53 protein-coding genes, 2 pseudogenes and 1 riboswitch (2 of these 56 cut by a window edge) are annotated in these 55615 nt (G+C 73.9%); of the genes and pseudogenes, 28 read left to right on the top strand and 27 right to left on the bottom strand.

The features are described from left to right. Positions 1 to 879, bottom strand: the 5' portion of a protein-coding gene (locus FE251_RS15265; RefSeq protein ID WP_139072270.1) for an MFS transporter. The gene continues 474 nt to the left of window position 1, outside the view; the window shows 879 of its 1353 coding nt (coding positions 1–879); it begins with the start codon at positions 877 to 879; its stop codon lies off the left edge, out of view. A 329-nt stretch (positions 880 to 1208) separates the two neighbouring features. Here FE251_RS15265 and FE251_RS15260 point away from each other — a divergent pair, with 329 nt between their 5' ends. From FE251_RS15260 to FE251_RS15250, 3 genes are all read left to right on the top strand, one after another. Continuing rightward, positions 1209 to 1865, top strand: a complete 657-nt coding sequence (locus FE251_RS15260; protein ID WP_139949194.1) for a PadR family transcriptional regulator — start codon at positions 1209 to 1211, stop codon at positions 1863 to 1865. After that, complete coding sequence (locus FE251_RS15255) at positions 1862 to 2941, top strand: inositol-3-phosphate synthase (protein ID WP_139072272.1); 1080 nt, start codon at positions 1862 to 1864, stop codon at positions 2939 to 2941. Before FE251_RS15260 ends, FE251_RS15255 begins: the two co-directional genes overlap by 4 nt. Before the next feature lie 334 nt (positions 2942 to 3275). Beyond that, positions 3276 to 5600, top strand: a complete 2325-nt coding sequence (locus tag FE251_RS15250; protein WP_139949193.1) for a transglycosylase domain-containing protein — start codon at positions 3276 to 3278, stop codon at positions 5598 to 5600. An 81-nt stretch (positions 5601 to 5681) separates the two neighbouring features. Here FE251_RS15250 and FE251_RS15245 read toward each other — a convergent pair whose 3' ends face one another. After that, positions 5682 to 6713, bottom strand: a complete 1032-nt coding sequence (locus tag FE251_RS15245) for a threonine aldolase family protein (protein WP_139949192.1) — start codon at positions 6711 to 6713, stop codon at positions 5682 to 5684. A 182-nt stretch (positions 6714 to 6895) separates the two neighbouring features. Here FE251_RS15245 and rpsF point away from each other — a divergent pair, with 182 nt between their 5' ends. From rpsF to rplI, 4 genes are read left to right on the top strand one after another with little or no spacing between them, the layout of a single operon-like run. Beyond that, on the top strand, positions 6896 to 7186 hold the full coding sequence (gene rpsF / locus FE251_RS15240; RefSeq protein WP_139072274.1) for a 30S ribosomal protein S6: 291 nt from the start codon (positions 6896 to 6898) through the stop codon (positions 7184 to 7186). Between the two features lie 37 nt (positions 7187 to 7223). Further along, positions 7224 to 7757 (top strand): single-stranded DNA-binding protein, encoded by a 534-nt coding sequence (locus tag FE251_RS15235; protein ID WP_139072275.1) that lies wholly within the window; start codon positions 7224 to 7226, stop codon positions 7755 to 7757. 52 nt (positions 7758 to 7809) lie between these two features. Further along, on the top strand, positions 7810 to 8049 hold the full coding sequence (rpsR, locus tag FE251_RS15230; RefSeq protein ID WP_139072276.1) for a 30S ribosomal protein S18: 240 nt from the start codon (positions 7810 to 7812) through the stop codon (positions 8047 to 8049). A gap of 16 nt (positions 8050 to 8065) precedes the next feature. After that, a complete protein-coding gene (rplI, locus tag FE251_RS15225) occupies positions 8066 to 8515 on the top strand; it encodes a 50S ribosomal protein L9 (RefSeq protein WP_139072277.1) in 450 nt (149 codons plus the stop codon). Positions 8516 to 8640: 125 nt separating this feature from the next. Here rplI and FE251_RS15220 read toward each other — a convergent pair whose 3' ends face one another. After that, positions 8641 to 9981 (bottom strand): MATE family efflux transporter, encoded by a 1341-nt coding sequence (locus FE251_RS15220; RefSeq protein WP_230976468.1) that lies wholly within the window; start codon positions 9979 to 9981, stop codon positions 8641 to 8643. 311 nt (positions 9982 to 10292) lie between these two features. On the opposite strand from FE251_RS15220, the gene dnaB reads away from it, so the two are divergent. Both dnaB and FE251_RS15210 read left to right on the top strand, forming a co-directional pair. Continuing rightward, on the top strand, positions 10293 to 11660 hold the full coding sequence (dnaB, locus tag FE251_RS15215) for a replicative DNA helicase (protein WP_139072279.1): 1368 nt from the start codon (positions 10293 to 10295) through the stop codon (positions 11658 to 11660). 280 nt (positions 11661 to 11940) lie between these two features. After that, the gene (locus FE251_RS15210; protein ID WP_139949190.1) at positions 11941 to 12336 is read left to right on the top strand and encodes a hypothetical protein; all 396 of its coding nucleotides are present in this window, start codon (positions 11941 to 11943) and stop codon (positions 12334 to 12336) included. Between the two features lie 151 nt (positions 12337 to 12487). Here the strand turns inward: FE251_RS15210 and FE251_RS15205 are convergent, their stop codons facing one another. The 3 genes from FE251_RS15205 to FE251_RS15195 all read right to left on the bottom strand — a co-directional run bounded on the left by FE251_RS15205 (position 12488) and on the right by FE251_RS15195 (position 13974). Next, positions 12488 to 13174, bottom strand: a complete 687-nt coding sequence (locus FE251_RS15205; protein ID WP_139949189.1) for a cation diffusion facilitator family transporter — start codon at positions 13172 to 13174, stop codon at positions 12488 to 12490. Continuing rightward, the gene (gene cmtR / locus FE251_RS15200) at positions 13171 to 13527 is read right to left on the bottom strand and encodes a Cd(II)/Pb(II)-sensing metalloregulatory transcriptional regulator CmtR (protein WP_139949188.1); all 357 of its coding nucleotides are present in this window, start codon (positions 13525 to 13527) and stop codon (positions 13171 to 13173) included. The genes FE251_RS15205 and cmtR overlap by 4 nt, the downstream gene beginning before the upstream one ends. Before the next feature lie 93 nt (positions 13528 to 13620). Next, the gene (locus FE251_RS15195) at positions 13621 to 13974 is read right to left on the bottom strand and encodes a nuclear transport factor 2 family protein (protein WP_139949187.1); all 354 of its coding nucleotides are present in this window, start codon (positions 13972 to 13974) and stop codon (positions 13621 to 13623) included. 637 nt (positions 13975 to 14611) lie between these two features. On the opposite strand from FE251_RS15195, the gene FE251_RS15190 reads away from it, so the two are divergent. Beyond that, positions 14612 to 14893 carry a hypothetical protein gene (locus FE251_RS15190; RefSeq protein WP_139949186.1) on the top strand — a complete coding sequence of 94 codons (282 nt, stop codon included), beginning with the start codon at positions 14612 to 14614 and terminating at the stop codon, positions 14891 to 14893. Between the two features lie 232 nt (positions 14894 to 15125). Here FE251_RS15190 and FE251_RS15185 read toward each other — a convergent pair whose 3' ends face one another. After that, positions 15126 to 16139: a hypothetical protein gene (locus FE251_RS15185; RefSeq protein ID WP_223147551.1), complete on the bottom strand. Its 1014-nt coding sequence runs from the start codon at positions 16137 to 16139 to the stop codon at positions 15126 to 15128. 113 nt (positions 16140 to 16252) lie between these two features. On the opposite strand from FE251_RS15185, the gene FE251_RS15180 reads away from it, so the two are divergent. Next, positions 16253 to 16822, top strand: coding sequence for an SbtR family transcriptional regulator (locus FE251_RS15180; protein ID WP_139949185.1), 570 nt, complete (start codon positions 16253 to 16255; stop codon positions 16820 to 16822). Positions 16823 to 16915: 93 nt separating this feature from the next. Further along, positions 16916 to 17053, top strand: coding sequence for a hypothetical protein (locus FE251_RS15605; RefSeq protein ID WP_168202760.1), 138 nt, complete (start codon positions 16916 to 16918; stop codon positions 17051 to 17053). Here the strand turns inward: FE251_RS15605 and FE251_RS15175 are convergent. From FE251_RS15175 to FE251_RS15160, 4 genes are all read right to left on the bottom strand, one after another. Next, complete coding sequence (locus FE251_RS15175; RefSeq protein ID WP_139072285.1) at positions 17050 to 17448, bottom strand: type II toxin-antitoxin system VapC family toxin; 399 nt, start codon at positions 17446 to 17448, stop codon at positions 17050 to 17052. The genes FE251_RS15605 and FE251_RS15175 overlap by 4 nt on opposite strands. A 21-nt stretch (positions 17449 to 17469) precedes the next feature. Then, complete coding sequence (locus FE251_RS15170; protein WP_139949184.1) at positions 17470 to 18456, bottom strand: NAD(P)/FAD-dependent oxidoreductase; 987 nt, start codon at positions 18454 to 18456, stop codon at positions 17470 to 17472. 46 nt (positions 18457 to 18502) lie between these two features. Then, the gene (locus FE251_RS15165; protein WP_139072287.1) at positions 18503 to 18727 is read right to left on the bottom strand and encodes a LapA family protein; all 225 of its coding nucleotides are present in this window, start codon (positions 18725 to 18727) and stop codon (positions 18503 to 18505) included. A gap of 80 nt (positions 18728 to 18807) precedes the next feature. Further along, the gene (locus FE251_RS15160) at positions 18808 to 19323 is read right to left on the bottom strand and encodes an rRNA adenine N-6-methyltransferase family protein (RefSeq protein WP_223147550.1); all 516 of its coding nucleotides are present in this window, start codon (positions 19321 to 19323) and stop codon (positions 18808 to 18810) included. Between the two features lie 115 nt (positions 19324 to 19438). Here FE251_RS15160 and FE251_RS15155 point away from each other — a divergent pair, with 115 nt between their 5' ends. The 3 genes and pseudogenes from FE251_RS15155 to FE251_RS15145 all read left to right on the top strand — a co-directional run bounded on the left by FE251_RS15155 (position 19439) and on the right by FE251_RS15145 (position 23780). Continuing rightward, a complete protein-coding gene (locus FE251_RS15155) occupies positions 19439 to 20578 on the top strand; it encodes an MFS transporter (RefSeq protein ID WP_230976467.1) in 1140 nt (379 codons plus the stop codon). 56 nt (positions 20579 to 20634) lie between these two features. Further along, positions 20635 to 21528, top strand: a pseudogene (locus tag FE251_RS15150) (LLM class flavin-dependent oxidoreductase); the annotation flags it as partial. Between the two features lie 2 nt (positions 21529 to 21530). Then, positions 21531 to 23780: an LLM class flavin-dependent oxidoreductase gene (locus FE251_RS15145; protein ID WP_139072290.1), complete on the top strand. Its 2250-nt coding sequence runs from the start codon at positions 21531 to 21533 to the stop codon at positions 23778 to 23780. A gap of 54 nt (positions 23781 to 23834) precedes the next feature. On the opposite strand, the gene FE251_RS15140 is transcribed toward FE251_RS15145, so the two are convergent. The 3 genes from FE251_RS15140 to FE251_RS15130 form a co-directional block, all read right to left on the bottom strand. Next, positions 23835 to 24215 carry a DapH/DapD/GlmU-related protein gene (locus FE251_RS15140; protein WP_139072291.1) on the bottom strand — a complete coding sequence of 127 codons (381 nt, stop codon included), beginning with the start codon at positions 24213 to 24215 and terminating at the stop codon, positions 23835 to 23837. 96 nt (positions 24216 to 24311) lie between these two features. After that, the gene (locus FE251_RS15135) at positions 24312 to 25613 is read right to left on the bottom strand and encodes a D-arabinono-1,4-lactone oxidase (RefSeq protein ID WP_139072292.1); all 1302 of its coding nucleotides are present in this window, start codon (positions 25611 to 25613) and stop codon (positions 24312 to 24314) included. Continuing rightward, a complete protein-coding gene (locus FE251_RS15130; protein ID WP_176554690.1) occupies positions 25601 to 26752 on the bottom strand; it encodes an alanine racemase in 1152 nt (383 codons plus the stop codon). The genes FE251_RS15135 and FE251_RS15130 overlap by 13 nt, the downstream gene beginning before the upstream one ends. A 125-nt stretch (positions 26753 to 26877) precedes the next feature. On the opposite strand from FE251_RS15130, the gene FE251_RS15125 reads away from it, so the two are divergent. The 3 genes and pseudogenes from FE251_RS15125 to FE251_RS15115 form a co-directional block, all read left to right on the top strand. Next, on the top strand, positions 26878 to 27780 hold the full coding sequence (locus FE251_RS15125) for a D-hexose-6-phosphate mutarotase (RefSeq protein ID WP_139072293.1): 903 nt from the start codon (positions 26878 to 26880) through the stop codon (positions 27778 to 27780). A 38-nt stretch (positions 27781 to 27818) separates the two neighbouring features. Beyond that, positions 27819 to 29171, top strand: a complete 1353-nt coding sequence (locus FE251_RS15120) for a cryptochrome/photolyase family protein (RefSeq protein ID WP_139072294.1) — start codon at positions 27819 to 27821, stop codon at positions 29169 to 29171. A 15-nt stretch (positions 29172 to 29186) separates the two neighbouring features. Continuing rightward, positions 29187 to 29393, top strand: a pseudogene (locus tag FE251_RS15115) (GNAT family N-acetyltransferase); the annotation flags it as partial. Here FE251_RS15115 and FE251_RS15110 read toward each other — a convergent pair. Further along, positions 29359 to 30036 (bottom strand): DedA family protein, encoded by a 678-nt coding sequence (locus tag FE251_RS15110; protein ID WP_139072296.1) that lies wholly within the window; start codon positions 30034 to 30036, stop codon positions 29359 to 29361. The pseudogene FE251_RS15115 and the gene FE251_RS15110 sit on opposite strands and share 35 nt — an antisense overlap. A gap of 393 nt (positions 30037 to 30429) precedes the next feature. On the opposite strand from FE251_RS15110, the gene FE251_RS15105 reads away from it, so the two are divergent. Beyond that, on the top strand, positions 30430 to 31002 hold the full coding sequence (locus FE251_RS15105) for a helix-turn-helix domain-containing protein (RefSeq protein WP_218013648.1): 573 nt from the start codon (positions 30430 to 30432) through the stop codon (positions 31000 to 31002). 567 nt (positions 31003 to 31569) lie between these two features. On the opposite strand, the gene FE251_RS15100 is transcribed toward FE251_RS15105, so the two are convergent. Continuing rightward, the gene (locus FE251_RS15100; RefSeq protein ID WP_139072297.1) at positions 31570 to 31770 is read right to left on the bottom strand and encodes a hypothetical protein; all 201 of its coding nucleotides are present in this window, start codon (positions 31768 to 31770) and stop codon (positions 31570 to 31572) included. Between the two features lie 89 nt (positions 31771 to 31859). Here FE251_RS15100 and FE251_RS15095 point away from each other — a divergent pair, with 89 nt between their 5' ends. Then, positions 31860 to 32855, top strand: a complete 996-nt coding sequence (locus FE251_RS15095; protein WP_139072298.1) for a helix-turn-helix transcriptional regulator — start codon at positions 31860 to 31862, stop codon at positions 32853 to 32855. Here FE251_RS15095 and FE251_RS15090 read toward each other — a convergent pair. Further along, entirely contained in the window at positions 32816 to 34237 is a 1422-nt protein-coding gene (locus FE251_RS15090; RefSeq protein ID WP_139072299.1) for an Nramp family divalent metal transporter, read from the bottom strand. The two genes, FE251_RS15095 and FE251_RS15090, sit on opposite strands and share 40 nt — an antisense overlap. A 239-nt stretch (positions 34238 to 34476) precedes the next feature. On the opposite strand from FE251_RS15090, the gene FE251_RS15085 reads away from it, so the two are divergent. The 4 genes from FE251_RS15085 to FE251_RS15070 all read left to right on the top strand — a co-directional run bounded on the left by FE251_RS15085 (position 34477) and on the right by FE251_RS15070 (position 41152). Next, on the top strand, positions 34477 to 38592 hold the full coding sequence (locus FE251_RS15085) for a S8 family serine peptidase (RefSeq protein WP_139949180.1): 4116 nt from the start codon (positions 34477 to 34479) through the stop codon (positions 38590 to 38592). A gap of 105 nt (positions 38593 to 38697) precedes the next feature. After that, positions 38698 to 39324 carry a CYTH domain-containing protein gene (locus tag FE251_RS15080; protein WP_139072301.1) on the top strand — a complete coding sequence of 209 codons (627 nt, stop codon included), beginning with the start codon at positions 38698 to 38700 and terminating at the stop codon, positions 39322 to 39324. Between the two features lie 33 nt (positions 39325 to 39357). Then, positions 39358 to 40095 (top strand): 2,3-bisphosphoglycerate-dependent phosphoglycerate mutase, encoded by a 738-nt coding sequence (locus FE251_RS15075; protein WP_230976464.1) that lies wholly within the window; start codon positions 39358 to 39360, stop codon positions 40093 to 40095. 151 nt (positions 40096 to 40246) lie between these two features. Beyond that, positions 40247 to 41152 (top strand): carbohydrate kinase family protein, encoded by a 906-nt coding sequence (locus FE251_RS15070; RefSeq protein ID WP_139949179.1) that lies wholly within the window; start codon positions 40247 to 40249, stop codon positions 41150 to 41152. On the opposite strand, the gene FE251_RS15065 is transcribed toward FE251_RS15070, so the two are convergent. The 5 genes from FE251_RS15065 to FE251_RS15045 all read right to left on the bottom strand — a co-directional run bounded on the left by FE251_RS15065 (position 41140) and on the right by FE251_RS15045 (position 47336). Further along, positions 41140 to 41628: a hypothetical protein gene (locus FE251_RS15065; RefSeq protein ID WP_139949178.1), complete on the bottom strand. Its 489-nt coding sequence runs from the start codon at positions 41626 to 41628 to the stop codon at positions 41140 to 41142. The two genes, FE251_RS15070 and FE251_RS15065, sit on opposite strands and share 13 nt — an antisense overlap. A gap of 135 nt (positions 41629 to 41763) precedes the next feature. Next, positions 41764 to 42372: a copper resistance CopC family protein gene (locus tag FE251_RS15060; protein WP_168202759.1), complete on the bottom strand. Its 609-nt coding sequence runs from the start codon at positions 42370 to 42372 to the stop codon at positions 41764 to 41766. Positions 42373 to 42434: 62 nt separating this feature from the next. Beyond that, complete coding sequence (locus FE251_RS15055; protein WP_139949177.1) at positions 42435 to 43862, bottom strand: DUF2079 domain-containing protein; 1428 nt, start codon at positions 43860 to 43862, stop codon at positions 42435 to 42437. Then, a complete protein-coding gene (locus tag FE251_RS15050; RefSeq protein ID WP_139072306.1) occupies positions 43859 to 46492 on the bottom strand; it encodes a lysylphosphatidylglycerol synthase transmembrane domain-containing protein in 2634 nt (877 codons plus the stop codon). Before FE251_RS15050 ends, FE251_RS15055 begins: the two co-directional genes overlap by 4 nt. Positions 46493 to 46562: 70 nt before the next feature. Then, entirely contained in the window at positions 46563 to 47336 is a 774-nt protein-coding gene (locus FE251_RS15045) for a CPBP family intramembrane glutamic endopeptidase (RefSeq protein WP_139072307.1), read from the bottom strand. Positions 47337 to 47465: 129 nt separating this feature from the next. Then, positions 47466 to 47551, top strand: a riboswitch (SAM riboswitch). Positions 47552 to 47561: 10 nt separating this feature from the next. On the opposite strand from FE251_RS15045, the gene FE251_RS15040 reads away from it, so the two are divergent. The 4 genes from FE251_RS15040 (at position 47562) to FE251_RS15025 (ending at position 51241) form a co-directional block, all read left to right on the top strand. Continuing rightward, positions 47562 to 48542 carry a methionine ABC transporter ATP-binding protein gene (locus FE251_RS15040; RefSeq protein WP_139949176.1) on the top strand — a complete coding sequence of 327 codons (981 nt, stop codon included), beginning with the start codon at positions 47562 to 47564 and terminating at the stop codon, positions 48540 to 48542. After that, complete coding sequence (locus FE251_RS15035; RefSeq protein ID WP_230976463.1) at positions 48539 to 49216, top strand: methionine ABC transporter permease; 678 nt, start codon at positions 48539 to 48541, stop codon at positions 49214 to 49216. The genes FE251_RS15040 and FE251_RS15035 overlap by 4 nt, the downstream gene beginning before the upstream one ends. Before the next feature lie 23 nt (positions 49217 to 49239). Beyond that, complete coding sequence (locus FE251_RS15030) at positions 49240 to 50082, top strand: MetQ/NlpA family ABC transporter substrate-binding protein (RefSeq protein ID WP_139949175.1); 843 nt, start codon at positions 49240 to 49242, stop codon at positions 50080 to 50082. 76 nt (positions 50083 to 50158) lie between these two features. After that, positions 50159 to 51241 carry a hypothetical protein gene (locus FE251_RS15025; RefSeq protein ID WP_223147549.1) on the top strand — a complete coding sequence of 361 codons (1083 nt, stop codon included), beginning with the start codon at positions 50159 to 50161 and terminating at the stop codon, positions 51239 to 51241. 89 nt (positions 51242 to 51330) lie between these two features. Here the strand turns inward: FE251_RS15025 and FE251_RS15020 are convergent, their stop codons facing one another. From FE251_RS15020 to purB, 5 genes are all read right to left on the bottom strand, one after another. After that, positions 51331 to 53667, bottom strand: coding sequence for a heavy metal translocating P-type ATPase (locus FE251_RS15020; protein ID WP_139949174.1), 2337 nt, complete (start codon positions 53665 to 53667; stop codon positions 51331 to 51333). Positions 53668 to 53693: 26 nt separating this feature from the next. Then, positions 53694 to 53948 carry a heavy-metal-associated domain-containing protein gene (locus FE251_RS15015; RefSeq protein WP_139949173.1) on the bottom strand — a complete coding sequence of 85 codons (255 nt, stop codon included), beginning with the start codon at positions 53946 to 53948 and terminating at the stop codon, positions 53694 to 53696. Positions 53949 to 53991: 43 nt separating this feature from the next. After that, on the bottom strand, positions 53992 to 54273 hold the full coding sequence (locus tag FE251_RS15010; protein ID WP_139072311.1) for a metal-sensitive transcriptional regulator: 282 nt from the start codon (positions 54271 to 54273) through the stop codon (positions 53992 to 53994). A 63-nt stretch (positions 54274 to 54336) separates the two neighbouring features. After that, positions 54337 to 54963 carry a vitamin K epoxide reductase family protein gene (locus tag FE251_RS15005; RefSeq protein ID WP_230976462.1) on the bottom strand — a complete coding sequence of 209 codons (627 nt, stop codon included), beginning with the start codon at positions 54961 to 54963 and terminating at the stop codon, positions 54337 to 54339. Positions 54964 to 55342: 379 nt separating this feature from the next. Beyond that, positions 55343 to 55615, bottom strand: partial view of an adenylosuccinate lyase gene (gene purB / locus FE251_RS15000; protein ID WP_139949172.1) — the 3' end only. The gene runs 1227 nt beyond the window's last position; 273 of the gene's 1500 nt are visible here — the last part of the coding sequence; the start codon falls outside the window, past its right edge — the gene reads right to left on this strand; the stop codon is at positions 55343 to 55345.

The following is a 55615-nucleotide window of genomic DNA, read 5'->3' as shown; positions in this document are numbered from 1 at the left end:
CAGTCCGTTGCCGGCGAAGGAGATCCCGGTGAGCAGCCCGAACGTGGCGAGCCCGGCGCGGGCGTCGGTGGGGTCGGAGAGCAGGTTGCGCGAGATGAGGATGAGCGCCATGAAGTTGACGCCGTAGAGGAAGCGGTGGACGGCCATGACGCCCAGGCCCAGGCCCGGGGTGCCGCGGCGCACGAGGTAGCGCGCGCCGTCGCCGAGCTCACGCAGCGTGCGCTGGACGGCGTCGGAGACCCCGACCCGGGCCGGCGTCGTCGGGCCGAGCTCGTCGCGCCCGAGCCGCAGCGCGAGGGCGGAGGCGGCCCCGAAGAGCAGGCCCGCGCACACGAGGGACGCGGAGTCGGTGACGGCGTCGGGGACGAGGAACCCGACGAGCAGGCCGAGGACGGCACCGGCGGCCGCCGACACCGCACCGAGCGTCGGCGTCAGGGTGTTGGCGATGAGCAGCTGGTCGCGCGGGACGACCCGGGGCAGGCCGGCCGACAGTGCCGCGAGGAGGAAGCGGTTGATGCCGAGCGTGACGAGCGCGAGCACGTAGACGAGGGTGCTCACCCCGCCGGTGCCGATGAGGACCGCGAGGACGATCGCGAGGACCACCCGCACCGCGTTGCCGACGAGCAGCACCTGCCGGCGCCGCCACCGGTCGAGCAGCGGCCCGGCGAACGGCCCCACGACCGTGAACGGCAGGAGCAGCACGGCGAACGCGGTCGCGACACCGCCCGCCGTCGCCATGTTCTGCGGGCTGAAGAAGAAGAGCGTGGCGAGCCCGACCTGGAACATGCCGTCCCCGCACTGGGAGACGAGTCGCACGGTGAAGAGCTTGCGGAAGCCTGGGTGCACGACGAGCGTGCGCAGGTCGGACAGCACGCTCATGGTCGGGTCACACCTCGGGACAGCACCGCAGCAGGTTATCCGAGGGCCCGCCGGGCGCGCCCGGCCCGGCGGGGCCGTGGCCCGGCGGCGTGCGTCCGGCTCCGGCCGAGGTCGGCGCCGCCCTTTCTGCCACGAAGTCCCCGACACGCCCGCGACACGCCGCACCTCGGGCGTCGTGAGGGCCTCGGCACGGCACTTCGTGGCAGGTTCCGCGCCGCGCGGCCGGGCAGAGGGCGCAGCGGGCGGACGTCCGGACGCGCTCACCCGGTGCGCTAGGCTCGGCCCGATATATCGCAGCGATACATAGACAAGAGGAAGGGGGACCGCCGATGAGCACCCGCGCCGACGTGCTCGAGCTCGCCATCCTCGGCCAGCTCGGCTCGGTCCCCATGCACGGCTACGAGCTGCGCCGGCGGCTGAGCGCCCAGCTCGGCGCCTTCCGCACGCTGTCCTACGGCTCGCTCTACCCGGCGCTGCGCCGCCTCACCGAGGCCGGGCTCATCACCCAGGCGAACGGCGACACGCTGCCCCACGCGCTCGCCGGGCGACGGGCGCGCATCGTCTACCGGCTCACCGACGCCGGACGCGAGCGCCTGGCCAGCACGCTGGCCACGGCCGAGCCCGCAGCGTGGGACGACGAGGCCTTCGACGTCCGTTTCACGCTCTTCGGTGTCACCGACGCCCGCACCCGGCTGCGCATCCTCGAGGGCCGCCGCGCCCGCATGCTCGAGCGCCTCGCCATGCTGCGCGAGTCCACCCAGCGCGCCCGGGAGCGGATGGACTCCTACACCGCCGAGCTCGTCCGCCACGGCCTGGAGCAGGTCGAGCGTGAGGTCGAGTGGCTGGAGAACCTCATCGACACCGAGCGCGGCACCCCCGGCGCGCTCGACCTACGACCTCCCGGCCCGGCGGCCGGCCCGCCGTCCCCGGACCGACCGGACGAGGGCGCCGCCCCGTCCACCACCTCATCGAAGGAGCAGGAATGAGTTCTATCCGTGTGGCGATCGTGGGCGTGGGCAACTGCGCCTCCTCGCTGGTCCAGGGCGTGCGGTACTACGCCGACGCCGACCCGCAGGAGTCCGTCCCCGGCCTCATGCACGTGACCTTCGGGGACTACCACGTGCACGACGTCGAGTTCGTCGCCGCCTTCGACGTCGACGCGAAGAAGGTCGGGCTCGACCTCGCCGAGGCCATCGACGCGAGCGAGAACAACACCATCAAGCTCTGCGACGTCCCGACGACGGGCGTCGTGGTCCAGCGCGGCCACACCCTCGACGGCCTCGGCAAGTACTACTCCGAGACGATCGAGGAGTCCGACGCCGAGCCGGTCGACGTCGTCGCCGCGCTCAAGGACGCGCAGGTCGACGTCCTCGTCTGCTACCTGCCGGTGGGATCGGAGGAGGCCGCCCGCTTCTACGCGCAGTGCGCCATCGACGCCGGGGTCGCCTTCGTCAACGCGCTGCCCGTCTTCATCGCCGGCACCAAGGAGTGGGCCGACAAGTTCACCGCGGCCGGTGTGCCGATCGTCGGGGACGACATCAAGTCCCAGGTGGGCGCCACGATCACCCACCGCGTGCTCGCCAAGCTCTTCGAGGACCGCGGCGTGCGGCTGGAGCGGACCTACCAGCTCAACGTCGGCGGCAACATGGACTTCAAGAACATGCTCGAGCGCGACCGCCTCGAGTCGAAGAAGATCTCCAAGACCCAGGCCGTCACCTCGAACATCGAGGGCGAGCTGGCCCCGCGCAACGTCCACATCGGCCCGAGCGACTACGTCCAGTGGCTGGATGACCGCAAGTGGGCCTACGTGCGCCTCGAGGGCAAGGCCTTCGGTGACGTCCCGCTCAACCTCGAGTACAAGCTCGAGGTGTGGGACTCCCCGAACTCCGCGGGCATCATCATCGACGCGATCCGTGCGGCGAAGATCGCCCTGGACCGTGGCATCGGCGGCCCGCTCCTCTCGGCGTCGAGCTATTTCATGAAGTCCCCGCCGGAGCAGCGTCACGACGAGGTCGCCCGGGCCTCCGTCGAGGCGTTCATCGCCGGCGACGTCGAGCGCTGAGCCACCCACCCGGCCCGCCCCTCGCCCGTCCTCCGGCTGCCGCCCAGGTCGCACCTTCCGTCCCGGTCCCGCCGAACCATCCGGCGACCGTTGACGGACATGTGCGACCTCGGCGGGGGTCGGCAGGCGGGGCGGGGGCGGGCCGCGTGGTCTGCGGCCGGGGAGGCGGTGAGCCGCCTCACCTCGGCGGTGAACGGCTGCGAAGGGGGTGGTCGGATCGTGTGAAGGCCCGTCCCCGCGGGCGCCCGACCCCCTGGTTGGCCGCGGTCGGTACCCCATACTGGGTGGTCGTCGGGCAGCCTGTCCGCACATTTCGTAGGCGAGGAGGAGACGCGTGGCGGCCAAGAAGGAGTCCGGGCGCTCAGCGAGCGCCCAGGGCCGGACCCGGTCCACCGCCGGCCGGTCGGCCGGAACGACGACGACGCGCAAGCGGCGCTTCGACTACCCACGAGCCGGCAAGGGCCCCGTCCGGCGCTGGCTGCCCAGCTGGCGGGTCGTGCTCGGCACGGTCGTCACCGGCATCGCCGTCGTCGCCGGCATCCTCGTCGCCGCCTACGCCACCACCGACATCCCCGAGCCGGGCGACTTCGCCCAGGCGCAGGGCACTCACGTCTTCTACGCGGACGACGAGACGGAGATGGGCAGCTTCGCGGAGTACAACCGCGAGATCGTCGACCTCGACACGCTGCCCGACTACCTGGGCCAGGCCGTCGTCGCCTCCGAGGACCGCCGCTTCTACGAGAACGTCGGCGTGGACCCGATCGCGATCGGCCGTGCCCTGGTGAACAACCTCCAGGGCAACGCGACCCAGGGTGGCTCGACCCTCACCCAGCAGTACGTCGAGCGCTACTACCTCGGGACCACGACGAGCTACGTCGGCAAGTTCCGCGAGGCGATCCTCGCGCTGAAGATCGACCGCGAGCTCACCAAGGACGAGATCCTCGAGGACTACCTCAACACCATCTACTTCGGGCGCAACGCCTACGGCGTCCAGACCGCCGCGCAGGCCTACTTCGGCAAGCCGGCCTCCGAGCTCACCCTCTCGGAGTCGGCGCTCCTCGCCGGCGTCATCCCGGCGCCGAGCGCGTGGGACCCGGCCATCAACCCCGAGCGGGCCGAGGAGCGCTGGGCGCGCACCCTGGAGTTCATGGTCCGCGACGGGTGGATCACCGAGGACGAGGCCGCCCAGCAGACCTTCCCGGAGACGATCGAGCACGTCCGCTCGGACACCTACGCGGGCCCCGAGGGCTACCTCCTCGACATGGTCCGCAAGGAGCTCGTCGAGAAGGCGGGGATGAGCGAGGAGCAGATCGACACCCTCGGTCTGCGGATCACGACGACGATCGACCACTCCGCGCAGGAGGCTGCGGTCGCGGTGGTCGACTCGCTGCCGGAGGACCGGCCGGAGAACAACCGCGTCGCGCTCGTGTCGATCGACCCGGACTCCGGGCAGATCGTCGCGCTGTACGGCGGGCCGGACTTCGTCACCCAGTCGCGCAACGCGGCCACCCAGGACGTCGCCCAGGCGGGCTCGACGTTCAAGCCGTTCACGCTCGTCGCCGCGCTGCGCGAGGGGGTGCCGCTGAGCACCCGCTTCCCGAGCTACACCCCGATGGAGATCCCCGGCTTCGACCGTCCGGTGAACAACTACGACTCCGTCAACCGCGGGGAGATCGACCTCGTCGAGGCGACCGAGCAGTCGGTCAACACCTCCTACGCGCTGCTCAACACGGAGATCGGACCGGAGAAGTCGGTGCAGGCGGCGATCGACGCCGGCCTGCCGGAGGACACGGCGGGCCTGGCGGCAGTCCCGTCGAACGTGCTCGGCCCGGCCTCGCCGCACCCCCTCGACATGGCCCGCGCCTACGCGACGTTCGCCGCCCAGGGTGTGCGACACAACCCCTACATCGTCGCCCAGGTGCAGGACGCGGACGGCAACGTCATCTACGCCGGCAGCTCCAACGGCACCGAGGTGTTCGAGCCGGACGTCATGGCCGAGGCGACCTACGCGATGACCCAGGTCGTCGAGGAGGGCACCGGCGTGCGCGCACGCGGCCTCGAGCGTCCCGCGGCCGGCAAGACCGGCACGTCCAACGACGGCCGCTCGGCGTGGTTCGCCGGCTACACCCCCCAGCTCGCGACCGTCGTCGCGATGTACCAGGTGGGTGAGGGTGGCACCGAGGAGAGCCTCACCCCGTTCGGTGAGTACTCCTCGATCACCGGCTCGACCTACCCGACGACGATGTGGCGCGACTTCATGATCGCGGCGCTCGCCGACGAGCCGGTCGAGGAGTTCCCGGAGCGGCCCGCGCCGGAGACCCCGACGTTCGTCCCGGAGCCGACCCAGGAGCCGACGACGGAGGAGCCGACGCCGGAGCCGACGCCCGAGCCGACGACGACGCCCGAGCCGCAGCCCGAGCCGCCGGCCCCGGAGCCCGAGCCGGAGCCGACGACGCCGGAGCCCGCGCCCGAGCCGACGCCCGAGCCGACCGTCCCGGCCCCGACGCCCGAGCCGCCGCCACCCGCTGACGGTGGTGGGTCCGGCGGGACCGGCGGTGGGTCCGGCGGTGGGTCCGGCGGCGGGTCCGGCGGATCCGCCGGGCAGGACCCCGGCAGCTCCGCCGGGGGCGACGGCACCGCGACCGGCGCCGGCACCTGACGCCACCTGGACGCACCTGGGCCCGCCCCTCCTCGGCCTCACGGCCGGGAGGGGCGGGCCTTCGCCATGTCGCCGGCCCCGTCAGCCGAGGACGCGGCGCAGGCCGGTGACGAGCGCGGCGACGTCCTCCTCGGTCGTGTCGAAGGAGCACACCGCCCGCAGCAGGCCGGTGCGACGGTCCCACGGGAGGACCGGCACCTGGGCGAGGACATCGTCCAGGCGCTCGGGCGGGACGGGCAGGAAGACGGCGTTGGCCTGGACCGGATGGACCGGCTCGATGCCGAGGTCCTCGCGCAGCCGCTGCGCCAGGTGGTCCGCGGCGTCGTTGGCCTGGGCCGCCGTCGTGCGCCACAGGTCGTCGGTGAGCAGCGCGAGGAGCTGGGCCGAGACGAACCGCATCTTCGAGGCGAGCTGGGTGCTCGCCTTGCGCAGCCGGGCGACCGGCTCGGCGAGGGCCGGGTCGGTGACGACGACGGCGTCCCCGAACAGCGCGCCGTTCTTCGTCGCGCCGAAGGACAGCACGTCGACGCCGACGTCGGTGGTCAGCTCGCGCAGCGACGTGCCGAGACGGGCGGCGGCGTTGGCCAGCCGCGCGCCGTCGACATGGACGGCCAGGCCGTGCGCGTGGGCGAGGCCGGTGAGCCGGGCGAGCTCCGCCGGGGTGTAGACGGTCCCGAGCTCGGTGCTCTGGGTGAGGGTGAGCGCGGCGGGGCGGGCGTGGTGGACGCTGCCGTCCTGCGCCGCGAGCAGGGCGGTGAGGTCCTCCGGGTCGATCCGGCCGCCGGGCGCCGGCAGGGTGCGCAGGGCGAAGCCGCCCACGAGCTGGGGCGCGGTCGACTCGTCGGTGGCGACGTGGGCGAGCTCTGCGGCCACGACGGCGTCCCACCGCTGGAGCAGCGCGGTGAGGGCCACGACGTTGGCGCCGGTGCCGTTGAGGACGGGGAAGATCGCGGCGTCGGGGCCGAAGACCTCCCGGGTGCGCTCGGCGAGCTCGGCGGTGAGGGCGTCGGCGCCGTAGGAGGGGGCGTGGCCCTCGTTCGCGGCGACGAGTGCCGCGAGCACGGCGGGGTGGGCGCCGGAGGCGTTGTCGGAGGTGAAGCCGCGCGTCGTCATGGGCTCATTGTGCGCGGCAAGGGTGATGTGGATGACGCACCGGGGCCGGGTCGGAGTGCGCTAGACTGGTGCGCTGGCCGTGGTCGGTGCGTACCTGCGTACCCGCCGCGGCCGACGAACGCATCACCCTCCTGTCACGGACCGTCCGTGACCGCCAAGTCCAAAGGAGGTGGGTACCAAGCATGCGTCAGTACGAACTGATGATCATCCTCGACCCGGAGGTCGACGAGCGCACGGTCGCCCCGTCGCTCGACAAGCTGCTCGCGGTCGTCAAGACCGGTGGCGGCCAGATCGACAAGGTCGACATCTGGGGCAAGCGTCGCCTCGCCTACGACATCAACAAGCGTTCCGAGGGCATCTACGCCGTCGTCGACATGACGGCGACGCCGGAGCTCGCTCAGGAGCTCGACCGCCAGCTCGGACTCAACGAGTCCGTCCTGCGCACCAAGCTCATCCGTCCGGACGCTCACTGAGCCTCCCGGCCCCACCTGCACCCCAGAGGAGACCGACATGGCAGGCGAGACCGTCATCACCGTCGTGGGCAACCTGACGGCTGACCCCGAGCTGCGCTTCACCCCCTCGGGTGCGGCCGTCGCGAGCTTCACCGTGGCCTCGACGCCGCGGACGTTCGACCGGCAGTCCAACGAGTGGAAGGACGGCGAGACGCTGTTCATGCGCTGCTCGGTGTGGCGGGAGGCGGCGGAGAACGTCGCCGAGTCCCTCGCCAAGGGCAACCGTGTCATCGTCCAGGGTCGACTCGTCCAGCGGTCCTTCGAGACCCGTGAGGGCGAGAAGCGCACCGTGGTGGAGATGCAGGTCGACGAGGTCGGCCCCTCGCTCCGCTATGCCACGGCCAAGGTCACCCGCACCCAGCGTGGGGGCGGTGGCGGCGGCGGCTTCGGCGGCGGCGGTGGCGGTGGCCAGCAGGGCGGCGGTTACGGCGGCCAGCAGGGCGGCGGCTTCGGCCAGCCCGCCGGCGGGCAGTCGGACGACCCGTGGGCCACGGGTGGGTCGAGCTCGTTCGGTGACGAGCCCCCCTTCTGATCAGACGTACAGCACGGCTCGCGCCGTGCACGAAGACCCCTAGGAGCACATCATGGCGAAGCCCGTACTTCGCAAGCCCATCAAGAAGAAGGCCAACCCGCTGAAGTCGGCGAAGGTCGAGGGCATCGACTACAAGGACACCGCGCTGCTGCGCAAGTTCATCTCCGACCGCGGCAAGATCCGCGCGCGTCGGGTGACGGGTGTGTCCGTCCAGGAGCAGCGCGCCATCGCCAAGGCGGTCAAGAACGCCCGCGAGATGGCTCTGCTGCCCTACGCGAGCTCCGCTCGCTGACCGGAGGAGACTGACAATGGCCAAGCTCATTCTCACCCACGAGGTCTCCGGCCTCGGTGAAGCCGGTGACATCGTCGAGGTCAAGGACGGCTACGCCCGTAACTTCCTCATGCCCCGTGGTCTGGCGACCCCGTGGACCAAGGGCGGGCAGAAGCAGATCGACCAGATCCGCAAGGCCCGCAAGGCCCGCGAGATCGCCTCGGTCGAGGAGGCACGCTCCGCGCGTGACTCGCTGCAGTCCAAGCCCGTCGTCGTCGCCGTGCGCGCCGGCGCGGGTGGTCGCCTGTTCGGCTCGGTGACCACCGGCGAGATCGCCGACGCCGTCAAGGCGGCCGGTGGCCCGTCCGTCGACAAGCGCAAGATCGAGGTCGGCAACCCGATCAAGTCGCTCGGCGAGCACCGCGTGCAGGTCCGTCTGCACCCCGAGGTGCAGGCGAACGTGACCGTCCAGGTCGTCGAGGCCTGACCCGCTCCACAGGACGCCGGGACCGCTGAGGCGGTCCCGGCGTTCGGCGTCTCCGGAGCGGCTCGCGACGCGCCTTCGGTGTGGACTTCCGGACCTGTGAGGTCCACGAGTCCACACCCAAGGCGTCAAGCCCCGAGCACCATCCAGCGCTCGCCGCGGGCGCGCAGCCCGGTGGTGACCGCGCGGGTGGCCATGAAGCCGCCGGCGAAGGCCGCCCACAGCCACGCGAGGCCGGCCCCGCCCGACGGCGCCCACATCCACACCGCCGCGAGCAGTGGCACGTAGACGACGAGCGTGACGACGCCAGCCCAGGCGAGGAACCTGCCGTCCCCGGCGCCGATGAGGACGCCGTCGAGGACGAACACCCACCCGGCCATCGGCATCGTCAGGCCCGTGACGACGAGCGCGACGGCGGCCGCGGTGCGGACGTCGGGGTCGGTGGTGAACAGGGTGGTGAGCCACCAGCCGCCGGCGGCGACGAGCACCCCGATGACGGCGCCGAAGCCCACCCCCCACTGCAGGGTCCGTCGGAGGACGGCGCGCACGCGGGGCCGGTCGCCCGCGCCCAGGCCCTGGCCGATCATCGCCTGGGCGGCGATGGCGAGGGCGTCCATCGCGAAGGCGGCGAGCCCCCACAGCGCGTTGACGACCTGGTGGGCGGCCAGCGCGGTGGCCCCGAGGGAGGTGGCGGTGACGACGGTGAGGAGGATGGCGATGCGCAGCGTGACGGTGCGGACGAAGAGCGGGACGCCGGAGCGGGCACTGGCCCAGATTCCGGCGGGGCGGGCGCGCAGGGACACCGCGAGGCCGCGCGCCCCGCGCAGGACGACGACGCCGAGCGTGAGACCCATGAGGGTCTGGGTGATCGCGGTGCCGAGGCCCGAACCCGCCACCCCGAGCCCGAGGCCGTAGATGAGGACGGCGTTGAGCGCGACGTTGAGCGCGGCGCCGAGGGTGGCGACGACGAGCGGGGTGCGGGTGTCGAGCAGGCCGCGCAACGTGCCGGTGGCGGCCATGACGAGGAACATGCCGGGCAGGCCGGCGGAGGAGTAACGCAGGTAGTCCACGGCGTGCGGGACGACGGCGCCCTCGGCGCCCAGGGCGGTGACGACCCACGGGGCGCCGAGGACGAGCGCCACCGCGGCGACCAGCCCCAGTCCCAGGGCGAGCCACATGCCGTCGATGCCGGCGCTCACCGCCCCGGCCCGGTCCCCGGCCCCGATGCGCCGGGCGGTCGCCGCGGTGGTGGCGTAGGCGAGGAAGACGAAGACGCCGACGACGGAGACGAGGAGCGTGGAGGACAGGGACAGCCCGGCGAGCTCGGCGGTGCCCAGGCGCCCGACCATGACCGAGTCGATGAGGACGAAGAGCGGTTCGGCGACGAGCGCGCCGAGCGCGGGGACCGCGAGGGCGAGGATCTGCCGGTCGAGAACGCGTCCGCCGTCCCGTCCGGGAACGTTGTCCACCAATGTGCCGACCAGTTTCCTTCCACACTGTGTGTACGAGCAGTTCCGCGGAATTCCGCGGGTCCGGGTGAGTTGCACCGGTGTTATCCACACGATTGTCCACCGCCTGTGCACGGCCGGACCCACCGTATCCACCATCTGTCCCCAGGTCTGTCCACACCCGTGGATGGATTCGCGTCGGCGCGGCCCGTACGGTGGCTCGGCAGGTGACCCGCGCGGGCGTCCGAGCGATGCCCCGGGGCCACCTGTGGGTCGATACGGGCCGGTGATGTCGGAGGTCCGAGGTAGACCATGAGCAGGAGGGATGGCGGATGACGGATCTTGACGACAGGGTGATGGAGTCCAGGTCGGCGGGCAGGGAGCTGTACGACCGCACCCCGCCGCAGGACCTCGCCGCGGAGCAGAGTGTGCTCGGCGGGATGCTGCTGTCCAAGGACGCCATCGCCGACGTCGTCGAGGAGGTGCGCGGGCAGGACTTCTACCGCCCGGCGCACGAGCTCGTCTACGACGCGATCATCGACCTCTACGGGCGCGGTGAGCCGGCCGACGCCGTCACCGTCGCCGCGGAGCTGAGCAAGCGGGGCGAGCTCGGCCGGGTGGGCGGCGCGGCCTACCTGCACACGCTCATCTCCTCGGTGCCCACGGCCGCGAACGCGGGCTACTACGCCCGACTCGTGCGCGACCAGGCCGTGCTGCGGCGGCTGGTCGAGGCCGGCACCCGCATCGCCCAGCTCGGGTACGCGACCGACGGCGGGGAGGTCGACGACCTCGTCAACGCCGCCCAGGCCGAGGTGTACGCCGTCACCGAGCGGCGCACGAGCGAGGACTACGTCCCGCTGCGGGACACGATCAACCTCACGATGGAGGAGATCGAGAACAACGCGAACCGCGGGGAGGGCATGGTCGGCGTGCCGACCGGGTTCGCCGACCTCGACGCGCTGACCAACGGCCTGCACGGCGGGCAGATGATCATCGTCGCCGCGCGTCCCGCCATCGGTAAGTCGACGCTCTCGCTGGACATCTGCCGCTCGGCCTCGATCAAGCACGGCCTCACGTCGGTGGTCTTCTCCCTGGAGATGGGCCGCACCGAGCTGACGATGCGTCTGCTGTCCGCCGAGGCCGGCGTACCGCTGCAGAACATGCGCAAGGGCACGATGCGCGACGAGGACTGGACGAAGGTCGCCGCCGCGATGAGCCGGGTCTCCGAGGCGCCGCTGTTCATCGACGACAGCCCGAACATGTCGCTCATGGAGATCCGTGCGAAGGGGCGGCGCCTCAAGCAGCGCCACGACCTGCGCCTCATCGTCGTCGACTACCTCCAGCTCATGTCCTCGGGCAAGCGGGTGGAGTCCCGCCAGCAGGAGGTCTCGGAGTTCTCCCGTGCGCTCAAGCTCCTGGCCAAGGAGCTCGAGGTGCCCGTCATCGCCGTCGCCCAGCTCAACCGTGGCCCCGAGCAGCGCACCGACAAGAAGCCGATGATGAGCGACCTGCGTGAGTCTGGCTCCCTCGAGCAGGACGCGGACATGGTCATGCTCCTGCACCGCGAGGACGCCTACGACAAGGACTCCCGCCCGGGAGAGGCCGACATCATCGTGGCCAAGCACCGTAACGGCCCGACCGACACGATCACCGTCGCCTTCCAGGGCCACTACTCGCGCTTCACGGACATGGCCCACTAGAAGTGCCGAGAGTTCGCTGAAACTGCACTCTCGCACTTAGAACTGCACAAACTGCACGAGACCGGCCGCTCCGACGTGCCTATTTCTGCACAAGGCCGCCTGGACGCGGGCTGTGGGCCGGCCAGTGGTGCGGGTGCTGGTGGCACGGCGCTATGCGTTGTCGTGCTGGGCGGCCGGGGCGAGTGCTGTGGACGGTCCGAGCCAGGAGACTGCGAGCCGTTCCTCGTACAAGTCACTCGAAGTGCATCGGGACTGTCGCACAATCAGATGTCACCTGTCCGTGCAGCATTCCCAACTCCTCACTGCCACGAGCGACCCAGCCCTCAACTACCTCGAGCGCCTCAGCCGCTGGCTGCCCTTGCTGCTCGGCCTTCTGGGTGCCATCGCCACAGCCATCGTGACCCGGCTGCGGTCGAGCGAGCTGGCCGTCTACCGCATGTCCGGCACCTCTCCCACGTCACTCATGACACTGCTCACCCTGGAAACGCTCCTCATCGCCGGCATCGCTGCACTGTCCGCCGCGACGGCACCCCTCGCCCTCCCCGCCCACTACATCGACCCGGCCGTCCCCGTTCTCTGGGGCATCGGTCTGGCCGGGACCTGGGCAGTGGTCACACTCGCCATGAGCCTGGACCTTGCCGTCCGCCACCCCAGCGACCTGGCAAAGGACCGCTAGACGGCCGCAGGAACCCGGACGTCGGCGGCTCATGACGGATCGCTCCCGGCCGAGAGGGTCTCCGCGCGCGCGTTGCAACATGCCGGACGGACCCGGTCGGAGCGCTGAGGATTGGTGCGCGACGCAGGGGTCGTCAACGACAGAAAGTCGTTCAGGTGGAGAGGCGTCCGGGAATGTCGCCCGGGTTCGGTTCGTCGTCCTCGTCCATCTCTTCCAGAACCTCGAAGGGTGATTCGACCTCCCCGCGCCAGGCTTCGAGGCCCTCGCGGATCGCGAGGTAAGCCACCACGAGGGCTGCGACCGAGTCTGCCCAGTCCCAGCCGACGAGGGTGTTGAGGAGCAGGCCGATGAGCACGGTGCCGGACAGGTAGACGCACAGGACGAGCTGTCTGGCATCTGCCATCACGCTCTTGGACCGCAGCTCGCGGCCGGTCCGGTGCTCGATCCAGGCTAACGCGGGCATGACGATCAGGCTCAGGGTGGCGATGCCGATTCCCAGCGGGCTGGAGTCGACCTCCCGGGCTCCGGTCAGCGAGAGGACCGAGTCGACGATGACGTAGGCGGCCAGGGCGAAGAAGGCGATGCCGACGGCGCGGACCGTGCCGGTCTCCCACCTCTCGGGGTCCTTGCGAGTGAACTGCCAGGCGATCGCGAGAGCCGACAGGACCTCGATGACCGAGTCCAGCCCGAAGCCGATGAGCGCGGTGGAGGAGGCCAGGGCGCCGGCCCAGATCGCCACGACCGCCTCGAGGACGTTGTAGGTGATGGTGACGCCGACGATGATCCTCACGCGCCGGTGCAGGGTCGCGCGGCGGTGTGCCGGGATCACGGCCGTCATGACTCGCTCCCGCCGCAGCAGCCAGGAACGAGGCAGGCGCTGTCGAGGCACGGCGCGTCCACGTCGACGGCCAACGTGACGTCGACCAGCGCGGTGAGGGCGCGAGCCAGGTGCGGGTCGGCGATCTCGTACCGCGTCTGCCTGCCCTCCGGCTCGGCGAGGACGATGCCGCAGTCGCGCAGGCAGGTGAGGTGGTTGGACACGTTCGAACGGGTCAGCCCGAGGTCACGGGCGAGCACGGCTGGGTAGCTCGGCCCGTCGAGCAGCGTCATGAGGATCCGTGACCGGGTCGGGTCGGCCATCGCGCGGCCCAACCGGTTCATCACGTCGAGACGGTCCATACTGGTCAGCATGCGCTGACTATACAGCCGTCACTGGATGGATAAGGCCTCACGGTTGCGGGGAGTCCGGACAGGTCCGGTCGTGTCGCCCGCGCCGTGCGCCGCTCAGTCCAGCGGGACGACGTAGGAGTCCACGCGCGCGATGAGCCCGGCACGGAAGGTGAACACGTCGGCGAACGCGAAGCGGAACGGCCCGTCGGCCACCGTCGCGCCGCCACCTTCGCCGGTGGCGACGAGGACGTCCCCGTCCTCGTAGAGGTGCTGGACGTCGAGGGTCGGGCTGCCGGTGAACGCCGGGTTCTCGATCTCGGCGTCGAACTCGGCCTTTCCCCGCGTCGTCCGGTGTCCATGGATGACCCACTCGACGTCGTCGGTGAGGGTGGCGAGGATCCGTTCGTGGTCACTGGCCCGGAAGCCGTCGATGTAGGTGGTGACGATGTCACGCAGGCTCTGGCTCATGCGATGTCCTTGTTCCTGGTCAGCGGGCCGGTCTCGCGCGCGGAGAGGCTGGTCGACGTGCTCTCGGGCTGCCGTCAGGTGTGTGCTCGCGGAGCCGAACGACCCGAGTCGGCGCAGGTTGTCCGAGAGGTTGGGGTGCGGGTGGCGCGAAGCGCAGGCTGTCGTCCTGCCAGGTGACCTCTGCGGGCACGGCGAACGGCCGACCGTCGTCGCCGGGGAGACACGGCTCTCCTGCGCGCGAAGGTCCTGATCCTCATGAGGTCGCGGGGCGCCATCTCCTCAGTCTTGAGCCTCCAGCAGTGTCACCGTCAAGGAGATTTCGGTGCGGGTCGCCGTGCCAGGGTGCGGTCGGGCCGCCCTGCGTCGGCTCAGGGCCACGGTCGTGTGACCCTGCGATGTCGCCGTCCCGGCATGCGCGATTCGTGGGACGGGCAGAGGAGTCCTCGCTAGATTCCGAAACAGTCGAGGAGAGGGCCGTGCGACAACGACCGTGCTCGCCGCAGCCGTCGTGCTCAGCGCCGTCGCGTGCAGCGCCGACGCAGGCGGCTCCGACGCGGGCGGCATGAGTGGTGGGGATGCGGGGTGCGCCCCTCCGGTCCTGTCCGTGGAGCCGACGACGGCTGCCGCCGGAGACTCTGTGACGGTCACCGGGGAAGGGCTGTTCGACGGCTGCGCGGATGTCGGCGAGGTCGGCCCGGACGGGACCGTGGTGGCCGTCGAGACCCAGGAACCGCACGAGGGCGTGGCCCTCGTGTTCAGCCTCCCCGGCCGCGAGCCGGTGACGCTGGCGACGGTCGACGCGTCGGAGTCGGGTTCGTTCACCGTCGAGGTGACCGTCCCGGACGTCGACGGCGGGGGCACCGGACTCGTCGAGGCGACGGGGACGTTCGCCGAGGCCGAGCTCACCGTGACGCCGTGACGCCGTGACCCACCCACGGACGGTGACGGCGGCTGGTGGCCCGGGCACCGACGCGGGGACGAGCCGTGACCTGGCGTGAGAAGGACGCGTGGAAGCGGCCGATGTGGCTCTCGCTCGCGTTCATGCTGCTGGCCCTCCTGCTCCTGCTCCTCGGGGCGTGGCTGACCGGCGACTCGCCGTTCGACGAGTCACCGGCGGAGCGCCAGGCGGTGGCCTCCCGTGAGGCCGACCCTCAGGCAGCGGCCCGGGCCTTGCGCCGCACCCCGACGGTGTGGACGACGAGCCCGAGGACGAACCATGTGACGAGCGTGAGCGCCGCGGTGAGCCCTCCGGCGCCGTCGAAGTAGGCGGCCGAGCGCACGAGGGTGCCGGCGGCCCCCGGGGGGAGGAGCTGGCCGAAGGTGCCGAGGACGGGCGGAAGCCAGGCGGAGGTCGTCGCGATCCCGGCGAGGGGGTTGCCGAGGAACATCATGACCATCGCGCTCAGCGTGAAGCCCTTGCTCCCCAGGGCCTCCTGCAGGCCCGCGAGCGGCATCGCCAGGGATGCGATGCCGAGCGCCATCGCCCCGGTGACCGGCCAGAAGCTCGTGTCGATGCTGCCGAAGACGAACCGCAGCACGGTGGCGACGACGAGCCCGCCGACGACGGAGAAGGTGAGGATCCCGGCGAGCTTCCAGCCGTTGTTGCGCGGGAAGATCGTGCGGAACGCGACCGCGGGGACGATGCCGCCGAAGACGAGCGGGAACGCCAGGCCGCCGATGCCGATCCCGGTCGGGTCGGTGTCCGGCAGCGGGACGACGTCGGTCACGGTCGTCCCGGTCGAGCTCGCCGCGGCGAGCATCTCCGCCGTCGCCGAGATCGTGGAGGAGATCGCCGTCGAGCCGGCGCTCGCGACCACGGCCTCGATGCCCGCGCCGTCGACGACGAAGCCACCGGCGACCTCCCGCCCGCGCACCGCCTCGGTGAGCGCGTCGGCCGAGTCGAACCGCTCGAGGTCGAAGGAGCCGGGCGCGGAGGCGGTGAGCGTCTCCTCGATCGAGGTGGCCGTCGCGTCGGTGGCGACGACGCCCAGCGGCAGGTCGGTGGGCCCGCTCTTGAGGGCGGGCATGATGAAGACGGCGAGCAGGAGCACGAGGACGATGCCGAGCCCGGCGGTGAGGCCGAGCATCTTCGCCCAGGGCGGCGGAGTGCGGCGCGCGGGCGCCTGATCGGGGGAGATGTCTGTCTGGGCGAGCAGGTCGGTCACGAGCGGACGGCGCCAATCATCTAAGTGGAGGTGCTTCCTCCGATTATGTGGATGATACGCCTCCGGTTAGCGTGGGAGTCAAGCCCTTCACCAGCCGTCCCAGGGAGGTCCGTGTGCGCGCCGACGCTGCCCGCCGACGTGCCGCGATCCTGCGCGAGGCGCGGCATCTCTTCGCAACCTCGGGCGGCGACGTCCCCCTCGAGACCGTCGCCGCGGCCGCAGGTGTGGGCATCGCCACCCTCTACCGGAACTTCGAGTCCCGTGCCGCGCTCGCCGACGAGGTCGTCCTCGCGACCTTCGCCGACATGGCCGCGGCGGCGACGGACGCCCTCGAGGACGCTGCCCGTGACCCCGACGCCGCATGGACCCGCTTCGTCGGCCGCCTCGTCGACCTCGAGCTCGGCGCCGTCACCGCGGCGCTCGCCGAGCACGCCGACGGCGAGCTCACCTCCGACGTCCGCGACGCGCAGGACCGCACCCTGGCGGCTGTCGGCGAGGTGCTCGCCGGCGCCCGGTCCGCCGGCGTCGTCCGCGCCGAGCTCACCCCCCTCGAGCTCGTCATTGCCGTCGGCATGATCACCCGGCCGCAGCCCGCGGTGGTGCACCAGGAGGTCCCCGACCTCGTGCCGCACCTCGTGGCCGTCCTCCTCGCCGGCTTGCGCGCCGGAGGCGCCGCCGGGTGACGCCCGATCGGGACGAATCGCTCATGTCCGACCCCCCACGGCCGATGGTCCGGATGAGACGGCCTTCGGGGAGGACGTCCGGAGAGGTGACAGATGAGTGCGACCGTGGAGTCGGTCCTGACGGTGCAGCGACCGGTCTCGTGGCGCGATGAGCTCGGCGCCGAGCACGAGATGATCCAGGTGCGCCTGCGCTGCCTGCTCGCCGACGACGAGCCCGAGGAGTACCTCTAGGGCTCGAGGAGCTCCTCCACCGTCGCGACGCGCACGAGCCGGGCGGCAGCCTGGGCGAGCGCGGCGTCGAGCGTGACGAAGGCGTCCGCCTGGAGCCGGGTGAGGGCGACGTACTCCGCCGTCAGGGTGTCCGGCCAGGACAGCTGCTCGGCCACCTGCCACGCGTTGCGCTGCAGCACGCGATCACCCAGGAGCCGGATCCGCAGCGCGTGGATGTGGTCGAGGTACCGGTCGGCATCCGCGCGGGTGAGCGTGCCGTCGTGGACGAGCCGGTAGAGCGAGGAGAGCAGCTCCGAGCGGATCAGCGTCGGAGCGAGCAGGTGGACGCGGATGCCGGGCCGCGCGCCGCGCCGGGCAAGGTCGACCGCGATGTCGGCCCCCACCACGTAGCGCATGCCACGCCCCTTCCCCCACCGCTATTCCATCGCAGGGCGCCGTGGCCCGCCAGCCGGCGCGAACCGGGCGGCGGCCCGCTCCCGAGCGTCGGCGAGCACGAGCTCGCCGTTGATCCCGATGGCCGTCCGCGAGCCGAGCTCGGCCGCCCCGAGCACCTGGGCGGAGAGGTCGGCGAGGTTGCCCGCCGCCCACAGGCCAGGGACGCTCGTGCGGCCCTGGTCGTCGGTCTCGAGGCGCGAGCCCATGTCCCCGGCCACGGTCCGCGGGCCGAGCGCGGCGAGCGGCCCGAGGTTGAGGCGGAAGCGGGGGGCGACGAAGACGGCCTCGCACGCGACCTGCCGTCCGTCCTCCAGACGCACGCCCCGGACCTCGTCGTCCGCGACGACGAGCGAGCCCACCGGTCCGGCGACGACGCTGACCCCCGCCCCGGCGAGCAGCGCACGCCCGTCGTCGTCGAGCTCCTCCTCGGCGATCCCGTGGAGGAGGAGGACGACGTCGCCGGACCACTGCCCGAGGAGCAGGGCCTGGTGGACGGCGCCCTCGGCGTCGTCGGCGACGACGGCGAGGGTCCGGTCGCGCACCTCGTGGCCGTGGCAGTAGGGGCAGTGGAGGACGTCGCGGCCCCAGCGCTCGGACAGGCCGGGGACGTCCGGCAGCTCGTCGCGCACCCCGGTCGCGGCGACGAGGCGCCGGGCACGCAGCACCCGACCACCCGCGAGCGTCACGCGGAAGTCGTCCGGGCCACCGGCGACGGCGACGACCTCGTCCTCGACCAGCTCGGTCCCGTAGCCGGCCACGTCCCGGCGGGCAGCGGCGAGGAACTCGGCGGGGGTGGCGCCGTCGCGGGTGAGGAAGCCGTGCAGGCTCGGGGAGCAGGCGTTGCGCGGGTGGCCGCCGTCCACCACGGTGACCGTGCGGCGCGCCCGGCCCAGCACCAGGGCGGCCGAGAGTCCGGCCGGGCCCCCTCCGATGACGACGACGTCGCGGGTGTCGGGCTGCTCGTCCATCGCCCCACTGTGCGGCCTGCGTCGGGTCCCGGCAATCGCTCGCGGGTCAGCGCCTGCGTCGTCGACGCACGAGAGCGCCCACCGCCCACCCGACGAGGAAGAGGATGAGCAGGACGAGCCACATCGGCGCGCCCACCCTCATCCACAGGAGCTGGATCGTCACCCGCCCCTGGTTCTGCAGCACGAACACGATCGCGAGGACCGCCAGAGCCAGCCCCACCCACGTCGAGGGCGCGACCGTGCCGCGGCGCCCGGGCTCCTCGTTCGTCATCACGCCCTCCCGTCCTCGCGCCCACTGTGCCGGGGTCCGGGCCACCGCGCGACCGCTGAGCCGGTGTGCCCGGGCCGCCGTCAGCGGCGCCGGATCCGCAGGACGGCCGCGTCGACGCTCGGCGCCGGGCGGAACGCCGCGCGCGGCACGGATCGCCCGAGCTCGACGACGTAGCGGCGGCCCGCCGTCCGGCCCGCGAGGTTCGCGGCGGTGTCCCGACGCAGCACGAGGTCGGCCCCGACGAGCAGCCGGGCACCGAGCAGCCGCGCGACCACCGTCCGCGCGAGGTGGAAGGGCGGGTTGGCGACGACCCGGAAGGGCCGCGGCGGCAGGTGCAGGTCGCGGATGTCCCCCTCGACGACGACGGCCCGCTCACCGAAGCGGCGGCGCAGCGCCTGCGCCCGCGCCGGGTGCCTCTCGATCGCGATGACCCGGGCGCCGGCGTCCACCAGTGGACCGGTCAATGCCCCGGCGCCCGCGCCGAGGTCCACGACAGTGTCCCCGGCCCGCACGCCGGCCTCGGCGACGAGGGTGCGCGCCCAGTCAGGGCTGAGCCGGTAGTAGCTCCACCGGGAGCGCCGCTGCGCCCCGGACACGACGCACCATGACCATGACCATGCCGAGGAGGGTAGGACGCGACCGCCGGCGGTGGCGAGCGGATATCGCGGGCTAGCCTGCACGGATGGTCCAGCCCGCCCCCTGCCGCGCCGCATGAGCGGCTCGGTGCTGCGCGTGCCCGGTATGGCACTGCTGCTGGCCATGACCGGCCTGGGGTTCTCCGGGTACGCCGCCCTGCTGCCGGTCGCCCCGCTGTGGGCCGTCCACGGCGGGGCGGGTTCGGTCGGGTCCGGGCTGGTCAACGGCGTCCTCATGCTCCTCACCGTGCTCACCCAGCTCGTCGTTCCCGGCGCGCTGCGTCGCCTGGGCTGGGGTCCCGTCCTCGTCACCGGGATGCTGCTGCTCGGGCTGCCGTCGGCGCTGCTCGGGCTGAGCGACGCGCTCGGCCCGGTGCTCGCCGTCTCCGCCCTGCGCGGCCTCGGGTTCGGCATCGTCACGGTGACCGGCAGCGCCCTCGTGGCCGAGCTCGTCGACCCGGCCCGGCGAGGACGGGCGATCGGCGCCTACGGCCTGGCGATCACGGGGCCGCAGGTGCTCTTCCTCTCGGCGGGACCGTGGATCGTCGACAGGTTCGGCTTCGGCGTCGTCTTCGCTCTCGGGGTGCTGCCCGCGCTCGGGACGTTCCCCGCGCTCGCCCTCGCCCGGATGCACGACCACGTGCCCGCGCCGCCCGAGCGCGCTCCCTACGGCCGCCTGCTGCGACCGATGGTGCTGCTGCTCGCCGTCACCCTCGCCGGCGGGGCGCTCATCACCTTCATGGCCCAGATGAGCAGCAGCGCGCTGCTCAGCACGCTCGCCCTGCTGCTCCTCACCGTGAGCGCTGCGCTCGCCCGCTGGCGCGTCGGGGCGCTCGCCGACCGGTCCGGCCCCGACACCTACATCTGGCCGCTCGTCGTCCTCACCGCCGTCGGCATGGCGCTCGTCGCGTGGGCGGTGCGCGACCCGGCGGCGACGGACGCCGTCGCCCTCCTCCTCGGCGCGACGGTCGTCGGCGTCAGCTACGGCGGGCTGCAGAACCTCACGCTCGTCGTCGCCTTCGAGTCGGTGCGCCGTCCGCACTACGGATCGGCAAGCGCCGTGTGGAACATCGGGTTCGACGCCGGCACGGGTCTCGGCTCGGTGCTCGTCGGGGCGCTCGCAACCGGGGCGTCCTTCTCCGGCGCCGTCCTCGCCGGCGGCCTGCTCTCCCTGCTCACCCTGCCCCTCGCCCTGCGCGCCCGCCGCCGTCCCTGACGTGGGGCGTGGGTCACAAGGTGGAATAGGGGGAGCGGCGCGCTGTTGACCGCCTTATGACGGACTACGGTCACGACCTCCTCTTCGGCTCCTTCATCACGCCCACCGCCGCCGCACCGGAGCGTGTCGTGGCCCTGACCCAGGCCTCGGAGGCCGCCGGGCTCGACCTCGCCACCTTCCAGGACCACCCCTACCAGTCCTCCTTCCTCGACACGTGGACGCTGCTGTCCTACGTCGCCGCCCGCACGACGACGATCCGGCTCGCGCCGAACGTCGCCAACGTCCCGCTGCGCCCGCCGGCGGTGCTCGCCCGCGCCGCCGCGAGCCTCGACCTGCTCAGCGGCGGGCGGGTCGAGCTCGGGCTCGGCGCCGGCGGCTTCTGGGACGCCATCGAGGCGATGGGCGGCACCCGCCTCACGGCCGGGGAGTCCGTCGTCGCCCTGGAGGAGGCGATCGAGGTCATCCGCGGGATCTGGGACACGAGCACCCGAGACCGGCTCGTCGCCGGGGGCGCCCACCACCACCTCGACGGCGCGAAGCGCGGCCCCGCGCCGGCGCACGGCATCGGCCTGTGGGTGGGCGCCTACAAGCCGCGGATGCTGCGCCTCACCGGGCGCCGCGCCGACGGGTGGCTGCCCTCCCTCGCCTACCTCAGCGGCCTGGAGGACCTCACCGCCGGCAACGCCGTCATCGACGAGGCGGCCACCGCCGCCGGACGCGACCCGCGCGCCGTGCGCCGCCTGCTCAACATCGGCGGCCGGCTCACCGCCCAGCGCAGCGACCGGCTCCTCGTCGGGCCGCCCCAGCAGTGGGCCGAGCAGCTCGCCGCGATCACCCTGGAGCACGGGGTGAGCGCCTACATCCTCGCCGGGGACGACCCCACCGCCTTCGCCCTGCTCGGCCAGGAGATCGCCCCGGCCGTGCGTGAGCTCGTCGCGGCGGAGCGTGCCTGATGGACTACGGACACCCGCTCCAGCTCGGCGTCTTCCTCACCCCCACCGCCGAGGCGCCCCACGCCGCCGTCGACCTCGCCGTGCGCGCCGAGGAGCTCGGCCTCGACCTCGTGACGATCCAGGACCACCCCTACCAGCCGCGCTTCCACGAGACGTGGACGCTGCTCTCCTGGATCGCCGGACGTACCGAGCGCATCGGCCTCGCGCCGAGCGTGCTCAACGTCCCGATGCGCCCGCCGGCCGTCGTCGCCCGCGCCGCCGCCAGCCTCGACCTGCTCAGCGGCGGGCGGCTCACCCTCGGCCTGGGCGCCGGCGTCTTCTGGGACGCGATGGAGGCCATGGGGGTGCCCCGGCTGACGCCCGGGCAGTCCGTCGCGGCACTGGAGGAGGCGATCGAGGTCGTCCGCGGCACGTGGGACGCCGCCACGCCCACCCCGCTCAGCTACCGCGGCGAGCACCACCGGCTCACCGGGGCGCAGCGCGGCCCGGCACCCGCGCACACCGTGCCGGTGTGGGTCGGCGCCGCCCGACGGCGGATGCTCGACCTCGTCGGGCGCCTCGCCGACGGCTGGGTCGTCCCCGGCGGGAACGCGGGCGTGCCCGGCCTGCGCGACGGGAACGCGATGATCGACGTCGCCGCGGCCTCCGCGGGCCGCGACCCGCGCGAGGTCCGCCGCGTCCTCAACGTCACCGGCCGCTTCGCCCCCGACGCCGCCGGCTTCCTCGACGGCCCGCCGGAGCGCTGGGTCGCCGACCTCCTCCCGCTCGTCCTCGACGACGGCGTGGGCACCGTCGTCCTCGCGAGCGACGACCCCGCCACCCTCGAGCGCTTCGCCCGCGACGTCGCCCCCGCGCTGCGCGAGGCCGTCGCCGACGCGCGCGCCCGGCGCGGCACCCCGCCCGCCCCCACCCGCGGCGCCGCGGCGCTGGCCGCCCGCCGCCCGCGCATCGCCTACGACGACCTGCCCGCGGCGCTCGCGGACACCGCGGTCGAGCCCGGGGACGCGCAGTACGCCGCAGTGCGCTCCACCTACCTGCGGGGCGGGTCGCCCGGCCTCGTCCTGCGCCCCGGCACACCCGAGGAGGTCGCCGAGGCGCTCGCCTTCGCGCGCGCCCAGGACGTGCCGCTGTCCCTGCGCAGCGCGGGCCACGGCATCAGCGGCCGCTCGACCAACGACGGCGGCATCGTCCTGGACGTCTCCCGGCTCAACACCATCGAGGTGCTCGACGACGCGACCCGGCTCGTGCGGGTCGGCCCGGGTGCCCGCTGGGGCGAGGTGGCCGCCGCGCTGGCCCCGCGCGGCTGGGCGATCAGCTCGGGGGACTACGGCGGCGTCGGGGTCGGCGGGCTGGCGACCACCGGTGGCATCGGCTTCCTCGGGCGGGCCCACGGCCTGACCATCGACCACGTGCGGGCCGTGGAGCTCGTCCTGGCCGACGGCACCCACGTGCGTACGAGCGCCGAGGAGCACCCCGACCTCTTCTGGGCGGTCCGCGGTGCCGGCTTCAACTTCGGCGTCGCCACCGCCTTCGAGATGCAGGCCGCCGAGGTCGGGGACGTGGGCGTGGCCCAGCTCGTCTACGACGCGAGCGACACCGCCGACCTCCTCACCCGCTGGGGCGCGGCCGTCGAGGCGGCCCCGCGCGAGCTCACCAGCTTCCTCATGATGGGCGCGCCGCGGGGCGGGCAGCTCCTCGCGCAGACGACCACCGTCGTCGACTCCGCGGACCCCGCGACGATCATCGCGATGCTCCAGCCGTTCGCGCAGGTCGGGCCGCTCGTCAGCCAGTCGGTCCAGGTCGTGCCCTACTCCGCCCTCGTCGCCACGCCGGACACCCACCCGACGAGCGAGGGGGAGCCGGTGAGCCGCACCGGGCTCGCCGAGCACCTCACCCCGCAGCTCGCGGCGGACGCCGAGCGGCTCGTGCGCTCGGGGAGCACCTTCTTCTTCCAGATCCGCTCGATGGGTGGGGCGGGCTCCGACGTCCCCCCGGAGGCCACCGCGTTCGCGCACCGCTCGGCGAACTTCTCCCTCACCGCCTTCGGCGGGGGCCGGCAGCGGCTGGACGGCGCGTGGGACGCGATGGCCCACCACTTCTCCGGCAGCTACCCGAGCTTCTCCAGCGACCCGCGGCCCGAGCGGCTGACCGAGGCCTACCCGCCGGCCACCCTCGCCCGGCTGCGCGAGCTCAAGCGTCGCTACGACCCGGCCAACGTCTTCCGGGACAACACGAACATCGCTCCGTGACGCACGTGAGGGGTCCGGGTCCGCGCAGGACCCGAACCCCTCAGGGGCGCAGACTCACGCGGCGGTGAGGTCCGCGGTGACGATGGTGTCGGGGTCGACGACCGCGAAGTCCGCGACGCGGACCCCGGAGGCCACCTTCGCCCCGTCCCGTACCCGGGCGCCGCGCCCGATGACGGCGTTGGCGCCGATGTGCGTGTTCTTGCCGATCCTCGCCGTGGCCGCGACGACCGCGCCACGGTCGATCCACGCGCCGTCGTCGAGGTGTGCCTCGGCGCCCACCCGGGCACCCGGGTCGACGTAGGCGCCGGGGGCGATCCAGGCGGTCGGGTGCGCCCGCGCCGTGCGCTCGACGAACCCGCCACCGTTCGCGTGGCGTGCGTAGCGCAGCGTCGTCCCGTCGTCCCCCTCGAACTCCACGTACTTGCGTCGCCTCACGGCTCTCCTCCCTGGTCTCGTCGTGCTCCGTGTGACATAACGTCAGGGAGGGGGGTTGCATGTTCCGCGTCAGGACCGCGAAAGGTGTGAGGTTCGTTACTCTCCGAGCAGGCGGCGCAGGTGGCGGTTGGTGAGGACCCGCTGCGGGTCGAGCTCCTCCCGCAGGGCGAGGACCTCCGGGAGGCGCGGGTAGCGCGCGGTGAGCGCGGTGGCGTCCAGGCCGTGGAGCTTTCCCCAGTGCGGACGCCCGCCGTGCTCCGCCGCGATCGCCTCGACCGCGTGGAAGTAGTCCGCCGCGGGGGAGCGGTGGAACTGGTGGACGGCGACGTAGGCGGTGGGACGCCGGTACGCGGTGGACAGCCACACGTCGTCGGCGGCCGCGAAGCGCACCTCCACCGGGAACTGCACGGCCGCCTCCGGGTGGGCCGCCACCCACGCCCGCAGCGCGCCGAGCACGGGCACGAGCGACTCCCGCGGCACGGCGTACTCCGACTCCACGAACCGCACCCGCCGGGTGGTGGCGAAGACCCGCGAGGAGACGTCGTCGTACTCGCGCCGCGACAGCGCCCGGGCGGCGAGCCGGTTGAGCGCCGGGACCGCCCGCGGCCGGCGGCGCCCGACCTCGTTGACCGCCCGGTAGACGCCGTTGCTCAGCACCTCGTCCTCCAGCACCCGCCGCCAGCGCGGCAGCGGCCGCTCCGGGGGACCCGGGCGCCGGGTGTTCGTCTTGGTGAGGCAGCGGTCGGTGTAGGGGAACCAGTAGAACTCGACGTGGTCGTGGCGCTCGACGCGTTCGTCCAGCGACTCGAGGACGGCGTCGTAGCGCTCGGTGTCCTCCACCGCGTGCAGCGTGAACGCCGGCACGCACCGCAGCGTCACCTCGGTGACCACCCCGAGTGCGCCGAGCCCGACCACGACGCCCTCGACCGGCGGCCCCGCGCCCTCGCCCAGGCGCAGCAGCCGCCCGTCCCCGGTGACGAGCTCGAGCGCGGCCACCTGAGTCGCCAGACCGCCGAACCGGGCGCCCGTGCCGTGCGTCCCGGTCGCGACGGCGCCCGCCACAGTCTGCGCGTCGATGTCCCCGAGGTTCTCCAGCGCCAGCCCGTGCCGCGCGAGCAGCGCGCTGAGCTCGCGCAGTCGCGTCCCGGCCCGCACCCGCACCCGGCCGCCCGGTTCCACGGCGACGATCCCGGTGAGGTGGTCCAGGCGCAGCTGGACGTCGCGCGCCTCGGCCAGCGGGGTGAAGGAGTGTCCCGAGCCGACCGCCGTCACCTGGCGCCCCGCCCGGCCCGCGCGCCGCACGACCTCGACGACCTCCTCGACGTCCCGGGGGCAGGCGACCTCCGCGGGCGTCACCGCCACCGTCCCGGACCAGTTCTCCCACGTCACCCGAAGCACCCGCCCTCACCGCGGTAGGTCGGGACCGAGGCGAGGACGGTGCCGTCCTCGACGACGTGGACGGTGCTCACCCGCTCGAGCTGCTCCCCGGACTTCGCCGGGCGGAACCACACGAGGTCACCCACCCGCAGCGCGTCGGCGCCCGCGCCGGCCACCGGCGTCTGGACCTCCCCGGCGCCCTCCGCCCGGGTGAGCCGCAGACCCGGCGGGTGCACCGGCGTCGGCAGCCGGTCGCGGCCCGGCGGCCCGGAGGCGGTGAACCCGGTGGAGAACACCGTCGCGACCCGGCGCCCGGGCCGGCGCACCACCGGGGAGACGAGGAACAGCGCGGGCCGCGGGCGGAAGGCGCGGTAGCCGTCGAACAGCGTGGGGCCGAGCAGCCCGGAGCCGGCCGTCACCTCGGTGACCTCCCCGGAGCGCCCGTAGAGGTGGAGGCTGCCGGTCCCGCCGACGTTGACGAGCGGGACGTCGGCCACCTCGCGCACGGCCGCGACGAGCTCGGGGCGGCGGCGGCCCAGCTCGCGTGTGGAGAGCGTCTTGACGGCGCGGACCGCCGCGGAGGAGTCGGCCAGCCCGGCCACCTGCGCGTCGTAGCACATGACCCCGTGCAGCCTCAGGCCCGGGGTGGCGAGCACCCGGCGGGCGGCAGCGGCGGCCTGGGCGGGGGTGTGCACCGGCGAGCGGCGCACACCCAGGTGCAGCGGACCGAGCCGCAGCGAGGCGTCGAGGTCGAGGCACACCCGCACCGGGCGACGCGGCCCCGCGCCCGCCGCGGTGAGCAGCCGCAGGTGGTCGGGGTGGTCGACCATGACCGTGACGCGCTCGCGGACGAGCGGGTCCGCGGCGATCCGCGCGAGCGCGGCGGTGTCGGTGGTCGGGTAGGCGAGCAGGACGTCCGCGTGGCCGTGCCGCGCGAGCCACACCGACTCCGCCGCCGAGTACGTCATGACCCGCTCGGCGCCGAGCGTGTCGAGCACCCACCGGCAGCGCACCGACTTCGTCGCCACCCGCACCGGCAGCCCGCCGGCACGCGCGGCGAGGTCGGCGGCGTTCGCGCGCAGCGCCGCGAGGTCGAGGACGGCGGCGGGCGCGGTGACGGCGGTGTCCGCCAGTGCCTGGACCAGCCCTGGGCGCAGCATGCCCGGAGGCTATCGGCCCGGGTCCGGCCGGAGGGCGGCTTCGACAGGCGCGGTGCGGGGTCTGACCGGGGCAACTGGTGACAACCGCTGCGACCCCGGCCCGACGGCGGGTAGCGTCCCGTGCCATGACCAGCACCGCGGCCGACCTGCCCGAGTCCGTCACGCTCGCCGAGGGGGAGGGTGGGCTGCCCGTCGTGCGGGTCGCCACCGCGCTCGCCACGGGAGAGCTCTACCTCCAGGGCGCCCACGTCACCGCGTGGACCCCCGCCGGCGCCGACCCGGTGATCTGGATGAGCGGGGCGTCCCACTTCGCGCCCGGCGAGCCGATCCGCGGCGGCATCCCGATCTGCTTCCCGTGGTTCGGGCCCGGCCGCGAGCCCGGCCTCGCCCCGCCCGCCCACGGCTTCGCGCGCCTGGCCCCCTGGCGGCTCGAGGCCGCCGAGGAGCGCGACGGCGCGGTCACCCTCACCCTGCGCCTCACCGACGCCGACGCCGCCGGCGTCCCCGCCGCGGCCTCCTGGCCGCACCCGTTCACCGCGACCTGCACGGTGACCTTCGGCCGCGAGCTCACCGTCGCGCTCACCGTCCGCAACACCGGGCCCGAGGAGATCTCCTACGAGGAGGCGCTGCACACCTACCTCGCCGTCTCCGACGTCCGCACGACGACGGTCGACGGCCTCGACGGCGCGACCTACCTCGACAAGGCGCCCGGCGCCGGCCCTGACCTCCTCACCCAGGAGGGCGAGGTGACGTTCACCGGGGAGACCGACCGGGTCTACGCGAGCACCGCGACCGCCGTCGTCGTCGACGAGGGCGCCGGCCGCCGGATCGGGGTGGACAAGGACGGCTCGGCCAACACCGTCGTGTGGAACCCCTGGGTGGACAAGGCCGCCGCGATGCCCGACTACGGCGACGACGAGTGGCCCTCGATGGTGTGCGTCGAGACCGCCAACGCGCTCGGCGACGCCGTCGTCCTGGCCCTCGGCGAGGAGCACACGACGACGGCGCGCATCACCGTCACCCGGTAGCCCGGGCGCGCGGGGCGCGGCGACCGGAGGATGGTGCCGTGACCGCCGTCCTGTGGCTGCGCCGCGACCTGCGCCTCCACGACCTGCCGGCGCTGCTCGCCGCCCATGAGGGCGGGCAGGTGCTGCCGGTGTTCGTCGTCGACCCCGCGCTGCTCGCCACCGCCGGCCCGGTGCGCCGCGCGCATCTCGTCGCGGCCCTGGAGGACCTCCGGGAGTCGACCGACCGCGCGCTCGTCGTGCGTACCGGCCGCCCGGAGGAGGAGGTCCCCCGGCTGGTCCGGGAGTCCGGCGCGGGCAGCGTCCACGTGAGCCGCGAGACCACCCCCTACGGGCGCCGCCGCGACGCCCGCGTCGCCGCGGCCCTGGGCGACGTGCCGCTCGTCGCCACCGGCACCCCCTACGCCGTCGGGCCGGGCGTCGTGCGCAAGGCCGACGGCGACCCCTACCGCGTCTTCACCCCCTTCTCCCGGGCCTGGCGCGACCACGGCAGCCCGCCGCCCGCCCCGCCGCCCGCCCGGCTCCGGTGGCGCCGGGGCGTGGCGACCGAGGAGCTGCCCGGCGCCGACGGCCCGCCCACCCACGCCGTCGGCGAGGCCGCGGCCCGGGAGCGGTGGGCGGAGTTCCTCGACACCGACCTCGCCCGCTACGACACCGCCCGTGACCGCCCCGACCTCGACGCGACGTCGCAGATGTCGGTCCACCTCAAGTACGGCACGATCCACCCGCGGACCATGCTCGCCGACGTCGCCGCCCACCCGGCCGGGCGCACCGAGGCCGCCCGGCGCTATGTCACCGAGCTGTGCTGGCGGGAGTTCTACGCCGACGTCCTGTGGCACCACCCCGCCTCCGCGTGGAGCGACCTGAACGATGGCCTGCGCTCGATGGCCTACGAGGACCCGGCGGGTACGCCCGCCGCCCACGTCCGCGCGTGGGAGGAGGGGCGCACCGGCTACCCCTTCGTCGACGCCGCCATGCGCCAGCTGCGCGAGACCGGGTGGATGCACAACCGGGCACGGATGGTCGTGGCGAGCTTCCTCGTCAAGGACCTCCACGTGTGGTGGCCCCACGGCGCCCGCCACTTCCTCGCCCACCTCGCCGACGGCGACCTCGCCTCCAACAACCACGGCTGGCAGTGGGTGGCCGGCACCGGTACCGACGCCGCCCCCTACTTCCGGGTCTTCAACCCGGTGAGCCAGGGGGAGCGGTTCGACCCGGCGGGCGACTACGTGCGCCGCCACGTCCCCGAGCTCGCCCACGTCCCGGGCGCGGCCGTGCACCAGCCGTGGCGGGTGCCCGACGGGCTCGCCCACGGGTACCCCGAGCGCATCGTCGACCACGCCGCGGAGCGGGCCGAGGCGCTGCGCCGCTACGAGTCCGCCCGCGCGGCCTGACCGCGCCGGGGCGTCGGCAGCCTGCTCGTCGCGACCGCAGAGGGGCGGGTGCGTGCGCGCGGAGGGCGGGCGGTGATGATGCACGTCGCCGAGGACAACGAGGCCGCCCGGCGGCTCTACGTGCGCCTCGGCTACCGGGAGACGGGCCGCCGGCCGCGCCCGGACGGGACGGCCGAGCCGGTGCTCCTCAGGGACCTGGGCACGGCGCCGGTACCCGGGTGAGCTCGCGCTCCGGGACCGCGAGGTCGAGCGCGCGCACGAGCGCCCGCTGACGCGCCCGTCGCCACAGGACGAGGAGACCGCCGAGGACGATGAGACCCGCGAGCACGACCCACCCGAGCCGGCCGAGGGAGTCGGCCAGGTGCGGCAGGGCCAGGCCGCCGAAGGTGCCGACGGCGAGCCAGCCCGCCGCCCACACGAGCGTGCCGGTGACCGACCCGGCGAGGAAGCGCCGGTAGCGGATCCGGGCGGCACCCGCGGCGGCCGGCATGAGCGTGCGCACGAGGGGCAGCAGGCGGCTGACGACGAGCGCGCTCGCGCCGCGGCGGCGGAGCATCGTCCCCGCCCGGTCCCAGTGCTCGGTGCCGAGCCGCCGCACGAGACGGGTGCCGCGCAGGCGGCTGCCCCAGCGGCGCCCGACGGCGTAGCCGACGTGGTCGGCGGCCGAGGCCGCGGCCGTGAGGACGGCGAGGGCGAGGAGCGCCTGCACCGGGGTGGTGGCGGCGGCCCCGAGGAGGACCGCGCCGAGCTCGCCGGGCACGAGGACCCCCAGGCCGAGGGCGGACTCGAGGAAGGCGAGCAGGGCGGCGACGACGAGGAGCGCGGGGCTGAACGCCTCGGGCAGCGCGGTGATGAGGTCCGGCATGGTCCCAGCGAATCGTGAGCAGGCAGGCAGCGGTATCCGGCAGGACCCTGGTCGCACCCTGGTGCGGGGTCAGGGTCAGGTGCGGGGAGGGGGTGTGGGCGCGCGGCCCGTCGAGGCGGTCCACCCTCGCAGCGGGCGGTGGGCGGGACAACCGAAATTCAGCGCTGCCTGTTCCCTCCCGCCGCGGGTCAGCGGCGGCGGCCGGGTGTGGGCGTGCAGCATCCAGCGCTCGGCCAGCGATCCGCGAGAGGGGCAAGGGGATCCGGACGTGCGCGATCCAGTGCTCGGCGGAGAAGGAGGGCGGCAGGTCGTGGGCGGTGGGGGCCGGAGCGCGGGTGCGGGGTGGCGGGAGTGGACAGCACTTCTTGCGCAAGAGACCTCTAGAGTTGTGGCATGCCAATGGAGGACCGGGAGCTCATCAACGCCCCTGAGCGGATCCGGGCGCTGTCCCACCCCCTGCGCCTGCGACTCCTCGACCTCCTGGGCGAGCACGCCGAGCTCACGGCGACACAGTGCGCCGACCTCACCGGTGAGTCGGTGGCGAGCTGCTCCTTCCACCTGCGGATGCTCGAGAAGTACGGCTTCATCGAGCGCGCGGCCCCGCGCGGCCGGGAGAAGCCGTGGCGCCCGGTCACCCGCCGGGGCTACGCCACGGGCATCGACCCCGACGTCCCCGGCTCCGTCCAAGCGACCGTCGAGCTCGCGCGGATGACCTTCCAGCAGCGCTCGCAGCGGGTGTGGGCGGCCATGGAGCGCCTCGGCCAGGAGCCGCAGGAGTGGCTCGAGGCCACCCGGCTGATGAACAGCAGCATCTGGGCGACCGCGGAGGAGGCGGCTGCTCTCGGCGACGAGATCATGGCGCTCTTCGAGAAGTTCGAGGCCCGTGACGACCCGTCCCAGCGCCCGCCGGGCTCGCGCCGCGTGCGCGTCATGGCCACGATCCACTCCGAGCCGCCCGAGGACTGACAGGCCCGCCCCGGCGGCCCGCCGAGCGCGCAGAATCTGCCACCAAGTCCGCGACACGCGGGCGACACGCCGGGTGGCGGGCGCTCGGGAGTGCTGCCGGGGGACTTGGTGCCAGGAAACCGGCGGTGACACCGCGGGCCGCGCGCCCCGCGCCCACGCGCCGGCGCAGCGGGCTGGGCGGACCGGCCGCCCCCCGGCGGCCCGCCGAGCGCGCAGAATCTGCCACCAAGTCCGCGACACGCGGGCGACACGCCGGGTGGCGGGCGCTCGGGAGTGCTGCCGGGGGACTTGGTGGCAGGAAACCGGCGGGGACACCCGCGGGGTGCCGCGCGCTCGGGGCCGTGGCCACGGCGCTCGCCAGCGCTGCGCTCGGCCGGCGGACGCGGTGACGATCGCGCTGCGGCACACCGCCGCAGTTCTCGTCCTCACCGTCCGGCTCACCGGCGCTCACCCTGCTGCGCGACGACCCCGGGAGCCGGTAGCTCCCGGGGTCGCACGTGCCGGCGCGCGGCCCTCCACCGCGCGTCCGTGCCGGTGGCGGGAGGGGCCACCTCCCACCACCGACTCCTAGCGGACCACCGCGATGACGACCGTCGTCACGGCCGGGACGGCGACCCCGAGCGTGGTGCCCATCGCCACGGCCGCGTGCCGGCGGCGGTACTGGGGGCGTACCGGGCGCGAGACCGGCAGGTGCTGGTGGCGATGGAACTCGGCGAGTGTGACGTCGACGCTCCGGGCCGCAAAGGCGTCGAGCTGGTGCAGGTCCATGGCACGTCCTTCCGGGTGGGGCTGGCACCTGCCACGCTAGGAACCGAAGCGGACACCCACTGTCCGCTGCACCGGGAAGGGTGGGGGAGATGGTGGATTCCTCCCGGCGGATGCTCGAGCTCCTCAGCCTGCTCCAGCTGCGGCGCGAGTGGCCCGGCGCCGAGCTCGCCGAGCGGCTCGGCGTCAGCGGCCGCACGCTGCGCCGCGACGTCGACAAGCTGCGCGAGCTCGACTACCCCGTCCACGCGGTCAAGGGCGTCGGCGGTGGCTACCGGCTCGGCGACGGCGCCCGGCTGCCACCGTTGCAGTTCCTCAGCGACGAGGCCGTCGCCGCCGCGATCGCGCTCACGACGGCGGCGAGCAGCAACGTCCACGGCGTGGGGGAGGCGGCCCAGCGCGCCCTCGGCAAGCTCCAGCTGGTGCTGCCCGCGCGGCTGCGGGCGCGGGTGCAGCGGCTGGGGGAGAGCGTCGTCCACCTGCCGGGGGTCGCCGTCGTCGACCCCGAGGTGCTCATGACCCTCGCCGGCGCCTGCCGCGACCACCTGTGCCTGCGCTTCGACTACGTCCGCGGTGACGGCACCGAGTCGCGGCGGGAGGTGGAGCCCTACGGGCTCGTCGCCTGGACCGGGCGCTGGTACCTCGTCGCCTGGGACGTCGAGCGGGAGGACTGGCGCACCTTCCGCGTCGACCGGCTCCGCCCCCGCATCCCCCTGGGCCGCCGCTTCACCCCGCGCGAGCTGCCCGGGCAGGACGCCGGGGCCTACCTCCAGCGCCGGGTGCGCGACCTGTGGCAGGAGAAGGCGGTCGTCCTCGTCCACGAGCCGGCGGACAGCGATCGCATGCGGCGCTGGGCGACGATCGGGCAGGTCGAGCCCGTCGACGCGCGCACCAGTCGGCTCCGGCTCGACGGCGACTCCGTGCGGTGGCTCGCCGTCGCGCTCGTCGAGCTCGAGGCCGACTTCACCGTCGAGTCGCCCGCGTCGCTGCGCGACCACCTCCGCACGGTCGCCGGCCGCCTCACCCGCGCCGCCGACCGCCCGGCCCCTCACACCGAGACGAGCCCGGTGGCGCTGAGTGCCGAGTAGACGCCGAGGAGGAGGATCGCGATCCCGCTGACGGCGAGCGCGCTCGCGGCGAACCGGCCGCCACGCAGCTCCGGCTGGACGTACCGGGCGCGCAGGTACCAGGCGGCGACGGCGACGGCGGCGAGGAAGATGCCGCCGGCCACCCCGCCGATGAGGATCATGACGAACGGGGAGGAGATCCACAGGTAGGTGAGCAGCCAGAGGAGGGGCAGCGCGACGATGAACACGCGCATCCACCGGTTGCGCCGGTCGGCGTCCGCCCAGTCGAAGACCCCGAGGATGCTCAGCGCGTTCGCCCACGACCGTGCCCAGGACGGCACCGCGGCCCAGATCGTCGAACCGAGCGCGGCGAGCGCGCCGACGAGGTAGAGCACCCGGCCCCACTCGCCCAGGACGCTCGCATAGGTCTGGGAGAGCACCTCGATCATGTCGTTGCCCTCGGGCACGAGCCCCTGCGGGTGCAGCACGGCGGCGCCCATGACGTAGAACGACATCGTGCTCACCGTGTAGATCACCCACGCGACCAGCGCGTCCTTCTGCATGACGGCGATCCACCCGCGCGCCCGGCGCCGGTAGGCCTCCGAGCCGTCGTCGGGTCCGGACCAGCGGCCGTAGCCCTTCTCCAGGCACCAGTAGGTGTAGGCGGTGATCTCCTCCGACCCCACCCCGGTGAGCCCGAACATCGCGACCGCGACCCCGATGGCCCCGACCGGCAGCGACAGGGTCAGGCCGGAGGCGAGGTCGCCGGCGGAGTAGGCGTACTCGGTCGCCGGGAGGCCGAGCGCGATGACGAGGGTGACGACGACGAACGTCATCGTGAGGAAGACGGCGACCTTCTCGATGAGCCCGTACCGGTTGGAGTACAGCGTGACGATCGCCAGGACTGTGACGACGACGGCCCAGATCGTCAGCGACGTCGCCTCGAGAGGCCCGGAGCCGATCGGCAGGAGGATGCTCAGCGCGGCGGCCATCCCGCCGATGAGGCCGCCGGTCTGGATGAGCTTGGACAGGGCCATGAGGGCCCACAGGACGAAGACCCAGCCGACGTTGCCCACCCGCGGCGGGACGCGGGTGTAGCCCTCCATGCCGCCCAGCCCGGTGACGATCGAGAAGCGGGCCATCTCCACCTGGACGGCGACCTTGACGAGCGTGGAGAAGATGACGAGCCACAGCAGGACGAAGCCGGCCTCGGCGCCGAGCGCGGTCGCGGTGATGAGCTCCCCGGCGCCGACGATCGAGGCCGAGACGATGAGCCCGGGGCCGAAGAAGCGCAGCGACCCGCGCCACGTCGTCGGCGGCTCGCGGACGCCGTCGGGGTGGACGTGGTACGGGTCCCCGATGACGACCGAGCTCTCGGGTGCGGGTCCGGTCTGCTGCGCCATGGCGACTCCCTCGTCCGTCCGTGCGCGCCACTGTAGGGGCGGCGTGCGGCCGCCGCTCAGGGAGCGACGGACCGTGCCCGCACACCCCGGGGACGGCGGCCGGTCAGCCGACGATCCACCCCAGGGTGGGTGACGGGCGGGAGTGCGGGGCGATACCTTGAGCCACCACCCCGTTTGCCCGTTCTTGACGGAGCCGTCAAGGTCCCCCTCCCGAAATGAGAGTGTCGATGCACCGATCATTGACCGCAGCAGCCAGCGCACTCGTGCTCGGTGCTGTCACCGTGCTGGGCGCCGTCCCGGCCGCCGGCGACACCGACCCACCCCCCTCCCTCCCGTCGCTCGCCCCGGACACCAAGGTGAGCGAGTCGCTGAGCGCGGCCGAGGGGACGGTCACGGCGTTCGTCCAGCTCGACGCACCCTCCGCCCTCGACGTCGTCGAGTCCGGCGGCTCGAGCACCGAGGCGCAGGCGGCCGCGGCCGAGGTCGAGACCCTCGCCGAGGACGTCGTCCCCGCCGCCGCGCAGGCCCGCAGCCGCAGCGCCGCCCCGCAGCGGCTCTCGGTGACGAGCACGCTCGTCGCCGGCACCGTCGTCACCGGCGACGCGGAGCAGGTCCGGGCGCTCGCGGCGTCCGACGACGTCCTCGCCGTCCACCTCGTCACCCTCAAGGAGCCGACGAACAAGAACGTCGACGTCCTCACCCGCGCGGCCCAGGTCTGGGAGTCCTACGGGAACACCGGCGAGGGCATCCGCATGGGCATCATCGACACCGGCGTCGACTACACCCACGCCGCATTCGGCGGCCCCGGCACCCTGGAGGCCTACGCCGCCGCCTACGGCGAGGACGGCACCGGCCCGGTGCCCGAGGGCCTGTTCGACGGCGCGAAGTACCTCGGCGGCTGGGACTTCGCCGGCCCGCTGTACGACGCCTCCGGGCTGACGCCGGGCTCCACGCTCGTCCCGCAGCCCGACCCCAACCCCATCGACGCCCACCACACCGCGGGCGGTGGCCACGGCACGCACGTCGCCGGCACCGCCGCGGGCTACGGCGTCACCGCGGACGGGACCACCTTCCGCGGCGACTACGGCGACGTCGGGGACATCAGCGACTGGCAGGTCGGCCCGGGCTCCGCGCCCGAGGCCGGCATCTACGCGCTCAAGGTCTTCGGTGACGTGGGCGGGTCCACCGGCGTGACGATCAACGCGCTGGAGTGGGCGGCCGACCCGAACGGCGACCTCGACTTCTCCGACCGCCTCGACGTCATCAACCTCTCCCTGGGCGCCTTGGCCGCCCCGGTCGACGACCCGGAGAACCTCTTCGTCGACCGGCTCGCCGACCTCGGCACGCTGTCGGTCATGTCGGCCGGCAACTCCGGCGACGCGACCGACGTCGGCGGCTCGCCGGGCAACACCGGCTCCGCGCTCGCGGTGGCGAACTCCGTCGCCGACGTCATGGTCTTCGACGCCGTCGAGGTCGTCGGCGCGGCCGACGAGTCCCTCGTCGGCCTGCACGCCGCGCAGAACACGGTGAACTACACCGGCACCGCGGACGTCGAGGCCCCGGTCGTCTACCTCGGCGAGGGCGTGGACGGCTGCACGCCGCTCACCGCCTACGCCGACCAGGTCGCCGGCAAGATCGTCTGGCTCTCGTGGGACGACAACGACGCCACCCGCGCCTGCGCGAGCGGCGCCCGCTGGAACAACGCGACCGCGGCCGGCGCTGTCGGCGTGCTCATCGGCACCGAGGCCCCGATCTTCACCGCCGGCATCGGCGGCAACCCGCAGACGCCCGGCGCCCAGCTCACCGCCCGGGTGACCGACCTGCTCCTGCCGGAGATCGAGGCCGGCACGCTCACCGTGCGCCTCGGCCCGTCCTACCAGGACGCCGCCCTCACCCGGGACGACACCGTCGCCGACATGCTCAACCCCGGCTCCTCGCGCGGCGCCCACGGCTCGCTCGGCGTCGTCAAGCCCGACGTCGCGGCCCCCGGCACCCGCATCTCCTCCGCAGCCTCGGGCACCGGCTCCATGCCGACCACCCTCACCGGCACGTCGATGGCCTCCCCGCACGTCGCGGGCATCGCCGCGCTCGTCCGCGCCGAGCACCCGGCCTGGACGCCGCAGCAGGTCAAGGCCGTCATCATGAACACCGCGACCAACCCGGTCTACTCCCGGCCCGGGCCGGAGGGCCCGCTGTACGGCCCGGAGCGGGTCGGCGCCGGCCGCGTCGACGCGCTGTCCGCCGTCACCAGCCAGGTCATCGCCTACGACTCCGCCGCGCCGCGCAACGTCTCGGTCGCCTTCGGCGTCGTCGACGTCGCCGAGGAGACGGTCCGGATCAGCCGCACCGTCACGGTCGAGACCCTCGGCCGCGCCGCGGGCGACTTCACCACCGGGTTCGACGGCGCGAGCTCGATGGGCGGGGCGACGATCACGACGAGCCCGTCGCGCGTGCAGGTCCGCCCGGGCCGTCCCGCGACGGTCACGGTCACCCTCACCGTGGACCCGCAGACCCTCGTGCGGGAGATCGACCCGACGTCCGACCCCGTCTCGGGAGTCGGCGTCCCCCGCGAGTTCGTCTCGGCGCTCGCCGGGCAGCTCGTCCTCACCCCGCGAGCCTCGGGCGAGACGCTCCACGTCCCGGTCCACGCGGCGCCGCGGCTCGTCTCCGACCTCACGGTCGAGCCCGTGGAGTTCGCCTCCGCGGACGCGCTCACCGCGCCGCTCGAGGTCACCGGCCGGCACGTCGACTCCGGCGGCTGGACCTCCAGCACCGCCGTCCTCGAGCTCATGCGGACCAGCCCGCAGCTGCCCGACGTCGACCCCGGCTCCACCTCCCCGACCCAGATCGCGGCCGGTGACATCCGGTACGTCGGCGCCATGTCCACCGGGCCGCGGATCGCCGAGGCCGGGTTCGACCCGGCGCTCGGGTACGTCGGCATCGGCATCGCCATGGCGGGCCAGTGGCCCACGCTCGGCACGTCGACGCTGCCGGTCATCGACACCGACGTCACCGGCGACGGGATCCCCGACCTGCAGACCGCGGTCCAGAAGATCGACCCGGAGACCGACGTCACCATCGCCCACACCTACGACATCCGCACCGGGCAGAGCCTGGCGCGCTCGTCGGTCAACGGCCAGTGGGGCGACGTCGACACCACCGTGTACGACAACAACGTCCTCGTCGCGCCGATCCCGCTCGGGCTGTTCAACCCGGCGGTCGTCCCGACGTTCGCGGTGTGGACCTTCGGGGAGTACTCCCCGACCGGCAACGGCCTGGTCGACATGGTCGAGCCGTTCGCCTACGACCCGTTCGCCCCGGACCTGTGGACCAGCGGCGACATCCCGCTCAACGGCCTGTTCGTCCCGTCGACCAGCGACCTCACGGTCCACCGCGACCCGGCCGCCGGCACCGACGTGGGGCCGCTGCTCGTCCTGCACTCCCACAACGCCTTCGGGCAGCGGGCGCAGGTCGTCGACGTCACGGTCCCCGAGCCCGTCGCCGTCGCGACGACGACGACGCTCACCGTCGACGGCGAGGCCGCGGTCGGGTCCGAGCTCACCCTCACGGCGAGCCTCGACCCGGCGACGGCGAGCGGCACCGTGACCTTCCTGGACGGTGGCACCGAGCTCGCCACGGCCCCGGTCACCGGCGGCGCCGCGAGCGCCGTCGTCACCCTCGGCGCCGGCAGCCACTCGCTCACCGCCGCCTACGCCCCGGACTCCGCGGCCTTCACGGCCTCGGTCTCCGCGGCGGTGGTCGTCGAGGTCGCGCCGTCCTCCTCGACGACGACGCTGCGCCTGTCGCGCAGCCTCGGTGGCTACGGCGACCAGACGACGGCGGCGGTGAGCGTCGTCGGCGCCTCCGCCGCGCCGTCGGGACCGGTGGAGATCCACGCGGGTGGCGTGGTCGTCGCGACCGGCGAGCTCACCACCAGCGGGCTCACCGGCACGGCGACCGTGACGCTGCCCCGTGACCTGGCCGCCGGGTCCCACCGCCTCACCGCGGTGTTCCCCGGTAGCGGGGACGTCACCGGCTCGGCCAGCCGCAGCGCGACCTACGTCGTCCTGCCGGCGCTCGCGCGGGTCGACCTCGACGCCGCCTCGCGCGTCCCGCGGGGAAGCTCGCCGGAGGTCAGCGTCTCGGTGCTGGCCCGGGGCGGGGCGCCCGTCCCGACCGGCTCGGTCACCGTGACGTCCGGCTTCCGCGTCATCGACCGGGTGGCGCTCGACGCGGACGGGACCGTCGAGGTCCAGCTGCCGCCGGTGCGTCTCCTCACCGTCGTCACCGCGGTCTACAGCGGGGACGCCGGCTACCTGCCGGGTCTGGACGTCGCCACCGTCACCGCCCGCTAGACCCCAGGGCCGCACCACCCGGTCGCCACGTCGGCGCCGGGCGGTGCGGCCCTGCCGTGCGCGTGGCGCACCCGGACCCCGCCCGTGGCCCGTACGCTGGGGACCATGAGCGACGCCGGTCACGGTGACTTCGAGTTCGAGCGCAAGTTCTTCGTCCGTGCGCTGCCCGACGCTGCCCTGAGCGAGCCGGACCCGGTGCTCATCGTGCAGAGCTACTTCCTCGCCGCCGACGGGTACGCGCTGCGCATCCGGCTGCAGGGCCCGGCGCCGGCCGGCCCGCTGCCGGGCGACGAGCGCGAGCTGCTCGAGGCCGCGTCCTTCACGTTCTGCGCCCTCACCGCCAAGGGCCCCTACGTCGGCGGCACCCGCTACGAGGCGGAGCGCGAGCTCGACGTCACCGCGGGCCTGGCGATGGTCCGCCTCGGCGGGGACCTCGTGGCCAAGCTGCGGTACGCGCTGTGGCTCGGCACCGACGGCTGGGTGGTCGACTCCTTCCTCGGGCGCAACGCGCCGCTCGTCGTCGCCGAGTGCGAGCGCGGGGGCCCGGTCACCGACCTCGTCATCCCCGACTTCTGCGTGAGCGAGGTCAGCGACGATCCCCGCTTCGCCAACGACTCCCTCGCCACCTCGCCCTACCGCCACTGGAGCGCCACGTACGAGAGCGAGCTCGCCGAGCGCGGGCCCCGCTTCCTCACCGAGTTCGGCCACAACGAGCTGGGCCTGCCGACCTGACCCGAGGCCGTGCGGACCTGACAGGCTTGTCCGGTGTCCACCCTCATGCTCCTGCGCCACGGCGAGAGCGCCGCGAACGCCCTCGGCCTGTTCACCGGGATCCTCGACGTCGGCCTCACCCCCCACGGTGAGCAGAGCTGTCGCGAGGCGGCGGAGCGCGTCCGCTCCACGGGCTGGCGCCCCGACGTCGTCCTCGCCTCCGAGCTCGTCCGCTCGTGGCACACGGCCGAGATCGTCGCAGCGGCCGTCGGCGGGGAGATCGTGCGCGACTGGCGGCTCAACGAGCGCAGCTACGGGGCGCTGACCGGCTACGGCAAGCGGGAGGTCGCCGAGCGGTACGGCCAGGACCTCTTCCTCCACTGGCGCCGCTCCTTCGACGGTCGCCCGGACCCGCTGCCCGAGGAGACCGTCGCGCTGTGGCGCACGCTGCCCCCGTTCGACCGCCTGCCGCCCGAGGCGCTGGCGCCCACCGAGTCCCTCGCCGACGTCGTCGAGCGGGTCCGCCCGCTGTGGACCGGGGCGCTCGGGCAGGCGCTGCGGGCCGGGCGCACGGTCCTCGTCGTCGCGCACGGCAACTCCCTGCGCGCCCTGTGCGCGCTCGTCGACGACCTGTCACCCGAGGAGCTGCGCGACCTCAACCTGCCCAACGCCCGCCCGCTGGTCTACGAGCTGGCCCCGGACCTCACCCCGCTCCACCGCGGCGGGCGCTACCTCGACCCGCACCTGGCGGCCGCCGAGGCCGCGGTCATCGCCGCCCAGGGAGGGACCTGATCGGACGACCGCGCCGTCCGACCTTCGGCCCGTCACGGTCCGTCCTCCGGCCAGCAGGTTCGCCCCTCCGCCCGACGTGCGCGCGCACGGCTGGCGGTTACGCTTCCCCAGGCAGGTCCCGCAAGGACGCGGACCGGATGGAGGGGCATCCATGAGAGCGGTCGTCGTCGGCATGGCCTACACCGTGACAGCGCTCGCGGTCGAGTGCTTCCCCGTGCCCTACCGGCCCGTGCGCGACGTCCCGATCTCGATGTCGGTCGGCGGCTCGGGGTTCACCGCCGCGCGGACGCTGGCGACGCTCGGGAACGAGGTCTACCTCGCCGCCCCGCTGGGGGAGGACGCCGACGCGCTCGCGGTCGACGCCGCGGCCTACCGCTTCGGGATCAACTCCGCGATGTGCCCGCGCTCCCTGCCGCGCTCACCGCGCGCCGTCGTCCTCAAGGACGGAACGGGGCTCCAGCAGATCAGTCGCGACCTGGGGGAGGCGCGCACGGCGAGCGTCGAGCTCGACCTCGGCGCCCTGGCGACGTGCGACCTCCTCGTCGTCGACGGCGTGCTGCCGAGCGCCGCCCTCATCGCCGCGGCGCAGGGGGCGGGCGTGCCGGTCGCCGCCGGGCTGGGGACGACGACCACCGCGCCCGTCCTCGGGCAGCAGTGCTACCTCGGGGCCGACCTCCTCGTCATGGGTCACGACCCACGCGTCGACGAGCTCGAGCTGCTGCGCTCCTGGCGGCGACGGTCGGCCGCCCGGCTCGTCGTCGTCACCCTCGGCAGCCGGGGCGCCATCGGGATGGCGCGCGACTCGCCCGACGTCGTGGAGGTGCGGGCCCGGGACCTGGGGCCGGGCGCCCGGCCGGCCGGGCTGGGCGCGACGTACTTCGCGGCGCTGGCCCACTGCGTCTTCGCCCGGGGCTGCGACCCGCGGGCGGCCATGCACTACGCGGCGACCGCCGCCGCCTGGACGATCGCCCACCCCGGCGAGCCCGACGGGCTGCGGGAGGACGTCCTGGAGGCGGCGGCGGTGCGCCCTGACGGTGCGGTGGGTCAGTCGCCGTAGCCGGCGTCGGCGCACACGGTCTCGAGCTCGCCCTGCGCGGTCTCCGAGGCGGTGACGTCGATCTGGGTGAGGTCGGGGAACGCGGGCTCCTCGCCCTCGGGGACCTCGGCGGTGCGCGACTCGTTGACGGTCGCCACGGCCTCGGTGAACGGGGCGTTGACCTCCTCGAGGAGCGTGACCATCTCCTCGGGGGCGTCGCGGCCGAGCTCGGTGATGCGCTGCTCGAGGGCGTTGATCTCGGTGTAGGTCGCGGCGTCCACGACCTCACCGCCGCTCAGGGCGGCGCGGGCGTTGGTGGCGCGTTCGGCGAGGGGCGTGCCGGTGCCCTCGTAGAAGCCGGCGCAGGTCTCCTGCTCGACGGTCTGCTCGGTGGCGGTCGTCGTCTCGGCGCTCGTGGCGTCGTCGTCGGAGGTGGTGGAGCTGCACCCGGCCAGTCCGATCAGGAGGACGGCGGGAAGGATGAGTCGACGTGTCATGTCTCTGACGGTAAACCCGACGGTCACCCCGGCGCGCGGTGATTTCCGGCCGCCCGCCCGTCCTCCCCGCGGATTATCGAGAGTTCTTGATCATGGCGCTGGCCTGCGGTGTGAGGAGAGTCGCAGCCGCGGCGGTCAGAGGCGGTCCTCGCGCAGCCGCCTCGCGACGAGGACGACGAGCCCGGCCACGGCGCCGAGCGCCGCGACGCCGACGGCGACCTTGAGCCACGTCGGCAACCCGGCCAGGCCGGTCTCCTCGGCCTCGGCGGTCGGGGCCGCGGCCGGCTCGGCCGTCGTCGGCTCGGGCGTGGCGGCCGGCTCGGCGGTGGGCGCCGCGCTCGCAGTGGGCTGGGCCGCCGGCGCGTCGAGCGTGAAGGCGATGGTGCCCTCGATCGGGTGGCCGTCGCTGGAGGCCACCCGCCAGCGCACCTCGAGGTCACCCGAGGGCAGCGGCTCGCTGAGCGGCAGCAGGACCTCGGCGCCCTCGACCGTCCCCTCTCCCTGCGCGACCGTCGCCCCGGAGGCGTCGACGACCGTGATCGCCGAACCGACCGCGAGCGGCGGGTTGTTGAAGGTGAGCACCACCGCGTCCGGTGCCTCGCTCAGCACCTCACCGGCGGCGGGACGCGAGTCGATGAGCATGTCGTGGGCCTGCGCGGCGGGCGCGACGAGGACCGCGAGGGTGAGCAGGAGCAGCCCGGCGACGACGGCGCGGGCACGACGGAAGGCGGCGGCGAAGGTCATGCCCGCCATCGTAGGCACGCGTGGTCGCGCGGTGGACGCGCCGTCCGGGACCTGCCGGCCGCTCAGCCGCCGTCGACGCGGCGGGCGACCTGGTAGCCGCCGGTGTCGAGGACGATCTCGTAGTCGGTCCCCGGGTGCTTGAGCTCGGCGTGGGCGGCGGCGTCCGGGGGAGGGGACCCGCCCCACGTCGAGCCCTCCTGGTCGATGACGTAGTAGTCCGGGGCCGGGTTGTCCGGCGTGCCCGACCACAGCGCCGTCGTCGTCGGCACGAGACGGGCGAGCAGGCCGATGTCGCTGGCCACGGTGGCGCCGTCGGGCACGGTGTCGAGCACCGCGCGGGCCGCCTCCGCGCGCGGGGACGGGCGCCAGGTCTCCCCGTCGAGGAGGTCGGCGACCGGCAGGCCCGGCGCGGTGAGCAGGACGCCGAGGCCGGCCGCACCGAGCGCGAGGGCGGTGCGCCGGCGCTGGACCACGGCCGGCGGCGGGTCGGCGGCATCGTCGACGGGCCGGGGGCCGAGCGCGTCGAGCATCGCGGCGACGGCGAGCGGCATGAGGACGGCGTCGTAGTGCCAGCCCCACGTCCAGTAGAAGGGCACGTCACCGAGGAAGCGCCAGGCGAGGGTGGGGAGCGCCGCGAGCAGGATCGGGGAGCGCACCCCGAGGACGCCCGCCGCGGCGACGAGCAGCAGCACCGTGACGACCTTCTCGCCCGGGCCGAGGACGGCGGCGAGCGTCCCGAGTGGGTCGCCGAGCACGTCCCCGACCGTGAGTCTGTCGGCGTAGTCGTACTGCCCGCGCGGGTTGAGGGCGGGCAGGATGACCGCCGTCGCGAGGGCGAACCAGGCGGCCCCCCACAGCGCGAGGCCCGGGCCCGCGCGCCGGGCCCCCCGCCACCACATGACCAGCCCGAGGACGGCGACGAGCAGCCCGAGGTCCTCCTTGACGAACACCACCGGCGCGAGCCACAACGCCGCCGCGCGCCAGCGCCGTTCGAGGAGTGCGCACAGCCCGAACGCGAGCAGCGGCAGGGCGAAGGCGACCTCGTGGAACTGGGTGCGCACCGCCCCCTGGATGCCGTAGGACAGCACGTACAGCGCCCCGAGGACGGTGCCGGGGACCGGTCCGAGCCGCCGCACCGCGAGCGCGGTGAGCGGCCAGGCGGAGACCGCGACGAGCAGCGCCTGGACGACGAGCAGGGTGAGGCCGGAGGGGAACAGCGCGTAGACGGGCCCGAGGAGGACGAGGATCGGGTGGAAGTGGTCGCCGAGCAGGTTGAAGCCGTCCCCCTTGATCGGCACGATCGGCGCGCTGAACGAGCCGTACGCCTTGGCGAGCTGGGTGAAGATCGCCAGGTCCCACGAGGGCACCTCGAGGCTGCGCCACTGGAGCACGCCGACGACGACGTAGAGGACGCCGGCCACCCCTGCCACTGCCCACGGCTGCCACAGCCGTCCGCCCGTCCGTCCGACGACGCCCCCCGCAGGGCTCACAGCGCCCCGTGGCGCTGGAGGTGGCGCAGTGCGGCCCAGCCGAGCGGCACCCGCAGCCAGAAGGTGAGGACGCGGAAGACGAGCGCCGCCGAGAACGCGACACCTGCGGGGATCCCGGCGACGGTGAGACCACCGGTGAGCGCGGCCTCCACCGGCCCGATGCCACCCGGCGAGGGCACCGCCGCACCGACGGTGTTCGACGTGAGGTAGGTGATCGACAGCGTCGTCACCGGCAGTGAGTAGCCGAACGCCGCGAGAGCGGCACCGAACGAGGCGACGTAGCCGAGGGTCATGATGACGTTGCCGCCCAGGCCCATGAGCAGCCGGCTCGGGCTGCCGACCACCCACAGCACCCGCGGCCACACCTGGGTGAGCGTCGGGCCGAGCTTGTGCCACAGCCAGCTGCGCGCCGGCGGCACGGCGAGCACGACGACGACGATGAGCACGGCGACGATGCCCACCCCGGTCACCGCGCCGGAGGGCACCGACAGCGTGCCGGCCGAGCCGGTGACGAGCGCGATGACGGCGAGCAGCGCGACCGTCGTGACGAACTGGGAGACCTGGACGAGGGCGACGGTCGCCACCGCGAGCGGGGTCGCGATCCGCTGCTTGACGAGGTAGCGGAGGTTGAGCGCCGCGGGGCCCACGCCTGCCGGGGCGACGAGCGAGACGACGCCCGCCGCCACCTGGACGAGGGTGGTGCGCCACAGTCCGACCCGTTCCGGGGAGAAGGCGACGAGCCCCATCGCGCTGCCGACGTAGGTGAGCAGGCCGAGCCCGAAGCACAGACCGAGCCACCACGGGTTGGCGTTGCGGGTGGCGTCGAGCACCTGCTCGAAGTTCAGCGTGCCGAGGAGCAGCCAGATCGCGACGACGGCGATCGTCACCATGACGACGGTGCGGACGCTGAAGCGGGCGAGGTTGATCGGCTCGACGTCGGCGTCCGGGTGCTGGTCGACGAGCTGGGCGCGCAGGGAGTTGAGCAGCTCGCGCGGCTTCCCGGCCGCCGCCCGGGTGTGCGGGGCGAGGATGACCGGCTGGAGCAGCGGGGCGATGGAGGCGAGCTGGTCGCTGCCCAGGCACCGGCTCGCGCTCGCCAGGGCCCGCTCCTCCCCGACCTTCGTCGCGGTGATCGCGAGCATCTGGGCGAGGTCGAGGCGCCGGGACAGCTCGGTGGAGGCGATCTCCCCGTTCTCCCAGTCCAGGAGGTACACGTCGCCCTCGCTGCCGACGAGGACGGCGTTGGCCGTGAGGTCGAGGTGGGCCAGGCCGGCGGCGTGGGCGGTGCGCAGCTGGTCCCACACCTCGTCGAGCAGCTCGTCGCTCACCTCCTCCTCGGTGAGGTCGGACAGGCGCCGGGCGCCGGCGATGTGCGCCGTCACCATGATCATCGAGTCGCGGGCCTCGGCCATCCCGACGAGCGGTGGGGTGTTCACCCCGGCCCGCTCGACGGCGTAGGCGAGGAGGGCGGCGCGGTCGGCGGCGTCGCGCAGGGAGCCGGAGCGCCGCCGCCGCAGGCCGCGCACGCGCATCCGCGACCACAGCGAGGAGAGGTAGCCGACGACCTGCCGGTCGCCGTCGAGCATGGTGACGTACCAGCGGCGGCCGGCGGTGTCCCACACGGAGTACACCCGGTGGGCGCTCACCGGGTCGAGGTTGACCCCGCCCGGGCTGGCGGCGGCGTGGACGACGGCCTGGGGGTCGGTGAGCACGTCGGGCACGATCGTGTCGGACGCGCGCGTCGTCACCGGCCAGCCGGCGTCGGGGTCCTCGCCGAGGATCTCGTTCTCCGCCAGGTGCTCGGTGTAGCCGATGGGGGAGGAGGTCGTCACGGTCCATGCCCGCACGTCGCCGCCCTCGGGCGGGTCGAGGCGCACGACGCGGACGGCGTCGAGCCCGGCCCGCCGCAGCCCCTGGACGAGGTCGATGCCCTCGGCGCGCTCGTTGAAGACCCCGACGAGCAGGCGCCCGGCGAGCCCGACGAGCCGGCCGAGGAGCACGGTGACGACGGCGCCGGGCAGGGTGAGTGCTCCGCGGATGACGGTGAGGGCGAGCACGACCCACAGGAGGTTCCACGACCAGCGCACGGAGGGCCGCCGGTCGCGCGGGCCCATCGCGGTGAGGAGTGCGGCGAGCGCGGCGACGAGCGGGTTCATCGCGATGACGCTGTCGCCCTCGCTCGTGATCGTCAGGCCGACCGACAGGGCGCTGGGCCCGTAGGAGTCGAGCAGCCACACCGCGGCGGTCGTGAGGGACCAGGCGACGACGGCCGCGGCGAGCGCCTCGAGGACCGAGCGCCAGCGGCGCCGCACGAGCTGCATGGCGACGACGAACAGCGGCAGGAAGAAGGTGACGACACCCTCGAGCACCGTGACGGGCAGGAGCAGGATCTGGCGCAGGACGAGCGCGGCGGCGGACTGGACGTCCTCGGTCACCCCGATCGCCGTCGCGTGCGCGTAGACGGCGAGGAGGAGCACGACGCCGATCCCGAGCGCCGACATGACGAGCTCGAGGAGGTCGCGCGGGCGGCGCACGCGCACGGCCGGGAGGTCGACGAGGAGCACCTTGCGCCGGGGCGCCTCCGGGGCGCCGGGCGCGGGCGTGCGGGTGTCGCCCGGCCGCTCCGTCATGCGCCCGATTCTAGGACGTGCGGCCTGCGCAGACGCGGGAGCCGGGTGGGCGTGGCCCTTTCCGGGCGGTTCAGGTGAGTCCGAGGGTCCGCAGCACGGACTCCGGCAGCAGCGAGTAGCCGACGAAGGCGACGACGTCGATGAGCGTGTGGGCGAGGACGAGCGGCATGGTGCGCCGTCGTCTGCGGTAGTACTCGGCGAACACGACGCCCATGGCGACGTTGGCCAGGCCCGGTCCGATGCCCTGGTAGAGGTGGTAGGAACCGCGCAGCAGCGAGCTCGCGGCGACGACCGACGCGGGGCGCCAGCCGAGCTGCTCGAGCCGCTCGATGAGGTAGCCGGCTGCGATGACCTCCTCGAGGAGCGCGTTCTTCAGCGCGGCGAGGATGAGCACCGGGACGGTCCACCAGTACTGGTCGAGCGTGGCGGCCTGCACCTCGACGGTGATGCCGAGCGCGCGGCCCAGCGCGTACACCCCGAGCCCGGGCACCCCGATGAGCGCCGCGAGGCCGACGCCGACGGCGAGGTCGCGCCAGGGGCGGGAGAACGTGAGACCGATGCGGCTGGTGGCGCGCCGTCCGGGCTCGCTGAGGAGGAAGAGCGCGAGGGCGACCGGCACGAGCGCGAACCCGATGTTGAGCAGCTGGTAGGTGAGGTCGAGGTAGGGGCGCGGGGAGCGCGAGGGGTTGAGCGCGGTGGTCTGCTGCCGCAGCGGCGCCTCGGCGGTGAGGCGGGCGATGATGTTGACGACGGCGTACACCCCGGACTGCCCGAGGGACAGGCCGAGGACGATCCACACCTCGGTCCGCAGCCGGCGGGCCGGGGCGTCGGTGCGCGGCGGCATGAAGCGGTTATAGCAGGAGGCGGGCGGGGCGGCTCGCCGGGCATCTCCGGTGGCGCCCGGATGGCAAGACGCACGTCTCGCCAGCCGGACGCACTTGCCAGGACCCGGATTCGCGATCCTACGATGTGGCCACCATCCAGAGCAGCCGAGAGACCTGGCTCGTCGACGCTGCAGCAACCCGATCCGTCGGGTGCTCCCGCCAGGACCGATGGAAGGACGTCTCTCGTGATCAGCCTGACCGACCTGCGCAAGGTCTACCGCAGCCGCGGTGGCCGCGAGGTCGTCGCGCTCGACGGCATCGACCTCCACGTCCCGCGCGGCGCGATCCACGGGATCGTCGGGGAGTCCGGGGCCGGCAAGTCGACCCTCGTCCGCTGCCTCACCGCCCTCGAGCGCCCGACCTCCGGGACCGTGAGCATCGACGGCGTCCCGCTCGCCGGCCTCGGTGAGCGGGAGCTGCGCCGCCAGCGGCGCCGCATCGGGATGGTCTTCCAGCACGTCAACCTGCTCGAGGCGCGCACGGCGGCGGCCAACGTCGCCTACCCGCTGCGGGTCGCCCGCGTGCCGCGCGAGCGTCGCGACGAGCGGGTGCGCGAGCTGCTCGAGCTCGTCGGGCTCGGCGACCGGGCCGACGCCTACCCGGCCCAGCTCTCCGGCGGCCAGAAGCAGCGCGTCGGCATCGCCCGCGCGCTGGCGGCCGAGCCCGCAGTCCTCCTGTGCGACGAGCCGACGTCGGCGCTCGACTCCGACACCACCCGCCAGATCCTCGGGCTCATCCGCGACGTCCGCGACCGGCTCGGGATCACCGTCCTCATCATCACCCACGAGATGGCCGTCGTCCGCGAGGTGTGCGACTCGGTCAGCCTCCTCGACCACGGCCGCGTCGCCGAGCACGGGCCGATCGACGTCGTCGCCGGTGACCACGGCACCCGCCTGGCCCGCGCACTCGTCCCGCTGCCTCCCGAGCCGCGCGAGGAGGGCCGCGCCACCCTCGAGCTGTCCTTCGGCGGTGAGGTGAGCACCGCCCGGGTGCTCGCCGCCGTCGCCGCGCTCGGCGAGGAGGCCGACGTCTCCGCCGGCACCATCGAGACCCTTGCCGGCACCCGGGTGGGCCGGCTGCGACTGTCCGTCCCGGTGTCCGCCGCCCTCGTCGCGCAGCGAGAGCTGCGCGCGGCCGGGGTCCACGTCGAGGAGGTGGCGCCGTGAGCTGGCTGCAGGACGCCCTCGCCAACCGGGTCATCACCGAGCAGCTGCCCGAGGCGACCCTCCAGACCCTCTACATGACGGGGCTGTCGACCGTCATCACCATCCTCCTCGGCCTGCCGCTCGGCCTCGCGCTCGTCGTCACCGCGCCCGGGGGCCTGCGCCCCGCGCCGGCGCTGAACACGGTGCTGTCCGTCGTCGTCAACGTCGGGCGCTCGATCCCGTTCATCATCCTCATGGTCGCGATCCTGCCGCTCACCCGGCTCCTCACCGGGACCACCTACGGGTGGCGGTCCGCCGTCGTCCCCCTCGCCGTCGCCGCCATCCCCTTCTTCGCCCGGCTCGTGGAGAACGCGGTGCGCGAGGTGGCCCCGGGGAAGGTCGAGGCGGCCCAGATGGTCGGTGCCTCCCGGCTCGGGATCGTCGGCGGCGTCCTCGTCCGCGAGGCACTGCCCGCGCTCGTCGGCGGCGTCACCGTCACCGTCATCACGCTCATCTCCTACTCCGCGATGGCCGGCGCGCTCGGGGCCGAGGGCCTCGGTGCGCTCGCCGTCAACCACGGCTACCAACGCTTCCAGACCGACGTCATGGTCGTGACCGTCGTCGTGATCATCGTGCTCGTCCAGCTGATCCAGATGCTCGGGGACCGGGTCGTGCGACTCGTCGACCACCGCTGAGCCCCACCGAGAGGACCCAACCCATGCGCACCACCCGACCCGTGCTGCTCGCCGCGCTCGCCGCCGTCACCACCCTCGCGCTCGCCGCCTGCGGCGACACCGCCGAGGAGGAGCCGGCCGCCGCCACCGGTGAGTCCGGCGGCATCGCGACGATCGTCATCGGTGCCAGCCCGACCCCCCACGCCGAGATCCTCGAGTTCGTCCAGGAGAACCTCGCCGAGGACGCCGGCTTCACCCTCGACATCATCGAGTACACCGACTACGTCCAGCCCAACGTCCAGCTCGCCGAGGGTGAGCTCGACGCGAACTTCTTCCAGCACCTGCCGTACTTCGAGGCCGAGGTCGCCGAGAAGGGGTACGACTTCGCCCACTTCGACGGCGTCCACATCGAGCCCTACGGCATCTACTCCGAGACGGTGACCTCGCTGGACGAGCTGCCCGACGGCGCCCAGGTCGGCGTCCCGAACGACCCGTCGAACCAGGCGCGCGCGCTCGAGCTGCTCGAGTCCGAGGGCCTGTTCACCCTCGCGGACGTCGAGGACCCGACGATCTTCGACGTCGCCGACAACCCGAAGGACATCGAGCTCGTCGAGCTCGAGGCCGCCCAGCTCGTGCGCAGCCTGCAGGACCTGGACGCCGCCGTCGTCAACGGCAACTACGCCCTCGAGGCCGACCTCAACCCCGCCGAGGACGCCATCGTCCTGGAGTCCGGCGAGGGCAACCCGTTCGCCAACCTCGTGGCCGTGCGCAGCGAGGACGTCGAGGACCCGGCGCTCGTCGCCCTCGACGAGGCGCTGCGCTCGGACGAGGTGCGCGCCTTCATCGAGGAGCGCTGGCCCGCCGGCGAGGTCGTCCCCGCCTTCTGACCGGCCTGGCTCCGGCCCGCCCGTCCACGCAATTACCGGGGGAGTTCACCGGGGGGCGGCTGTACTCTCGACGGTCTTGGTCGGACGGGAGGGGCAGGCCGTGACGCACGCCGGGTTGCCGGACTTCGTCGCTTCGCGGCGCGAGGTGCTGCGGCACAACCCGCTCAACACCGTGACCGCCGCCGTCGAGCGGGTCGGTGACGCGCGCGGGCGCACGCTGGTCCGTAAGGAGCTGCGCGCGCCGGCCGGCCCTCCGGACCATCCCTGGGCGGCGTCCGAGGATCCCAGGCACTGGAACTACTGGCGGCGGGAGGCGGACGTCTACCGCGACCCCGACCTGCGCCGCAGCCTGCTCGACACCGGGCTGGACCTGCCCGGCGCGACGGTCACCGAGCACGACGGCGGAGCGGTGCTGTGGCTGGAGGACGTCACGGGCCGGCCGGGGACCGCCTTCACCCTCGACGACCACGTCGCCGTGGCCACGGGGCTGGGCCGCTGGCAGGCGCAGGGGCCGCTCCGGGCGCGATGGGCCTCGGCCGGGTTCCTCCGCGAGTACTCGGCCAGCAAGCAGGTGCCGTGGCACCTCCTCGACGACGACGCCGCCTGGGACCGGCCGCTGGTGCGCGACACCTGGCCGGCGGGCCTGCGCGACGGCTGGTGCCGCCTGCTCGCCCACCGCGCTGAACTGCTCACCCTCATGGAGCGGTTGCCCCGCACCCGCTGCCACCTCGACGTCTGGGTCAGCAACGAGATCCGCCGCCCGACCGGCGAGGTGGTCCTGCTGGACTGGGCGTTCGCCGGTGACGGCGCCGTCGGTGAGGACGTGGGAAACCATGTTCCCGACGCCGTCTTCGACCTCTTCTGGCCGGCCGAGCGGATCGGCGAGCTCGACGTCGCGTGTTTCGCTGCCTACCTCACGGGCTTGCGCGAGGGCGGCTGGCGTGGAGACCGGCGTGAGTTGCGGCTCGGCGTGGTCGCCTCCTGCGTGAAGTACGCCTGGCTGCTGCCGCTCATGCTCGAGCAGGCCGGACGGGACGCGCACCACGCCTACCACCAGCCGGCCGACAGCGGTCGCCTCTTCCACCAGCGCGGGCTGGCGCTCGCCCACCTCGTCGCGTGGTGCGACGAGGCCCTGGCGCTCGGCGGACGCGCGCCTTAGCCGCGGGTGCCGTACCCCCTCCGCCGCCGAGAGCCGGATCGTGCACCGGGCGGGATCCAGCTCTCGGCGATGTCTGCGGGAGCGCGGCGTCAGCCCGCGCGGCGCAGGCGCAGGGAGTTGGCGACGACGATGACGGAGCTCGCGGCCATCGCCGCCCCCGCGATCATCGGGTTGAGCAGCCCGAACGCGGCGAGCGGGATCGCCGCGACGTTGTAGGCGAAGGCCCAGAACAGGTTCTGCTTGATCACCCGCAGCGTGGCGCGGGAGACGGAGATCGACGTCGGCGCCGCGCGCAGGTCCCCGGTCACCAGCGTGATGTCGCTGGCCTCGATCGCGACGTCGGTGCCGGTGCCCATCGCCAGGCCCAGGCCCTGCTGCCCGGCCTGGGCAAGCGCCGCGGCGTCGTTGACGCCGTCCCCGACCATCGCCACGACCCGGCCCTCGCCCTGGAGGCGGGCGACGACGTCGAGCTTGTCCTCCGGCAGCACCTCGGCGATGACGTCCGCGGCCGGGATCCCGACCTCCGCCGCGACGGCCTCGGCCGCGGCGCGGTTGTCGCCGGTGAGGAGGATCGGGCGCACGCCGAGCTCGCGCAGCCGCGCGACGGCCTGCGCCGACGTGGCCTTGACCGTGTCGCGCACGGCGAGGACGCCGCGGGCGGTCCCGTCCCACGCGACGACGACGGCGGTCGCGCCGGAGCGCTCGGCCTCGTGGTGGTCCGTGGCGACGTCGTCGGGCACGGTGACGCCCTGCTCGGCGAGCCAGGCGGGCCGCCCGACGAGGACCTCGCGGCCCTCGACCCGACCGCTGACGCCGCGCCCGGCGTGGCCGGCGAAGTCGGTGACGGCGGGCAGGTCGCCGAGCTCGGCGGCGGCCCCGGCGGCGACGGCCTGGGCGATCGGGTGCTCGCTCGCGGCCTCGACCGCCCCGGCGAGCCGGAGCAGCTCGGCGCGGTCGGCGGCCGGACGCACGTCGGCGAGCCGCATGCGGCCCTCGGTGACCGTGCCGGTCTTGTCGAGCACCATCGTGTCGATCCGGCGCGTGGACTCGAGGATCTCCGGGCCCTTGATGAGGATGCCGAGCTGGGAGGCGCGGCCCGAGCCGACGAGCAGCGCCGTCGGCGTGGCCAGCCCCAGCGCGCACGGGCAGGCGATGATGAGGACGGCGACGGCCGCCGTGAACGAGGCCTGCGCGTTGGCGCCGGACATCAGCCACACGACGAGCGTGCCGAGCGCGACGACGATGACGACCGGCACGAAGACGGCCGAGATGCGGTCGGCGAGGCGCTGGACCGGGGCCTTGCCGGTCTGCGCCTGGGTGACGAGGCGTCCGATCTGCGCGAGCGTCGTCTCCTCACCGACCCGGGTGGCGCGCACGAGCAGGCGGCCCGAGGCGTTGACGGTGGCGCCGGTGACGGCGTCCCCCTCTGCGACGTCCACCGGCACGGGCTCGCCGGTGAGCATCGAGGTGTCGACGGCGGAGGAGCCCTCGACGACGACGCCGTCGGTCGCCACCTTCTCACCGGGCCGCACGAGGAACAGGTCCCCGACCCGCAGCCGCTCGACCGGCACCCGCTCCTCGGTGCGGCGTCCGGCGTCGTCGACGCGCACGACGGCGACGTCCTTCGCGCCCATCGACAGCAGCGAGCGCAGCGCGTCGCCGGCCCGCCGTCGGGAGCGGGACTCCGCGTAGCGCCCGAGGAGGAGGAAGGTCGTGACGACCGCCGCGACCTCGAAGTAGAGCTCGGGCATGCCGACCTCGCCGGCCGCTCCCTGCGCGGGGAACAGGCTCGGGGTCATCCGCATGCCGATCTCCCCGGCGCCGCCGAGGAGCAGGGCCCACAGGGACCACAGCGTCGCCGCGGTGACACCGAGGGAGACGAGCGTGTCCATCGTCGAGGCCCCGTGCCGCGCGGCCTTGACGGCCGAGCGGTGGAACGGCCAGGCGCCCCAGGTGACGACGGGCAGCGCGAGAGCCGTGACGACCCACTGCCAGCCGGGGAACTGGAGCGCGGGGAGCATCGACAGCGCGACGACCGGGACGGTGAGCGCCCCGGCGACCCGCAGCCGACGGCGCAGGTCGGCCTGCCGCTGCTCGGCGGGGGAGGAGGTGTCCTCACCCGCGCCGTGCTCGTGGCCGGCCAGGGCGTGCTCGTCCGCGTCGTCGTCGTGCTCGTCGTCGGCGGTGTGCCGACGGGTGACCGACCCCGCGTACCCGGCGCGCTCGACGGCGGCGAGGAGGTCGGCGTCGGCGACCGGCTCCTCGAGGGTGACGTGGGCGGACTCGGTCGCGAGGTTGACCGTGGCGCTCACCCCGGGCAGGGCGTTGAGCTTCTTCTCCACCCGGTTGACGCAGGAGGCGCAGGTCATCCCCTCGACGGCGAGGTCGACCTCGCCGAACGGACTGGTCTGGGTCGGGGATGACATGCGGGCCTCCTCGGGCGGGGTGGTGCTCAGTTGTCGACGTGGATGGCGGTGACCGTGTAGCCCGCCTCGTCGACGGCGGCGCGCAGCGCGTCCTGGTCCAGGACGGCGTCGGACACGACGGTGACCTCCGAGGTCCCGCCGTTGCGCAGCAGGACGCTGACCGTGGAGACGTCCTTGACGTCCTCCAGCTCCTTGGTCACCGCGGACACGCAGTGGGAGCAGGTCATGCCCTCGACGTCCAGCACGGTCGTGCGGTCGATGGGCGAGGGGTCGGTGCTCATGGGGTTCTCCTTCAGGGGTGGTGCCGCCCGCGGGTGCGGACGGTCAGGAGCGCACGAGCCGGGCGATCGCCTCGCTCGCCTCGCGGACCTTCTCGGCGCCCTCCTCGTGGGAGGAGCGGGCGGCGTCGACGACGCAGTGGCCGAGGTGCTCCTCGACCAGCCCGATGCCCACGGCCTGCAGGGCCTTGGTCACCGCGGAGATCTGGGTGAGGACGTCGATGCAGTAGACGTCCTCGTCGACCATGCGGGCGATGCCGCGGACCTGGCCCTCGATCCGTCGCAGACGGCGGGCGTAGTCCTCCTTGGTGCCGCTGTACCCGGCCATGCGGGCTCCTTTCGCTCCAGCCCAGGATATACCCCTAGGGGGTATCCCTGCGAGCGAGCCGCGTCACGGGAGCAGCGAGGTGCCGTACTTGAGGATGATCGCGACGACGACCAGCCCCAGCCACCCGAGGACGACGACGCCGTCCCAGCCCGCGCGGATGAGCTCCACCGCCCGCTCGTGGGCGCGGGGGCGCAGGTAGAGGTTGTTCTCGCGCAGGTTGTAGTGGAGCAGCGTGGCGAAGACGAGCGTCGTCGAGAGCGTGACGAGCAGGCACCACGGGCACAGCGCCCCGATGTTGAACATCGACTGGTAGAAGAGCCAGTACGCGAAGACGAGGCCGAGGGTGTAGACCACCTGCGCGGCGCACATGAACCAGCGCGGGAAGCGCACCCCGCCGAGGCCGGCGACGGCGATCGTGATGACGACCGGCTCGGCGACGAGCCCGAGGAAGGCGTTGGGGAAGCCGAAGAGGCTCGCCTGCCACGCCGAGCCCACCGCCCCGCAGCTCAGCGTCGCGCTGATGTTGCACGACAGCGCGGCGTTCGGGTTCGCCGCCAGCTCGACGGCGTCGATCGCCAGCACGAAGGAGGCGAGGAGACTGATGCAGGCCGACAGGAGCATCGTGCCGAAGATCCAGCCGTCGGTGTGGCGGAGCTGCCGTAGGCCCGTGCGCGCGGTGGTGGTGGTCACCCGGTAATCGTCCGGGCGATCCGGACGTTTCGCCGCGGACCAAGGTCCCCCACGACACCCCCTCCCCTCCCTCAGCCCTCAGCCCTCGCCGAGAGCGGAGTTCCGCGCGAGAGCCGAGTTCCGCACGACACCCCTCCCTCGCCGAGAGCGGAGTTCCGCACGAGAGCGGAGTTCCGCACGACACCCCTCCCCGCCGAGAGCGGAGTTCCGCACGAGAGCCGAGTTCCGCACGACAGTGGAGTTCCTTGCCACGCTCGCGCGGACTGTGCGCAAGTCGGCTGTCGCGCAAAAGTCGGCTGTCGCGCAAAAGTCGGCTGTCGGCGAGGGGGAGGAGCGGGCTGGGGGGGCTGGGGGAGCTGGGGGTAGAGGGGGCGGGTGCTCAGTCGTCGAGGTGGGTGACGAGGGAGGCGGCGAGGCCGGTGTAGGTGGCGGGGGTGAGGGCGAGGAGCCGCTCCTCGACGTCCTTCGGCAGCCCGAGGCCGGCGATGAGCGCGCGCATGCCCTCGGCGTCCACGCGCCGGCCGCGGGTGAGCTCCTTGAGCCGCTCGTACGGGTCGGCCATGCCCTCGGCGCCCGCGACGGACGCCGCGCGCATCGCGGACTGCACCGCCTCGCCGAGCACCTCCCACGAGTCGTCGAGGTCACGCTGCAT

It is taken from the genome of Georgenia wutianyii (assembly GCF_006349365.1).
In the GTDB taxonomy this organism is placed as follows: domain Bacteria; phylum Actinomycetota; class Actinomycetes; order Actinomycetales; family Actinomycetaceae; genus Oceanitalea; species Oceanitalea wutianyii.
This window is presented reverse-complemented; position numbering and strand designations above follow the sequence as displayed.

Excerpts from the sequence above, each read along its gene's own strand:
- FE251_RS15260 (WP_139949194.1), top strand. The coding sequence starts at position 1,209 with ATGAGCACCCGCGCCGACGTGCTCGAGCTCGCCATCCTCGGCCAGCTC.
- FE251_RS15255 (WP_139072272.1), top strand. The coding sequence starts at position 1,862 with ATGAGTTCTATCCGTGTGGCGATCGTGGGCGTGGGCAACTGCGCCTCC.
- FE251_RS15245 (WP_139949192.1), bottom strand. The coding sequence starts at position 6,713 with ATGACGACGCGCGGCTTCACCTCCGACAACGCCTCCGGCGCCCACCCC.
- rpsF (WP_139072274.1), top strand. The coding sequence starts at position 6,896 with ATGCGTCAGTACGAACTGATGATCATCCTCGACCCGGAGGTCGACGAG.
- FE251_RS15235 (WP_139072275.1), top strand. The coding sequence starts at position 7,224 with ATGGCAGGCGAGACCGTCATCACCGTCGTGGGCAACCTGACGGCTGAC.
- rpsR (WP_139072276.1), top strand. The coding sequence starts at position 7,810 with ATGGCGAAGCCCGTACTTCGCAAGCCCATCAAGAAGAAGGCCAACCCG.
- rplI (WP_139072277.1), top strand. The coding sequence starts at position 8,066 with ATGGCCAAGCTCATTCTCACCCACGAGGTCTCCGGCCTCGGTGAAGCC.
- dnaB (WP_139072279.1), top strand. The coding sequence starts at position 10,293 with ATGACGGATCTTGACGACAGGGTGATGGAGTCCAGGTCGGCGGGCAGG.
- FE251_RS15205 (WP_139949189.1), bottom strand. The coding sequence starts at position 13,174 with ATGACGGCCGTGATCCCGGCACACCGCCGCGCGACCCTGCACCGGCGC.
- cmtR (WP_139949188.1), bottom strand. The coding sequence starts at position 13,527 with ATGCTGACCAGTATGGACCGTCTCGACGTGATGAACCGGTTGGGCCGC.
- FE251_RS15195 (WP_139949187.1), bottom strand. The coding sequence starts at position 13,974 with ATGAGCCAGAGCCTGCGTGACATCGTCACCACCTACATCGACGGCTTC.
- FE251_RS15605 (WP_168202760.1), top strand. The coding sequence starts at position 16,916 with ATGAGTGCGACCGTGGAGTCGGTCCTGACGGTGCAGCGACCGGTCTCG.
- FE251_RS15175 (WP_139072285.1), bottom strand. The coding sequence starts at position 17,448 with ATGCGCTACGTGGTGGGGGCCGACATCGCGGTCGACCTTGCCCGGCGC.
- FE251_RS15170 (WP_139949184.1), bottom strand. The coding sequence starts at position 18,456 with ATGGACGAGCAGCCCGACACCCGCGACGTCGTCGTCATCGGAGGGGGC.
- FE251_RS15165 (WP_139072287.1), bottom strand. The coding sequence starts at position 18,727 with ATGACGAACGAGGAGCCCGGGCGCCGCGGCACGGTCGCGCCCTCGACG.
- FE251_RS15155 (WP_230976467.1), top strand. The coding sequence starts at position 19,439 with ATGAGCGGCTCGGTGCTGCGCGTGCCCGGTATGGCACTGCTGCTGGCC.
- FE251_RS15145 (WP_139072290.1), top strand. The coding sequence starts at position 21,531 with ATGGACTACGGACACCCGCTCCAGCTCGGCGTCTTCCTCACCCCCACC.
- FE251_RS15130 (WP_176554690.1), bottom strand. The coding sequence starts at position 26,752 with ATGCTGCGCCCAGGGCTGGTCCAGGCACTGGCGGACACCGCCGTCACC.
- FE251_RS15125 (WP_139072293.1), top strand. The coding sequence starts at position 26,878 with ATGACCAGCACCGCGGCCGACCTGCCCGAGTCCGTCACGCTCGCCGAG.
- FE251_RS15110 (WP_139072296.1), bottom strand. The coding sequence starts at position 30,036 with ATGCCGGACCTCATCACCGCGCTGCCCGAGGCGTTCAGCCCCGCGCTC.
- FE251_RS15105 (WP_218013648.1), top strand. The coding sequence starts at position 30,430 with ATGCCAATGGAGGACCGGGAGCTCATCAACGCCCCTGAGCGGATCCGG.
- FE251_RS15100 (WP_139072297.1), bottom strand. The coding sequence starts at position 31,770 with ATGGACCTGCACCAGCTCGACGCCTTTGCGGCCCGGAGCGTCGACGTC.
- FE251_RS15095 (WP_139072298.1), top strand. The coding sequence starts at position 31,860 with ATGGTGGATTCCTCCCGGCGGATGCTCGAGCTCCTCAGCCTGCTCCAG.
- FE251_RS15090 (WP_139072299.1), bottom strand. The coding sequence starts at position 34,237 with ATGGCGCAGCAGACCGGACCCGCACCCGAGAGCTCGGTCGTCATCGGG.
- FE251_RS15080 (WP_139072301.1), top strand. The coding sequence starts at position 38,698 with ATGAGCGACGCCGGTCACGGTGACTTCGAGTTCGAGCGCAAGTTCTTC.
- FE251_RS15070 (WP_139949179.1), top strand. The coding sequence starts at position 40,247 with ATGAGAGCGGTCGTCGTCGGCATGGCCTACACCGTGACAGCGCTCGCG.
- FE251_RS15065 (WP_139949178.1), bottom strand. The coding sequence starts at position 41,628 with ATGACACGTCGACTCATCCTTCCCGCCGTCCTCCTGATCGGACTGGCC.
- FE251_RS15060 (WP_168202759.1), bottom strand. The coding sequence starts at position 42,372 with ATGACCTTCGCCGCCGCCTTCCGTCGTGCCCGCGCCGTCGTCGCCGGG.
- FE251_RS15050 (WP_139072306.1), bottom strand. The coding sequence starts at position 46,492 with ATGACGGAGCGGCCGGGCGACACCCGCACGCCCGCGCCCGGCGCCCCG.
- FE251_RS15045 (WP_139072307.1), bottom strand. The coding sequence starts at position 47,336 with ATGCCGCCGCGCACCGACGCCCCGGCCCGCCGGCTGCGGACCGAGGTG.
- FE251_RS15030 (WP_139949175.1), top strand. The coding sequence starts at position 49,240 with ATGCGCACCACCCGACCCGTGCTGCTCGCCGCGCTCGCCGCCGTCACC.
- FE251_RS15020 (WP_139949174.1), bottom strand. The coding sequence starts at position 53,667 with ATGTCATCCCCGACCCAGACCAGTCCGTTCGGCGAGGTCGACCTCGCC.
- FE251_RS15015 (WP_139949173.1), bottom strand. The coding sequence starts at position 53,948 with ATGAGCACCGACCCCTCGCCCATCGACCGCACGACCGTGCTGGACGTC.
- FE251_RS15010 (WP_139072311.1), bottom strand. The coding sequence starts at position 54,273 with ATGGCCGGGTACAGCGGCACCAAGGAGGACTACGCCCGCCGTCTGCGA.